Source organism: Paraburkholderia sp. PAMB 6770 (genome assembly GCF_057748135.1).
The window spans coordinates 1,830,467-1,886,702 of the sequence record NZ_CM173239.1 but is presented as its reverse complement, the minus strand read 5'-3'; the positions used below and the strand labels follow the sequence as shown (position 1 = coordinate 1,886,702).

The following is a 56,236-nucleotide window of genomic DNA, read 5'->3' as shown; positions in this document are numbered from 1 at the left end:
CGTTCGGATTCCGCATCGCGCGAGCGCAACCGCTGCCGTATCGTTCGGTAAATGGCTCAAGTGGTCGCTCATCGCCGCATTGCTGGTCGCGCTCGCGATCTTCGCGAAACTTTGCCAGCTCGAAATCCAGACCTCCCGCCTGCAGGCGCGCTATCTGTCCGAACTCACGCGCGACGTCGGCTTTACCGTCGGCAACGGCGCGAGCCCCGATATCCGCTTTCCTTCCGCCGGACCCTATGACGAGCGGCTCGGCTACGCGCTGCTGCCTTCGTTCGAAAAGCGCCTGAATACCCATGGATTTGTCATCGCCGCGCAGGCGCGCGATTCGGAACGCATGCTGCAACTGGCCGATGCGGGTCTGTTCCTGCCGTATCAGGAGAAAGACCAGGCCGGTCTGCAACTTGTCGACGGCACCGGCAAGACGCTCTTCGACGCACGCTACCCGCATCGCGTCTACGGCAGCTTCGATGCGGTGCCGCCGCTGATGGTCGATTCGCTGCTCTTCATCGAGGATCGCCAACTGCTCGACCGCAACCAGCCGAACCGCAATCCGGCGATCGACTGGGGGCGTTTCAGCCGCGCGCTGCTCGACGAAGGCATCCGCCTGGTCGACCGGCATCAGGCGCAGCCCGGCGGCAGCACGCTTGCCACGCAGATCGAGAAATTCCGCCACTCGGCGGACGGACGCACTGCTTCGCCGCCGGAAAAGCTGCGGCAGATCGCGTCGGCGTCGGTGCGCGCGTATCTGAACGGGCCGCAGACGATGCCGGCGCGCCGCGAGATCGTCGTCGAGTATCTGAACTCGGTGCCGCTGTCGGCGCGGCCGGGCACGGGCGAAATCAACGGTATCGGCGACGGTCTGAAGGCCTGGTACGGGCGCGATTTCGCCGATGTGAACGCTATCCTGAAGGCGCGGCCGGACGCCGCCAATCTTGCGGAGCGCGCCCGGGCGTTTCGCGAAGTGCTGTCGCTGATGATCGCGCAGCGCGCGCCGTCGTACTTCCTGCATCGGGGCTACCCGGTGCTGCAGCGGATGACCGACAGCTATCTGCGGTTGCTCGCAAGCGGCGGCGTGATCACGCCGGCGCTGCGCGACGCGGCGCTCGCGACGCACATCGCGCTCGCGGACGCGCCGGCGGCGTCGCGCGACGATGCGTCGTTCGTCGCGCAGAAAGCCGTCACACAGATGCGCACGCATCTGTTGTCGGCGCTCGGCTTGCCGAGCTATTACCAGCTCGACCGGCTCGATCTGCGGGCAACGGGCACGCTCAACAACGCGGTGCAGCAGGCCGTTGCCGCGCAGCTCGCGGCGGCCGGCACGAAGGCCGGTGCACAGGCGGCGGGCCTGTACGGCCCGGAGATGCTGCGCCCGGGCGACGATCCGTCGAAGATCGCGTTCAGCTTCACGCTGTATGAGCGCACCGGCGGCGCGAATCTCGTGCGTGTGCAGACGGACAGTGTCAACGAGCCGTTCGACATCAACTCGGGCGCGCGGCTGAACCTCGGTTCGACCGCGAAGCTGCGCACGGTGATCACGTATCTGCAGATCATGTCCGATCTGCACGCGCGCTACGGCGCGATGAGCGTCGCGCAGCTGAAGCGCGTGCAGCCCGATCCGACCGACGCGCTGTCGCGCTGGGCGATCGGCTATTTCGAGCAGACGCGGGACCGCTCGCTGCAGGCGATGCTCGATGCCGCGGTCGAGCGCAAGTACTCGGCCAATCCGGGCGAAGTGTTCTACACGGGCGGCGGCGAGCAGACCTTCAGCAATTTCGACAAGAGCGACAACGGGCGGATCCTGACGATCGAGGATGCGTTCCAGCACTCGGTGAATCTCGTGTTCGTGCGGCTGATGCGCGATATCGTGCACTACGAAATGATCCGGACGTCGGGGCCGTCGTCCGCCTGGCTCGACGATCCGGTGGTGCGCAAGCACTATCTCGACCGCTTCGTCGATGCGGAGAGCCGCGTCTACGAAAAGCGCTTCTACACGAAGTATCACGGCAAGACCGGGGGCGAGGCGCTCGCGCTGCTGCTCCACGGCGTGCGCAAGTCGCCGCCGCGCATCGCGACGGTGCTGCGCAGCGTCGAGCCCGACGGCTCGCGGGGCTGGTTCGACGCACAGATGCGCGCGCAACTGAAGGGCACGCCCGCGCAGAATCTCCCGGACGATGCGCTCGCCACGCTCTACGCGAAGTACGGCATCGACCGCTTCAATCTGAACGACCGCGGCTATATCGCGAAGGTCCATCCGCTCGAACTGTGGACGGTCAGCTACCTGCGCACCCACCCGGATGCGACGCTCGCGCAGACCCAGACCGCGAGCCACGATGCGCGCATGCTGGCTTACACATGGCTCTACAAGACCCGCTATCACGCCACGCAGGACCGGCGCATCCGCCACATGATCGAGCTGCGCGCCTACACGGCGATCGACCGCGCATGGCGCGCGCTCGGTTACCCGTTCAGCGACCTGACGCCGTCGTTCGCCGCGGCGATCGGCGCGTCCGGCGACCGTCCGTCCTCGCTCGCGCAGTTGATCGGCGTGGTCGCCGCGGGCGGCAAGAGCCTGCCGACGGAAACGATCACGCAGCTCGATTTCGCATCGCATACGCCTTACGAGACGCGTTTCGTGCGCGCCGACACGGCACCGCAGGCGCAACTGTCGCCGCAGATCGTGCATGTCGTGCATCGGCTGCTCGGCGACGTCGTGCAGGGCGGCACGGCCGTGCGGCTCCAGGACGGGATGCGCTTTCCGGACGGCGCGATGCTGCCGGTCTACGGCAAGACGGGCACCGGCGACCAGCGCTTCGAAGTGTTTGCGAAGGGCGGCCGGCTGATCGAGTCGCGCAAGGTGAACCGCAGCGCGACGTTCGTGTTCATCATGGGCGACCGTTTCTATGGCACGTTGACCGCCTACGTGCACGAACCCTATGCGGCGCGCTACGACTTCACGAGCGCGATGTCGGTGCAGTTGCTGAAGTCGCTCGCGCCGGCGTTGCAGCCGCTTCTCACCGAACCCGCGAGTCCGCCGGCGACGGCGGGCGCGGGACCGGTCACGCATAGCTGAGTGCGCGCGGCTTCGGCGGACGGGGCCGTTCAGTAGCCGACTTCCGCGGCGGGCTTCAGGAACAGCTCGTGCACCGGCGCGAAATGCGCGTAGAGCGGCAGGATCGCGCCGCCCATCGCGCGCGCGTCGGCGCCAATCGCGCCTTCGAGCAGTTGCGGGCGCACCATTCCTTCCCATTCGAAGCCGTCGAGCACCCGTTCAGTGCGGCGGATGATCTCGCGCAAGAGCTGGCGATCGAGCGCGCCGTCGATCACGACCGCTTCGAGGTCGAGCAGCGCGGTCGCATTGGTGAGCGCGCCGGCGAGCGCGGGGCAGGCGGTCGCGAGCCATTGCTCGGTCTGCCGCCAGCATTCCGGCGTCATCGCGCGATGATCGTGCGCGGCGGCCGCCGGCTGGCCGGCTTCTTCGAGCAGCCTTTCGAGCACGAATCCCGACGCCGCATGCAGCAGTTGGCGCGCGCCGCCGCGCGCGGTGCCCGCGAGCGGAATCGACCCCACCGCGCCGGCGTTGCCGTGCGGCCCGCCGTGCAGGTGGCCGTCGACGACGAGGCCGCCGCCGATGAACGTGCCGACGAACAGATACAGGAAGTGATGGATGCCGCGTCCCTGGCCCATCACGAGTTCCGCCGCGCAGGCGGCCGTCGTGTCCTTGGCGAATTCGACGGGCAGCCCCGTCATCGCCGCGACGCGCGCGCGGATGTCGATGTCGGTCCATGCCGCGAACGCGTCCGGCGGCGCGCCGAGGAAGTCGCGCCAGCCGCCGAGCCACAGCGGCGCCGCGACCCCGACGCCCACCACCTTGTCCGCGTGCGCGCCGAGCGAGGCATTCACGCGCGCGAGGCGCGCTTCGAGCGCCGGAAACAGCACGTGCGGATCGGGATACGCGTAATCCAGCACCTCGCGGCTGCAGACGCGGCCGACGAAATCCATCGCCAGCACGTCGAGGCTGCGCCGTCCGACCTTGATGCCGATCGTGTACGCCCCCTCGGGCCGCAGCGCGATCGGCACCGACGGCTGGCCGATGCGTCCGCGCACGCGCGGCTGGCGCGCGAGCAGGCCGTCGTCGACGAGGTGGTCGACGATCATCGACACGGTCTGCATCGACAGGCGCGTGAGCCGCGCGACTTCCGCCTTCGCGAGCGGCCCGTGCAGGCGGATCGCCTGCAGCACGATCCGCTCGTTGAACTGCCGCATGCCGACCTGGTTCGAGCCGACCGTGCGCTTGAGCGGCGCACGGGTTCCGGTAGTCGCCATCGTCCGGGGCCTCGTCAGCACAATGCGCGCGTCATGCAAATGCCTTCACGTCCGCTTCCTTCGCGCCCGTCATGATCGCCACCGCTTCCGACATGTGAATGTCGCTGGTCTTCACGAGCGCGGCGCGGCGGCCGAGCCGCTGGATATGGATGCGATCGGCGATCTCGAACACGTGCGGCATGTTGTGGCTGATCAGGATCACCGGCAGCCCGCGGTCGCGCACACGGCGGATCAGTTCGAGCACCATGTTGCCTTCCTTCACGCCGAGCGCCGCGGTGGGCTCGTCGAGAATCACCACGTGACGCGCGAACGCGGCGCTGCGCGCGACCGCGACACCCTGGCGCTGGCCGCCGGACAGCGTTTCGACAGCCTGGCGCATCGAGCGGATGCCGATCTGCAAGCCCTTCATGTGGGCGGTCGCTTCGTCGAGCATGCGCCGCTTGTCGATCATTTTCAGCAGCGAGCCGCGCCAGCCCGGCTTGACGAGTTCGCGCGCGAGGAACAGGTTTTCGGCGATGGTCATCGCGGGCGCCACCGCGAGATCCTGATAGACGGTTTCGATACCCTGCGCGCGCGCATCGAGCGGACTGCGAAAGTGCACCGGCTTGCCGTCGAGCAGGATGTCGCCTTCGTCGGGCACGGTGGCGCCCGAGAGCGCCTTGATCAGCGACGACTTGCCGGCGCCGTTGTCGCCGATCACCGCGAGAATTTCGCCTGGCAGTACTTCGAAGTCGCAGCCGTCGAGCGCGGTGACCTGGCCGTAGCGCTTGACGAGGCCGCGCGCCTGCAGGACGGGCATGACGGCGGCGGGTTGGGGCGTGGACATGGCGAACTCCTCGTGGCTTCAGCGGGCGGTGCGGTGGGACAGCTTGTCGGCGGCGACGGCGAGAATCACCAGCACGCCGGTGATCAGCACCTGATAGACCGACGACACGCCGATCAGCGTGAGCCCGTTGCGGAACACGCCGACGATCAGCGCGCCCAGCAGCGTGCCGGTAATCGAGCCGCGTCCGCCGAACAGGCTCGTGCCGCCGAGCACGACCGCGGTGATGCTGTCGAGGTTCTCGGTCTGCCCGGCCTGCGGATCGCCGACCCCGGTGCGCGACACCAGCAGCAGCGCGGCGACGCCGTAGATCGCGCCGGCGAGCGTATAGACCGTCAGCAGGATGCGTTGCGAGGACAGGCCCATCAGGCGCGCTGCTTCGGGGTTGTTGCCGAGCGCGTACAGGTGCCGGCCGGGCACGGTGTCGCGCAGCACGAACCACGTGACGAGATACATCAGCAGGGTGACGACGGTGCCGTAGGTCACCTCCGCCGGGCCGATGCGGAACGTGTTGCCGAGGAACATGATCGCGCTGGGCAGGTTCGATACGCTTTCGGCGTTCGAGTAGATCTGCGTGAGCGCGAACGCAATGTTCAGCGTGCCGAGCGTGACGATGAACGGCGGCAGCTTGATGCGCGTGATCAGCACGCCGTTGAGCGCGCCGAACAGGGCGCTTGCGGCGATTCCGCAGAAGATCGCGAGCACCGGCGGCACGCCGAGATCGACCGCGAACTTGGTCATCACGATCGAACCGACGGCCATGATCATGCCGCACGACAGGTCGATGCCGGCGGTCAGCACGATCAGCGTCTGGCCGATCGCGATCACCGCGACCACCATCGTCTGCTGCAGGATCAGCGACAGGTTCTCGAATGACAGAAAGCGGTTGCTCTGCGTGATGAAGAATGCGCACGCGAGCACGAGCGCGGCGAGCGGCCCGATCTCGGCGAGCGAAGGCAGGCGCTCGGACAGCGTGCGGCCGCGCGGCGCGGGGGCGGAAGGAGTCGACATGATGGTGTCCTTGATGCAGGGCGCGGCATGCGCCGCGCGGCAAACCGGGAGGAGCGGCGCAGCGCTCCTCATTGCTCAGTTGTACTATGTGACAGGCTTACTGCCCCCAGCAGTTCGCGAGACCGAACTGGGTGTCCTTGCTCGGCACGCCGGCCATCGGCTTGTCGGTGATCAGCGTGACCCCGGTGTCGTGATAGCCGCTCACCTTCTTGCCGGTCTTCGCGTATGCGACGCCCGCATCGACGCCGAGCGCGGCCATCTTCAGCGGATATTGCTGCGCGGTGGCGGCGATCTCGCCCGCCTTCACGTTGCGCACGCCTTCGCAGCCGCCGTCGATCGACACGATCATCACGCCCTTGGTCTTGCCTGCTTCCTGCAGCGCACGGTATGCACCGGCCGCCGCGGGTTCGTTGATCGTGTAGACGAGGTTGATGTTCGGGTCTTTCTGCAGGCAGTTTTCCATCGCCGTCTGGCCCTTCGCCTGGTCGCCGCGGGTGTCCTGGCTGCACACGATCGCGGGGTCGCCTTCCTTGACGCCGAAGCCTTTCAGGAAGCCGTTATGGCGCAGCTCGCCGACCGAAATGCCGGGCGCGAGGTCGAGCGTGGCGATCTTCGCGGGTTTGCCGCCCATCGCGGCCTTCGCGTATGCGCCGATCAGCTCGCCCGCCTTGAAGTTGTCGGTGGCGAAGAGGGCGTCGGTGGCGCTTTGCGGCTGGGTCGGCGTGTCGAGCGCGATCACCATCACGCCGGCTGCGCGTGCCTTCTCGATGGTCGGCACGATCGCGCGCGTATCGCTGGGCGTGATCAGGATCGCTTTCGCGCCGGCGGTCATCATGTTTTCGATGGCGGTGACCTGGCTCGAGTTGTCGCCGTCGAACTTGCCGGCGGCCGTCAGCAGCTTCGCGCCGTCTTTTTTCGCGGCGGCTTCCGCGCCCTGGCGCATCTTGACGAAGAACGGGTTCGTGTCGGTTTTCGTGATCAGCCCGACGATCGGCTCGGAGCCGGCCGCGAGCGCGGCGTTCGCGCTCCAGAGCGCGGCCGATGCGACGCACAGCGTGACGAGGCCGCGAACGGCCGGATGCCTGCAGGATTTCAGACTCATGAGTTGCTCCTCCGGATGATGGACAACGATGAAATGAACGACGCCGAATCGATCGTTGGCGAGCGCTGGACGCGCTTCTCGTGCGGCCGCGTTGCCGCCGGCTGATGCAGGACTGGCGGCGCGGCCTTAATTAAATCACTTTGCTTTATTTAGTACAGCAGCGACGCCGGGATGCGTCAAGGCCCCGATTTGATGCGCCGCACGGGGCGAAAAACGCTGTCCGCGGCCCGAGGGCCTTTGCCAGCACGGGCTGCGCGGCGATGGCGCGGCGCAGCATCGAGACGCTGGCATCCGGGTAAATCAGGATGAGATAGTGAAGGGAAGCAGCGGTCAGGTGCTTTCGTAGGCAGGTAAGTAAGGATTTATCGGCTTTTTCGAGAAGGAAGGGGGCGTGGATTTAGCGTGTTGCGCTGCCGCACGAGATGCGTATAATAGGGTTTATACCTAGGTGATAATGCTAGGTTTCCGATCACCCTATCCACACGGAGCCCGATATGAGCGACCTGACCACGACTTCCTCGTCCGCACGGACTGGCTGGCTTGCCCGTCTTGCCGCGGTCGCGCGCCACGCGCTGCACCTGCATCTGCAAACCTGCGCGGTGATCGCCGAGGCGCACCGCCGCCCGTACTGAACTCCCACGCGCCCCGCTGACGGGCGCGGTTTCGCTGTGCATCATCACGGGCTGCGGTTGTGCGCGGCCTGTCTCGCACGCCGGGCACGTGCGGCGCGTTCGTCCTCTGCAATCCCCGTTGCCGCTCCTCGTTTTGTCGTCTCCCGCCTATTTCCCGGTGTATTCCCCGTTGCCCTGATTGGCCGGGGTGCGCCGCGACCACGCGTGCCTGCGATCTGCCGCCGTGTCGATCCAGACTTGCGTCGACCCCGCATTTTTTAGGCCGGCGTGCTGCCTCATATATCACATTCGCATATAATCATGACCGCTCGTTCCTTCGTTCCGCGGCGGTGTGGCCTTATGGTGGGGTCCCGTCGCACGTTGCGACCACCATTTCGCCTGCAGGGTATGCCGTGTCCCGTTCCGCCGCCGCACGCTGGTTTGCCAGTTTTCTCCCGTCCGCTATGGCGGTGCGTTGGCCCGAGCGGGTGCGCTGCGGTATCGGCGCGCTGGTGGGAATCGCGATCACCGGCCTGTCAATGCGCATCGGGCTCGGCAGCGGCAGTCCGATCCCCTTTCTGATTGCGCCGATGGGGGCGTCCGCGGTGCTGCTGTTCGCGGTGCCGGCGAGCCCGCTTGCGCAGCCGTGGTCGATCATCGGCGGCAACCTGGTGTCCGCCATCGTGGGCGTCGCGTGTGCCAGCGAGATTGCCGATCCGGTCGCCGCTGCGGCGCTGGCCGTGGGGCTTGCGATTTGCGTCATGTTTGCGCTGCGCTGCGTGCACCCGCCGTCGGGCGCGGTCGCGCTGACCGCGGTGCTGGGCGGCCCGGCAATCCATGCGCTCGGCTTTCGTTTCGTACTCGAACCGGTGGCGGTGCAATCGTTCGTGCTGCTCGGCTCGGCGCTCGCGTATCACGCGCTGACCGGGCACCGCTACCCGCACGTGGCGCGTCCCGCGCAGCCGTCGCGGCAGGGTGTCACGCAGGCCGACGTCGAGGCGGCGCTCAGGCGTCGCGGCGAATGGCTTGACGTGGCGCCGGACGATCTTGCTTCGCTGGTGCGCGAGGTCGAGTTGCGTGCTTACGCACGCTCGATTCACGAGCTGACCTGTGCGGACATCATGTCGTCGCCGGTGCTGAGCGTGTCGCCCGACACGGAGGCGCCGGGCGTGCTGCGTGTGCTGGAGCGTCATCGCATCAAGGCGGTGCCGGTCGTCGACGCGCAGCGGCAGGTCGTCGGCATTGTCACGCGCACCGATCTGGCGGGCACGCCCGGCATCGCCGGCACGACAGGCCTCGCCGCCTGGCTGCGGCGCGGGCGCAGCCGGTCCGCCGCGGCCGCGCCGGCGGTCGGCGATCTGATGCAGGCGCGGGTGCGCACCGTCGGCGCGGCCATGCCGGTCGTCGAACTGTTGCCGCTGTTCGCGGAAGACGGTCACCATCACATCCCGGTGCTCGACGCGGGCGATCGCGTGGCGGGTATGATCACACCCGCGGACCTGATTGCCGGGCTGCACCGCGTCACGAGCAGCGGCCTGAAACAGGCCGCGTGAGCGTGCACCAGGCGACTTGCGCCGCTGTCCACAAGCGGTTTCACGGAAAACCATCACGTTATGATATATTCGGACATCTAATGTAACATGAACGGATGACCGTGATGAAAAAGCCCGCGCGCAGCCTCGCCAAGACAGACTTCGAGCAACTTTCGGAGTTTCGCTACCAGATGCGGCGGTTCGAGCGCTTTTCGGAGCGCGCGGCGCAGAGCGAGGGCATCACGCCGCTGCAGTATTTGCTGCTGCTGCATATCAAGGGCTATCCCGGCCGGGCGTGGGCCACCATCGGCGAGCTGGCCGAGCGTCTGCAGGCCCAGCATCACGGCGTGGTCGCGCTGGTGTCGCGTTGCGAGGCGCTGGAGCTGGTCAGGCGCAAGGTCAGCGAGGTGGACCGCCGCCAGGTCGAGGTGCATCTGCTGCCGGCCGGCGAACGGCTGCTGGTGCGCCTCGCGGCGATGCACCGCACCGAGCTGAAATCGCTAAAGGGCGCCTTTAACGTGCCCCAGATCGATGGGTAACGTGTCACGGATTCTTCGCCGACACCCGCGATGTCCCGGCATTGCCGCCCTCGCGGCGAGCGCACGGCGGCGTGCCGCACACCGTTGTGTCGTCAACCTTCCGCGTGGACCAGTTGCGGCGCATATTCCCGCGCCGACCAGCGGAGCGGCAGTGCGTGCCGGCTGCGTCTTGCCTCGGTAATCCGCAGACGCATCAGCCGCTCGGCGCCCGGGTGCGCGCGCAGTTCCGGGCCGTCCCAGACGATCTGCGCCTGCGCTGCGACAAACAGCAGGTCGCCCGTTGCGAAATCGACGAACAGCAACCCGGCGCGCGAGTCCTCCAACAGATTGCCGATCGTATTGAAGTAGCCGTTGCCGTTGAAATCGGGCACCGTCAACGTGCGCTCGTCGTCGATTCGCACAAAGCCGGCTCTGCCGCCGCGATGCGAGACGTCGACGCCTCGCCCGGGCCCCGCATCGGGGGCGCTGTTGGCCGTCGCGATGAAAAGCGTGTCCGCTGTCGCGATCAGCGCGCGATCCTCGGCGCTCAGCCGTGTCGACATGTCGACGGCCGGCGCGGCCGCCCGTTCCGCGGGGTCGTATGCGGGCGTGCGTGCCTGGATATACCGCGGACAGTTGCCGAAGCTCTGACGGATGTCGACCGTGAGCACGCTGCCCTGTCGCGCCGAAATCACGCCGTTGGCACGATTGCGCCGTCGCGTGGCCGGTTGAATGCCCAGCACACCGAGCAGTGCACCCGCACGCCAGTGATGCGTCAACGGGTCGCCTGCCACTTCGGCGCCGGTAATGCGCAGCGTGCGCGGATCCGGTGACGACACGAAACCCGGCTCGCCGGTGCGCAGCGTCGCCCACGGCTGGCCCGCCGGATCAAGGCCGCCGAGCACGATGAACGGTTGGGCCGCGAAGAATGTCCGGTGCTGCTCGGGCATCGCATCGCGAATCGCGCGCTGTGCGGCTTGCGCGTAAGCGTCGGGCACACCGGCGCGGGCCTGCGCGGCGCGCTCGCCGGCATGAAACCGCGACGCACGCGCGTCAGGTTGCGCTACGGATAGCGAGGTTGGCATGGCAGGCTCCATCGGTTTATCTGCCGGATTCATTCAGTTATCCTGTGCAACATCGCATTCTTCGCTGCGCGGCATCGGCACGAAGCCGGGCAGCGCCTCGACGCGCGCGAGCCACGCGCGCAGATGCGGATAGGGTGCCAGCGAAATGCCGCCTTCCGGCGCATGCGCGATATACGCGTAGGCAGCGACATCGGCGATCGTCGGCGCCGCGCCGGTTGCGAAGCGTCGATCGGCCAGTTCGGCGTCGAGCACCGCAAACAGGTCGGTCGCGATGCGCTGCGCGGCGGCGAGGTCGCGGGGCGCATCGAACAGCTTGACCAGCCGCGCCGTGCACGGACCGTAGGCGATCTTGCCGGCCGCCAGCGACAGCCAGCGCTGCACCGCTGCCGCTCCGGCCGGGTCTTGCGGCAGCCAGCCAGGATTGCCGTAGCGGCGGGCCAGGTAGACGAGGATCGCGTTCGAATCGCTGATCACGAGGTCGCCATCCTCGATCACCGGCACTTCGCCGAACGCATTGCGCGCGAGAAATGCGGGCTGCCGGTTTTCGCGCGCTTTCATGTCGAGTTCGATCGTCGTGAACGGCAGTCCGAGCAGCGTCAGGAACAGCTTCACGCGATGACCGTGGCCGGACAGGCGCGCGGTGTACAGACGAATGGGTTGGGCAGGGTGGGGCGACCGCATCACAGCTCCTGAAATCGTGCGCTCGTGTCGCACATGCCGCCAGCTTAGGGCGCGCCACCGCACGCGGGAAGAGGGATAATCCGTATTACTCTTTCCTCTTTGAGTGGACAATCCGATGGCAGGCGCAAGCGACGTGAACCTGAACCGGCTCGCGGTATTCGTCGCGGTGATCGAGGCCGGCTCGCTGACCGCGGCGGCCGACCGGCTCGGCATCGCCAAGACGATGGTCAGCACGCACATGCAGCGGCTGGAGGCCGAAGTCGGCGCGAGCCTGCTGGTGCGCACGACGCGCCGCGTCAGCGTGACCGAGGCGGGCAGGCAGTTCTACGAAGCGAGCCGGCAGATTCTCGCCGCCGCCGAAGCCGCGCTGCAGGCGCTCGACCAGCGCGGCGCGCTGCACGGCACGCTGCGCATCGCGACGCCGGTCGATTACGGCGCGCTGATCGTCACACCGGTGCTGGTCGGCCTGCGCAGGCAGCATCCGGATCTGCATATCGAACTGGTATCGGGCGACCGTCGCGTGGATCTGGTGGCGGAAGGCATCGACGTCGCGATCCGGCTCGGGCGTCTGGCCGATTCCGGGCATCGTGCGGTGAAGATCGGCACCTACGAGCGCTGGCTGGTCGCGAGCCCCGAATGCGTGGCCGCGCACGCGATGCCGAAGGCGCCCGCGGACCTCGCGGCGTGGCCGTATATCGGCATGGCGGTGTTGCCGAAGCCGCTCGACGTCCCGCTCGAACGCGCGCGCGGCCGCAGGCAGACAATCCGCTTTGCCGCCGGCTTTCTCGCCGATACCGCGCCCGCCTGCCGCGCGGCGGCGCTCGCGGGCGGCGGTGTCGCCGCGCTGACCGATTTCTCGGTTCGCGACGACGTTGCCGCCGGCCGGCTCGTGCGTCTGCTGCCGCAATGGGCGGCGCCGACGGCCGGCATTCACGCGCTGTTGCCGCCCGCGCGGTATACGGCGCCGAAGGTGCGCGCGCTCATCGACGCGCTCAAGGCGCAGGTCGACGCCGCGTAGCCGGCGCGGCGCGCGTCACGCCGCCGGCCGCGACCCGGCCCGCTGCGCTATCGAGCGGCTTGCAGTCCGGCGACGAGCGTTTGCCGCGCGCGCGTGTCGGTGCGGTCGAACGCGAGCGGCGTGACCGCGATGCGCGCCGACGCGACGACCGCGGTCTCGCTGTCGGGCGGATTCGCGCGCGGGCCGCGCTGAAAGCGCAGCCAGTGATAGGCCATGCCGCGCGGATCGACGTGCGGTTCGACCTCGATGCCTTCGACGAGCCCCGGGCCCTGGGTCGTCACCGTCAGCGGGCCGGCCTCGGCGGCATCGACATCGGGGAAGTTCACGTTCAGACAAACGGGCGTGTCGTGCTCGATCGCCAGCAGCCGGCGGATCACGTCCGGCGCGAGTGCGCGCGCGGTGGCCCAGCGCACGTTGTCGCGATCGCGGAAGGTCTGGCTGAGCGCGATCGACGGCAGACCGAGCAGCAGGCCGGTCATCGCCGCGCCGACCGTGCCGGAGAACATCGTTTCGACGCCCAGGTTGCCGCCGCGGTTGATCCCCGAGAGCACCAGCGCGGGCGGCGTCTCGCGCATCAGGTGGCGTACCGCCATCACGACGCAGTCGCCCGGCGTGCCGCTCACGCCGAAGCGCCGCGCGTCCTGGCGGCTCACGCGCAGCGGCGAATGCAGGCTGATCGAGTGGGACGTGCCGCTCTGGTCATGCTCGGGCGCGACGATCCAGACTTCATCGGCCAGCTCGGCGGCGACGGCTTCGAGCACGGCGAGCCCGGGGGCGTCGATGCCGTCGTCATTGGTCAGCAGCACACGGGGGACTTTGCGAAACGGGGCGGGCATTGCGGGCGCACTCCTCGAAGAAGGGGACACCCATTATCTGCCGATGCCAGGGGTGTGGGCGCAGCCGGTTGAACTGCGCGGTTCGGGCGGACGGGATAGTCCGGACGGCCCGGGCAGCCGGGTCGGCCTGTGGGCAGTCGCGGCAGTCCGGGGCTGCGGCGGTTACGGCGGTTACGGCAGTTACGGCGGTTACGGCAGTCCGGACAGCTGTGGCAGTCCAGGCAGTAGCGGCAGTAGCGGCAATCCACGTAGTCCAGGCAGTAGCGGCAGTCCAGGCGGCTGCGGCGGGCCTGGGACGCGGGGCCGGACTCGCGTGGGCGTGCCGGCTAGTCCATTGCCGGCGACGCGTCATCGCCGCCGGCGGGTTTTGCCGCGCCTTCGAGAAAGCGCCGCGTTGCCGCGAACGACTGCAGCATCGGGTCGGGCCAGGGCGTCTGCAACATCACCGCGTGATGGTTCTCGAAGGCGCTCGTCAGCAGCGACGACAGCGCCGGCGAGCGCAGATGCCGCAGCAGCACGCTCACCGCGATGGCGGTGGCCTGGTTGGCGCCGGCGGTCTGCAGCTCGGACGTGGTGAGGGCGGCGAGTTGTTGAGTGAAGTCCATGGCGTTCGTCGGAAAAGAGGAGTGGGGAGCGGGCGGGCGCATCGCGCGGCTGTCGGCGGCACCGGCGCGGCATTGCGCGGGGCGTGCCGGAAAGGTCAACGGCCACTGGACGTGGCCGTTTTCGGGCGAATCGGCTTCGGCCACGACACGCAAGCGGGAGGCCGGACGTCGGCGCGTCGCGCCGGAGCAGGCGCCGCTCATGATAGCGCGCGGCCCGGCGGACCGCCAACCGCGCGGCGAGCGCCTCGCAGCCGGCCGACACCGCCGCGGCCACCGCGCGCGGTGCGTGGTGCGTGAGCAGCGCGCTATCCGTGGCGCACGCGAGGTTCGTCGACGAGCGTCCGATCGAGCGCGTCGAGTTGCAGCAACAGCGCATCGATCGACGTCAACTGCGTTTTGGTCACGTGATGGAGATCGAGCAGCGCATGCAGGCGTCTGCGCCAGTATTCGGGAGGGAGGATGGGGCCGCCGAGATCGCCGCAGAGTGACGGCTTCATGACGAGCGCGAGATGCGCGATCTCCTGGTCGATCAACGTCAACATGGCGAGCCCCGTGATGATGCGGTAAAAATGACTGATTGCGTTCGACGAATCGTTTTTTTGTATGAATATAAATGTAGGTCAAATTTGCGCGATGGCAAGCCCGGCGCACCTTTGCAGCCAGCCTCCCGTCGCCCGTCAAGGAAAACCATAATGGCGTTCGGGCACAGATGCATTAGGCTGTAACAAAGGTAACTAAATGTTGCCGACTAAGCATACCAATACCATACCAATACATACGGGGATGAATCATACGGGGCCGCGCCGGAGTTTCGGCGTCACTGATCGAGCGTGGCAGGTAAAAGCCGCGCCTATGACATGGCCGCAGCGTTGCTGCGGCCATATTTTTTTGCGTGGCCGGCCATGGGCGCAAATGCCTGCCGGCGCATTGCAGCACGGAGCCGCCGCGATGCTTTTGCGCGGCCCCGGTTCCGGCACAATCCGGCAGGTCGCGCGGGCCTAGCGGCTCCAGTTGCCTCCGCCTCCGCCGTGTCCACCGCCGCCGCCATGCGCACCCCCGTGCCCTCCACCATGCCAGCCACCGTGTCCGCCGCCGTGCCATCCGCCGTGGCCGCCACCGTGCCATCCGCCATGCGGCCAGTAGCCGTGATGAAAATAGCAGCAGCCCCCGCCGCCGCCCCAGATACCGATTGACGAGTAACCCGGGTAATAGTCGTAGCCGTAGCCGCCGTAGTCGGGATAGTAGGTCTGGCCGTAGTCCCCATAGCCGTAGCCCGGACCGATCGCACAGCCGCCGAGCACCACCGTTGCCGCGAGTGCGGCGATAACGCGAAGCATGTTTGTCTCCCTCGATATATATAGCTAAGAAAGACGCGTGCCAGGCAAGTTCCGGGCGGCGCGGTGCGTGGCAGGCCCGGCGCGGGCCCGTCCGGTGCGTTGCGCACCGCCGCTCGCCTCGCCGGCCGGCGCAGACTTCGGCAGACCACGGCAGACCGCGACAGACTGCGACAGACCACGGCAGACCACGGCAGACCACGGCAGTGCGCCCGCGATAGCGCGATCCGCGCCGGCGACGTATCAGGCTTCGAGCGCGAGGGTCGCGAAGGTGGCGAGCCAGTGCTCGCCCATATAGTCGCCCGCGACGTGCGGCAGCGCGCTCGCGAGGTGCCGCTCGGCCGCGTCGTTCAGCAGCGTGCGGCGCCGGTCGTCGGCCGGCAACGCGCGGGCTAGCGCGCGCTGGCACCACGCGCGGCTCAGGTTCAGGCCGTCGAGGTGCGCGAGCTTGCCGTCGCTGCGATCGGTAACGGTGACCGGCTCGAACAGCGTCTCCGGATGCCGCGCGCCGAGGCCCGGCAGGAACAGGTTGAACCATTCGACGAACTGCGCGGCCGGCAGCACGCGCCGCATCAGTTCGGCTTCCATCAGCGACGGCGAGAGGAACTCGTCGCCGGCCGGCTCCCAGGCCTGGCACGCGACGTCGTCCAGATACCAGCGATGCGCGGTGCGGATCACCAGCGACTCGAGCGCCGTGTGGCCGGTCTGCCGCGCGAAGTCGAGCGTCAGCGCCAGCGCGAACGCCATGTTGAAATGCGTGCCGACCCGCAGCGGGTACGTCGCCTTCGGCAGGAACGACTCGAAGCGCTCGACGAAAGTCGCGGTCAGCGGCGCGAGCACGACGCCCCAGCGCGCCGCGGGCGAGATCTTCAGCGCATGGATCTGGGCGGACAGCGCGAGCAGCCATGCCCAGCCATAGGGGCGCTCGAAGCCGCGATTGTGCGGCAGGTCGAGATAAGCGCGTTCGCCGGCGACGTTGGCCTCGGTGAAATGCGCGTCGACCTGCGCGACGATGCGCGCCGCCTCCGGGAGGTCCGGAAAGCGCTCCAGCAGATGCAGGATCAGCCAGTAGCCGTGCACGCACGAGTGCCAGTCGTAGCTGCCGTAGAAGATCGGATGCAGCTCGCGCGGCCCCTTGACGTCCTGCGGGCCCGCAAGGGCATGGGTCAGCTTGTTCGGATATTCGCGCGTCAGATGGGCGAGCGCCAGGCTGGCGAACTTCGACGCAACGGCGGGAGTGAGTTGCAAGGTCATGATGGTTCTTCGAAGGCGGATCGGAAACGCGGGACGCAGCGTGTGCCGACGGGATCGCGGACGCGACGGGCACCGCCGCATGGCGGATAGTGTATGCCGACTGCGTGTCGCGATGTACTGTATTGAAACGCCGCGGGGCAGGCATGGCGCTGCGCTGAGGCGATGCGCGCCGAAGCCACTAGAATAGGCGGCGCGTGCGGCCCCGTGCGGCGCGGCGCCGGGCGCCGGGCGCCGCGTGCCAGCGCCGCGCATGACCTTCCGATGCGAGCCCGACCTTCATGACCGAACTGCTGCGCGGCGACGGCGCCATCCGTCGCACCTCCCTGTATGGCACGTCGATCGAAAACACCTATGCAGGGGTGCTTTCGTTCATGCGCCGCCGCTACACGCGCGATCTCGCGGGCGTGGACGTCGCGATCTCGGGCATTCCGCTCGATCTCGCGACGACCTTTCGTCCGGGCGCGCGGCTCGGCCCCGCGGCGATCCGCGCCGCAAGCGTGCAGCTTGCCGAACTGCGTCCTTATCCGTGGGGTTTCGATCCGTTCGACGATCTCGCGGTGGCCGATTATGGCGACTGCTATTTCGACGCGCACAACCCGGTCACGATCAAGCCGTCGATCGTCGCGCACGCGCGCACGATCCTGCAGGCAGGCGCGAAGATGCTGACGCTCGGCGGCGATCACTACATCAGCTATCCGCTGCTCGTCGCGCACGCGGAACAGTACGGCAAGCCGCTGTCGCTCGTGCATTTCGACGCGCATTGCGACACGTGGGCCGACGACCATCCCGACAGCCTGAATCACGGCTCGATGTTCTACAAGGCCGTGAAGGAAGGCCTGATCGATCCGCGCAGCTCGGTGCAGATCGGCATCCGCACATGGAACGACGACTTCATGGGGATCGACGTCATCGATGCCCCCTGGGTGCACGAGCACGGCGCGCGTGCGAGCGTCGAGCGGATCCTGTCGATCGTCGGCGAGCGGCCCGCGTATCTGACCTTCGACATCGACTGCCTCGATCCGGCGTTTGCGCCCGGCACCGGCACGCCGGTCGCGGGCGGACTGTCGTCGGCGCAGGCGCTGGCGATCGTGCGCGGCCTCGGCGGGCTGAACCTGATCGGCGCGGACGTGGTCGAGGTCGCGCCCGCCTATGACCAGAGCGAGATCACCGCGCTGGCGGCCGCGCATCTCGCGTGCGATCTGCTGTGCCTGTGGCGCCAGCGCAAGGTCGCCGGCGCGCGCTGAGCGCACGCGCCGCGCATGCGGCTCCCGCCGCGCGCACCGTTCAGGCCTGGCGCGACTGGCCGGCCCGCGCGTACTGGCTGCGCAGCGACTGCGCGAACGCGTGGTGAATCTCGCGCGGCACGCCCGCGCGCGTGAACACGGCGACCGGCGGCAAGGTCCAGTCGAGCGTGAGCGGCACGATCGACACGCCGGCAATATGCACGAGCTCTTCCGCGATATCGGCCGGCACGATCGACACCGCGTTTTCGTTGGCGACGATCATTTCGCCGATCAGCCGCGGCGACGCGGTTTCGAGCACCGGGAAAGGCGGCGTGACGCCCGCGTGCAGAAACAGGTCGGCGATCTGCTCGCGCATCGGCGTCTGCGGCAGGCCGAGCACCCAGTCGAGTTCGCGCAGCCTCGCGAGGCCCGGCTGGCTGCGCGCGAGCCGCGCGGCGAGCCGGCGGCTCGCGATCAGGCGCGGCTTCTGCGGGTGAATCACCTCGAAGCGCAACTGGTCGAGATCGACCGCGGCCGCCGCGCGCGCGATCACGATGTCGAGCGTGTGGTCGCGCAGCCTCGCCATCAGCGTATCGCTGCTGTCTTCGTGGATCGTCATCGTGAGGCGCTGGCCGATCCGGGTCTGCATGAGCTGGATCGCGGCCGCGAGCGTGCGGCCCGACACGAACGGGATCACGCCGATCGCAAGCCGCGTCGCGTGCCCGGCCGCGAGGGCCTCGATGTCGCGCGCGAGGTAATCGAGGTCGTGCAGCATGGCCTCGGCGCGCGCGAGCACCGCGTTGCCGAGCGCGGTGGGCGTCATGCCGCGCGGCGAGCGCTCGAACAGCGCGCCGCCGAACATGCTCTCCAGCTCGGCGAGCGCATTCGTGACGGCGGGCTGGCTGCTCGCCACCTGCTCGGCGACGCGCGTGAGCGAGCCGTGCTGGCGAATCTGCAGCAGCAACTGCAGGTGGCGCATCTTCAGCCGAGCTTTCAATCGCCTTGTGACTTCGTCGGGACTGGACGACACGATGCGCGGGTTCCGGGGGTATCAGCAAAAAATAATGCCCCCATACTAAATCAAAATAGACCGCGAACGCCCGCTGCCTAGAATCTGCGCATCGATGGCTGCCGGGATGGGCCCGGCCCAATAACCAGAGAGCGAGACAGATGAACAAGACCGATCGTCAGGCAGCGCTGGAGTATCACGAGTTTCCGACGCCGGGCAAGATCTCGGTGACGGCGAGCAAGCCCCTCGTCACGCAGCGCGACCTCGCGCTCGCGTACACGCCGGGCGTCGCGGTGGCGTGCGAGGAAATCGCCGCCGATCCGGGCCAGGCGGTGCGCTTCACGAGCCGCGGCAATCTCGTCGGCGTGATCACCAACGGCTCCGCGGTGCTCGGCCTCGGCAACATCGGCGCGCTCGCATCGAAGCCGGTGATGGAAGGCAAGGCGGTGCTGTTCAAGAAGTTTGCCGGCATCGACGTGTTCGACATCGAAATCACCGAGAGCGACCCGGACAAACTCGTCGAGATCATCGCAAGCCTCGAGGCGACGTTCGGCGGCATCAATCTCGAAGACATCAAGGCGCCCGAATGCTTCGTCGTCGAGCGCAAGCTGCGCGAACGGATGAAGATTCCGGTCTTTCACGACGACCAGCACGGCACGGCGATCACGGTGTCGGCTGCGTTCATCAACGGCCTGAAAGTGGTCGGCAAGGACATCTCGAAGGTCAAGGTGGTGACCTCGGGCGCGGGCGCCGCGGCGCTCGCCTGTCTCGACCTGATGATCGATCTCGGCTTGCCGCGCGAAAACATCTGGGTGACCGACATCGAAGGCGTCGTCTACCAGGGCCGCACCGCGCTGATGGATCCGGACAAGGCGAGCTTCGCGCAGGAAACGTCGGCACGCACGCTTGCCGACGTGATCGAGGGCGCCGACGTGTTCCTCGGCCTGTCCGCCGGCGGCGTGCTGAAGCCGGAGATGCTGAAGTCGATGGCGCCGCGTCCGCTCGTGCTCGCGCTCGCGAACCCGACGCCGGAGATTTTCCCGGAAGTGGCGCGCGAGGCGCGCGACGACGTCGTGATGGCGACCGGCCGCTCGGATTATCCGAACCAGGTCAACAACGTGCTGTGCTTTCCGTACATCTTCCGCGGCGCGCTCGACGTCGGCGCGACGACGATCACGCGCCGCATGGAGATTGCCGCGGTGCACGCGATCGCCGGCCTCGCGCAGGAAGAACCGAACGACTCGGTCGCCGCGGCTTACGGTGCGTACGATCTGTCGTTCGGGCCGCAGTACCTGATTCCGAAGCCGTTCGATTCGCGGCTGATCGTGCGCATTGCGCCAGCGGTCGCGAAGGCGGCGATCGAAGACGGCGTCGCGACCCGGCCGATCACCGATTTCGAAGCGTACACGGACCAGCTCCAGCAGTTCGTCTACCACTCGGGCGCGTTCATGAAGCCGCTCTTCGCGGCCGCCAAGCAGTTCGTGCGCGAAGGCGGCAAGTCGCGCATCGTCTTCACCGAGGGCGAGGACGAGCGCGTGCTGCGTGCGGTGCAGGTGATCGTCGACGAAAAGCTCGCGCGGCCGATTCTGGTCGGCCGTCCCGAGGTGCTGCTCTCGCGCATCGAGAAGTTCGGCCTGCGCCTGCGTCTCGGCGAGGACGTCGAGGTGACGAACCCCGAATACGACGAGCGTTTTCATCAATACTGGACCACGTACTGGGAGCTGCGCTGCCGCGACGGCATCACGAAGGAGATGGCGCGCGTCGAGATGCGCCGCCGGCTCACGCTGATCGGCGCGATGATGGTGCGCCTCGGCGACGCGGACGGGATGGTGTGCGGGACGGTCGGCGCGTATCACGATCACCTGCGTTTCGTCGACGAAGTGATCGGCAAGCGTGCCGGTGCGCGCACCTATGCGGCAATGAACATCCTGCTGCTCGACCGGCAGACGCTCGCGCTCGTCGACACGCACGTGAACGACGATCCGAGCGCCGAGCAGATTGCCGACTTCACGATCGCCGCCGCTGCGCAGATGGCCTGGCTGAACCTGTCGCCGAAGGTCGCGCTGCTGTCGCGCTCGAACTTCGGTTCGGGCAGCTCGGCATCGGGCCGCAAGATGCGCGAAGTGCTCGAACGCGTGACGGCGCTCGCGCCGGAGCTCGAAATCGACGGCGAGATGCACGGCGACTGCGCGCTCGACGAAGGGCTGCGCCAGCGTCTGCTGCCGAACTCGCGGCTCAAGGGCGCGGCGAACCTGCTGGTGTGCCCGAACGTCGACGCGGGCAACATTGCCTATAACCTGCTGAAGACGGGCGCGGGCAGCAATGTCGCGGTCGGGCCGTTCCTGCTCGGCGTGAATGCGCCTGTCAATATCCTGACGTCGAGCTCGACGGTGCGCCGGATCATCAACATGACGGCACTCACGGTGCTGCAGGCGAATCGCGACTGAGTTCGCGGCGGGCCGCTTCCGGGCTGCTTCCAGGCCGCTTCCGGGCCGCCTGCGCGCGGGCACCGGGCCCGTGAGCGGCGCCGGTGCCCGGTACCGCGTGCGTCATGGCGTGCCGCGCGGGTTTGCCGCGCGGCATGCCGTCCCGGCGCCGCATGGTTGCGCGTGCAACCGAAGGGGAACGTCGCCGGCCGGCGTGCTTTGCCGCTTTCGAACTTTGGCGTATTCGCAGCCGGCCTGTGCGTCGCGCCGCCGCGGCAGTTCGAGCGCCGCGTGCCGGCGCACCCGGCCGCTCTATTCCAGCGCTTCGAGCGCTTCGGCGAGCACCATCTGCGAGCCGTTGGCGGGCCGTACCGCCGTGCGGCCCGCCGGGCCGTAGACCGCGTCGCCGCGCACGATCGCCGCGCCGGTGATCGCGCATACGCCCTGCGAGCGCGCAATGCGGCGAATCCACAGCTGTTCCGAATAGTTTGCCGCCGTCGCATCGCGCCACGTGATCGACACGGATTTCGCGCTGAAGCGCTCGACGAACTTCACGACCGTGCTGTGCGACGGCGCCGCGGGCGGCCGCGCCCGCGTCGCGGCGGTCGCGCGGCCGCCGGAGCAGCTCGCGCTGGCGCCCTTGTCGCAGCGTTTGCGCCGCACGACGGTCGGCCGGTCGACGACGCGCGCGCCCGGCGCGCTGCTCACGACGAGTTGCGAGATCACCGTGGACCAGGGGTCGACGGGCCGGCTTGTCGCGCCGGCGAGGTTCGAAGAGGGTGTGGCTCCGTTCACGTGGAATCCCTGATTGGGCACCCGCCTTGCGGGCGCAATGGCGTTGGACGGCTGACTGCGGCGCGTCGGCGAACACGCGGTCCGCCATGCCGTCGCGGGGAAGGGGCGGGCGCGCGCCGACCCGATGCCCGGCGCGCGCTGCAGAGGGTTAAAGCCTCCTGGAGGGATGATGATATCCAGCGCATTGCGCCAGATAAATCCTCGCGGATTGAACACTTCGTTTAGATTCCGCCAACAATCGATGGGCAAGCAGGGGCGGGGCGCGTGCCGATGCGGCCGTAATGGGGAATGGTTGGGGATTCGCGTCTCAATGTCGACCGACCGCTCCTTGCCGACCATGGGCCGACAGCGTTACCCGGCAAGCAGGAACCGGCAACCGTCAACCCGGATATCGGTTGCTGCGTCCGGTTTTCGCGGGGAACGGCCGGGGGGGCAGGAAAGTCGACCCGCGCAAGCGGCGCATGGATGCTGGCCCCCGGCGGGGGGGCGATGACGCGACTGGGCGTTTCGGAGGATGTGATACGCGGGCGATCGATCGCCACGACTGGCCGCCGCGTGCCTGTTACCCGCGCCTCATTTGAAGCGACGAGCCAGTCGTATCGACGATCTTGAACCCAAAACGTTGATAAAGGGTTATCGCCCGGTTTCCTTTCAAAACGCTCAGCTTGACAGGTACGCCAGCGTCGTCTGCCTGTCGTAGATTTGCATGATGGTCCATCCATCTGCGTCGGCACTCGCGCGTTGCTCAATGCCTGAACCGATGAGCGACCGCGAGCCCGCATAACACGTTCGAGGCGTCAGGGCGGAAACAGGCGACTCGTCCTGCGCCAGTGGAATGGACAGCCGGAGGACCGTCAGACGTGGAACAACTGGGCGATGACCGCCGCGCCCAGAAACGTCCCCGCATTGGCCACGAACGACACCAGCACGATGCGCCAGCCAAGCCGGCGAAACGCCGGAATATCCTTCGCAATCGAAAGCCCTGCAAAGGTCAGCATGGGTGTGGTGACGCCAAGGAAGTCGTTGACCGAACTGATCTGCGCGATCTGCGCGCCCCACGGACACCATGGCGAGGTCAGAAACATGGCGACGATCGATACCCAGCACACCGCTGGAATCTTTCGCCGCGTGACTTGCGCCAGGGCATCGCCCACGAGGGCCGCCAGCATCATGATCAGCATGCCGGGCAAACCCCGCATCGGCGTGGTGCCGTGCGTGATCCAGTCGGCGACGAGCGCCATGACTGCAGTGGCGCCCCACGCGAGGAGCTTGCCGCCGTAGCCGAGGTCAGGCACGTCGGTCTTCACGTCGCCGAGTGTCGGGGGGGATGCGACGGCATCGCTTGCGGCGGATGCGTTCGTTTTGCGTCCGATGAGCGGTTCCAGCACGCGATAGCCGACCAGCGCCATCGGCAATGAAATGAACAGGGTGAAATAGGTACCGACGGTCGTCGTGATCAGATTGCTGGCCGCGGCGAACGTGAGCACCGCTTTCGCAGTTTCCGGGTCCTGTTGCGCCGCGATCGCGCCCGATGCCGCCGCCATCATGCTGCCCGAACCGACGCCGGCACCCATCGCCAGTGCAAGCGGATGAAAGATATGCAGACTCGCGACGAAGCCTGCAAAGAGTGCGATGAACACCGCGCCAAACACCGTACCCGTCAGGTATTCGGCGAGCACGCCCCGTCCTTCTGCGGAATCCATGCCGTACTTCTCGCCGATGATGGCAAGACTCGGTTCGCGGCCCACCGAAAACGTCGCACCGATCGCCTCGCGCTTGATGCCGAGCAGCAGCGCCAGAGGCAGGCCTAGCAGAATCGTCCCGACGAAATGCCCGAGCTCCTGGAACGCCAGTGCCCAGCCAGCCGCCGCGAGTTTCGGCAACGCGCTGCCGACCATCAAGCCCAGCTTCGATACGAACAGCAGCAACGCGGGTTGCAGAATCGCCGCCGCATGGAACTGGCTGCGCACGTCGAGGCGCGCACTGCTCGTCCATCGCCCGGAGACGGCGCCGAGCGCCGCGCCCAGCAACAGCGCCCAGATCATCGGCAAGAGGACGACTTTCCCCGGTCCGATCCTGAAGGTAAACGAACCGATGAACTCCGCGATCAGGAGGATGACCGCCGCATAAAAAAAGAGCTTTGCGGTTCTCAAGGTTCCGCCCTCATCGCGTCCCGCGCTCAGCGTGCTTTCCATTCTCTGCTCCTTCATGTCTGGCTCTGTTGTGCGCCGTGCCGCTCTCGTGTGGCGGGTGTGCGGCACGGATACGCGTGCTCAAGACGTCATAGATAACCGAAGGTCGTCGCAGGCGCTTTCGCGGTTTCGACCCATACGCTTTTGGTCTGCGTGTATTCGTGCAGCGCTTCGACGCCGCTCGAACGGCCATAACCGCTCAGGCCATAACCGCCAAACGGCGACGCCACGTTGATGGTCTTGTAGCCGTTGATCCAGAACGTGCCCGCGTCGACCTGCGCGGCCACCCGATGCGAACGCGCCACGTCGTTGGTCCACACCGCGCCTGCCAGACCGAACTCCGTGTCGTTGGCAATGGCGATCGCTTCTTCTTCCGTGTCGAACGGAATCGCGGCCACCACCGGCCCAAAGATTTCCGTGCGCGCCACAGCCATTTCATTCGATACGCCCGCCAGCACCGTCGGCGGCACGAAGTAGCCTGCCTCCGAGCGCTCGGCCGTCCCCGCCGCAAGCGTCGCGCCGGATGCGATGCCGCTCTCGATCATCGACATCACATGGTCGTACTGCTTGCGGTTGTTGATCGGGCCGACTTCGGTCGACTCGTCGAGCGGTGCGCCGACCTTGAGCTTCTTCGCGCCCGCCGCGACCATCTCGACGAATTCGTCGTACACCGAGCGCTGCACCAGCAGGCGCGATCCCGCGACGCAGCTTTGCCCCGCCCCCGCGAAGATCGCGGCTTGCGCGGTGAGCGCGGCGCGCTTCAGGTCGGCGTCGCCGAAGATGATGTTGGCCGACTTGCCGCCCAATTCGAGCACGCACGGCAGCACGCGCTTCGCCGCGCTTTCCGCGATGCGCGCGCCCGTCGCCGGCGAACCGACGAACACGACCTTCTTCACCGCCTTGTTGGCAATCGCTGCTTGCGCAACCGTTTGACCGAGACCCGCGAGCACGTTGATCAAGCCCTTCGGCGCGCCGCCGCGTTCGGCGAGCAGGCCCACCGCGAGCGACGTGAACGGCGTGAGTTCGGAGGGCTTGAGCAGGACCGCGTTGCCCATCGAAATGGCGGGAGCGACCTGCCATCCACATGTGAAGACCGGCGCGTTCCAGGGGGTGATCTGCAACACCGTGCCAGCAGGCTCGCGGCGCGTGTAGTTCAGATGCGAGGTCGGCACCGGAATGACTTCGCCATAGAACTTGTCGGCCCAGCCGCCGTAGTATTCGAACATCTCGGCGACTTTCGCCACTTCGCCGCGGCAATCGCGGATGGGCTTGCCGGAGCCAAGCGATTCCAGCCGCGCGATGTGCTCCGCTTCCTTGCGGATCTCGCGTGCGATCTCGAACATGACGCGGCCGCGTGCTGCATGCGTGAACGCCCACCATTGCTTCTGCGCACGTTCCGCGGCTGCCGCCGCCTGCACGACCACCGCCTCTGCACCGTCCTTGTATGCGAGGCCCGGCTTGCCGGTCGCTGCGTCGTAAAGCTGAATGGATTCGCCCGTGCCTTCCATCAGTTCACCGCCGACATACGAGCCGATGGTTCTCGCGTTGGGGAAGAAATGTGCAAAGGCCGCCAGAAGCTGTTCTGCTGCGTTGTATTCCATGGGTCGTATCCTCTACTTCGATTCGGTGAACTGGACGATGCGATTGAAGTCTTCCGCATCGTCGATACTCGCTTCGCTGGCGGCCCACAGCCGTCCCGACTCCTTTGCGATGGGGGCGCTCGCGTTCACGCTATCGAGCAGGGCCATGGCGAGGCGCACGTCCTTGCGCATGAGTTTCATCGTGAAGCCCGAATCGAACCTGCCGTTGAAGATCCACGTGGGGTAATTGGTGAGCGTCGCGCTGTTGCGGCCTGAGCCGCCGTTGAGCGCCTCCACGAGCTTTTCCGCAGCGACGCCGCTGGCTTGCGCCGCGCGAACCGCTTCGCTCGCTGCAAGCAGATGAATGCCGGTCAGCATGTTGTTGATGATCTTGGTCACATGCCCCGCGCCAACGGGGCCCACATGCACCCGCTTCGCGCTGATGATCGAGAGAACGGGTTCAACGGCCTCGACATCGGAAGCCGAGCCGCCCAGCACCATCGTCATGGTCGCCGTGGCTGCACCTTTCGGACCGCCGCTCACCGGGCCGTCGACGAAACCCACCCTGCGTTGCGCGAGCGCGGCCGCCACTTTCCTCGTACTGTCGGGATCGGCCGTCGTCGTATCGACGACGATCAGGCCCGGCTTCGCGCTTTCGGCTACGCCGCCCTGGCCGAGCACCACTTCTTCGACGATGGCCGAGGTCGGCAGCGACAGGATCAGCACGTCGACTTCGCGCGTGACGGCCGCGATGGATGCGCACGCTTGCACGCCTTGCGCCTGCAACGCTTCGGCCGCGCCCGGCGCCGCGTCATAACCCAGCACGCGATAGCCGCCGCGTCGGGCCGACAGCGCCATGCCTGCCCCCATGTTCCCCAGACCGATCACCCCTACTGCTTTCATTGCACGTGCTCCCGTTCGTGTTGGCATGGCCGCGGACGGCGCCCATGCCTGTTTCCTGCCGCCATATTCACGTGAAGGAGACGTACAATCAATCAACGCCAATATTGATATCGTTCTAAATTTTAGAACATTGCCATGACCGATAACCTGACCGATAGCCGCATCGTCTATTTCTTCGAAGCTGTCCGCTGCGGCACCATCCGCGCGGCCGCCGACTTTCTGAACGTCGCGCCATCGGCGGTGAGTCGGCAGATCGGCCTTCTGGAAAAGGAGCTGGACGCGACGCTGATCGAGCGGCACGCGCGCGGCGTCACGCCCACCGCGGCGGGGCAGTACGTCATCGAATATTTCCGCGAGCAGCTCGCTCACCGGGACGATCTGCTGTCGCGCCTGCAGGAGCTTCGCGGTTTGAGGACAGGGCAGGTGAATATCGTTCTGGGCGAAGGGTTCGTCTCCGACCTGCTGTCGGGACCGATGCAAACCTTCTGCCAGCAGTACTCCGGCATCAAGGTCAATCTCGAACTCGGCGGCACCAACGACGTGATTCGCAAGATATCCGAGGACGAAGGCGAGATCGGCCTCGTCTATAACCCGCCGCAGGAGCCGAAGCTCGTGTCGCGCGCGATCAAGCGTCAACCGATGATGGCGGTCGTCGGCCCCGGCTTTGTGTGGAACGAACGTCGCCCGATGAGCGTGCAGGAGCTGTCCCGGTATCCGCTCGCGGTCACACACGCTTCGTACGGTACCCGGCAGATGCTGCAGGCGGTCGAATACGCGGAGAAGCTGCGGCTGGACCCGGTGGTGACGACCAACTCCATCGCCATCCTCAAGCAGTTCGTCAAGTCGGGGCTTGGCATCACGGTCTTGCCCGCTTTCGCGGTGACGACTGAAATCGAAGCCGGCGAGCTGTCTGTCCTCGATATCAATCATCCCATTCTCGCGGATGCCGAAGCTCATCTTGTCACCCGTGCGGGGCGCCGTCTGTCTGTCGCATCGAACAAGATGCTGCAGATGATGACGGCGCAAATGCGCGCGTTCAAATAGGAGATCCGCTCCGAATGTCTGTTCACGATTCGCCATTTCGCGTGTAGCGGCTGTGCAAGCGGTCGTCTGGGCGAGGGCGGGGCGCGCCCGTGCAAGGGCCGGGCTCAGGCGTTGCCGGCGCGCGCCGGGCTGGACGCGCCCCGAACGATCGCTAACCGGCGCCGCAAACTTCAGCCCGCACGCGTGGCGCGGCCCGGCTCAGAATGCGAGCCGACGCGGCGCACGGCATCCTCGACCACGACTTCACCGATCCGGAGGCAAGCTGGACGGTACCGGCGCGCGTCGTCGCGACTCTGCGCGGTGCCAGGCGCATTCGCTCCATGTCACCCGCGATGGGTCAAGACTCGGGGCGCATCAGGACATCTGCGGACTCGTTTCGCGAGGCTGCGCGCCACCGGGGTAGTTGCTGCGGCATTGCTGGCCGCCGGCAATCCCGAAGAGGGCGGGGCGCACGTTGCGGCAGGCACGTTGCGGCAGATATGGCGGATAAAACACGCCCCCCCACCGCGCATATGCCCAGCCGCCGCTACCGCGATCCGCCGCGGGCGTCGCACCGGCGCATTATTCATTTTCAAGATAGTGTTTATCCATCGTATCGTGTTGCGCGATACATCCACCTGTCGGCACACTGCGCGCATCGAACAACCTGCCCTCAGGAGACATTCATGCGCACCCAAGTCGGTATCATCGGCGCCGGGCCTGCCGGCCTGCTGCTGTCCCATCTGTTGCATCTGCAAGGAATCGAGTCGGTCGTGCTGGAAACGCGCAGCCGCGAGCAGATCGAATCGACGATCCGCGCGGGGGTGCTCGAACAGGGCACGATGGACCTGCTGACCGAGTCCGGCGTGGGTGAGCGCATGCAGGCCGAGGGCGCGCTGCATCATGGCTTCGAACTCGCGTTCGAAGGCGAGCGCCGGCGCATCGATCTGACCGGGCTGACCGGCCACTCGATCCGCGTTTACGCGCAGCACGAAGTGATCAAGGACCTGGTGGCGGCGCGCGTCGCGGCCGGCGCACAGTTGCTGTTCAACGTGGCTGATACGTCGATTCACGGCATCGACAGCGAGCGGCCCGCGGTCTGCTTCCAGCACGACGGCGCCGCGCACGAACTGCAGTGCGATTTCGTGATCGGCTGCGACGGCTCGCAAGGGGTATCGCGCAAAGCGATTCCCGCAGCGCTGCGCAAGGACTATGAACGCGTTTACCCGTTCGGTTGGTTCGGAATCCTGTGCGAAGCGCCGCCGTCGTCGGATGAGCTGATCTATGCGCGGCACGAGCGCGGCTTCGCGCTGGTGAGCACGCGCTCGCCGAACGTGCAGCGCATGTATTTCCAGTGCGACCCGCACGATTCGGCCGGAAACTGGTCGGATGACCGGATCTGGGCGGAACTGCACGCGCGCGTCGATTCGGCCGACGGCCGGCACGTGACGGAGGGCCGCATCTTCCAGAAGAATATTGTCGCGCTACGCAGTTTCGTCTCGTCGACGATGCAGCACGGCCGGCTGTTTCTCGCCGGCGACGCAGCGCATATCGTCCCGCCGACCGGCGCGAAGGGCATGAACCTCGCGGTTGCCGACGTGCGCGTGCTGAATGTCGCGCTGCGCGCGTTCTACCGGGAAAGCCGCACGGATCTGCTCGACGCGTACACGGCGACGGCGCTGCGGCGCGTCTGGCGCGCGGAATATTTTTCGTGGTGGATGACGCGGCTGATGCACCGTCTGGACGACGCGTCGCCCTTCGAGCAGCGGTTGCAGGTCGCGGAACTGGAGCACGTGACGACTTCGCGCGCAGCGGCGACCGCGCTCGCCGAGAATTACGTCGGAGTGGCTGCAGTCTGAGCGGCCGCTCGGACCGCACCCCAAGCCGGCGCTGTGCCGCCGGACGCCGTTGTTTTCGCTTCACCGCCTGGCGGCGCGGTAGCGGGCGAGGACCGCATCCGGCCGCGCCCGCAGGCCGCTTCCACGGCGTGGCGCGCGCGGTCCTCGTACCGTTTTCGCGCCACCCTCGTACCTTCCTCGCGCGTCGGTCGCCCGATACAGGCGTCTTTCAGGCGACGCCAGAACGCTCCCTGGGTTCGCTATGACGCGGCCACTCGCTGCATTCGCCTGATTCACGCCTTCAAGCCCGTCGGACGGGGGAATTGCCGTCGCGCGGGCGATTCCTCATTCCCGGGACGTCCAGAATTTTCCTTGACATCGGAAATTTGGCTAGAGACGGTATACAAAATATAAAATTCTAGTGATGGGGGGTGACATGGGCGGATCGGCCGAGCCGGCCGGTTGATCGTCTGCGCAGATGGATTTGTCGTGGTCTATAGGAAGTACTACTAATTGAAAGGGGTTAATCAATGAAGTTTGAAGTCCGGAAAGCGATGTGGCTCTTTGCGGCAGGCGGCCTGCTTGCCAGCGCCGCAGTCAGGGCGCAATCCAGCGTCGACCTCTATGGTGTGGTCGATGCGTGGGCAGGCGCGCAGAGGGCGCTCGGCGGCAAGACTGCCGGAACGCTCGGCAGCGGTGGAATGACATCGCCCTACTGGGGCGTGCGCGGCAGCGAGGATCTGGGGGGCGGCAACTATGCGATCTTCGAACTCGAGAGCTACTTCAAGACCAACACGGGCGCGTACGGCCGGTTTGCAGGCGATACGTTCTTTTCCCGGAATGCGTGGGTAGGCCTGCGCGGCAACTGGGGGAGCGTGGTGGCGGGGCAGATCGCGCCGCCGCTGTATTTTTCGACAATCCAGTTCAATCCGTTCAACAACTCGTTCACCTTCTCGCCGATCGTGCTTCAGACGTACGAGGGCAAGCAGGGTCAGCAGGGCGTCGCCGATGGCGGCGAATGGTCCAACAGCGTGCTCTATACGGCGCCCGATGTCGACGGCATGAGCGGCAGGGCGATGTACGCATTCGGCAACGACCCCGGTCATCCGGGCGAAGACAAGTGGAGCGGCCAGTTCAGCTACAGCAACGGCAAACTCGCTGCGACAGCCGTGTGGGAGCAGATCCGGTTCGACACGACACCGGGTGACCTGTCCGGCGTGATTCCGGGCATGAGCACGCAGTCGGCCGCATCGATGAACGTGAGTTACGACGCTGGCTTCATCAAGGGTTATGCGCAGTATCTGCACGTGTGGGATTCGGTGGCGAGCGGCAATGTCGGAATCAACACCGGCCAGCTCGGCTTCTCGATTCCGCTGGGCACCGGCCGCATCCTCGCCTCGGACGCGTTTTCCCGCAGCAATGGTTCGGACAGCATGACCCGGAACACGTGGGCGCTCGGGTACGACTATCCGTTGTCGAAGCGTACTGACGTCTATGCGGCTGTGCTGGATGACCACGCTACTCGCCTGTCGTCCGGCTATACGGTCGGCGGCGGCATTCGGACGGCCTTCTAGGTCCGCTGCGGGTCCAGCCGTGAGTGCCAGGTGCCGTCCATTCCCTGTGCGCGAGATTTGGTATACGATATACTGAAAATGAGGAGCGGACAGGATGATTCATCTGACGGATGCCGAGGTCGAACGGCTGGTTTCTTTCGACGAAGCAATGCCCGCGCTCGAGCGGGCATTCCGGGCGTTGTCGCGCGGCGAGGCGGCGGTGCAGGAGCGCGTGCGGACGGAAGTCGGCGCGGTGAAACTGTCGACGCTCGCTGCGGTGCTGCCGTATGCGGGCGTGGCCGGTGCCAAGGTGTACACGACGATCAACGGGCAGTTCAGCTTTTCGATCGTGCTGTTTTCGCTGGTCGACGGCAGCCTTCTTGCGACGCTTGACGGGAATGCGCTGACACGCATCCGCACGGCGGCCACGTCGGTGCTCGCGGTGCGCGCGCTGGCCCGTCCCGGAGCGCGCACCGCGACTGTTTTCGGAACCGGCGTGCAGGGCTGGGCGCATGCCCATGCACTCGCCGCGTACGGCGACGTGACGACAGTGCGTATCGTCGGCTTGCACGGTGTCGATGCACTGGTCGACGCGCTGAATCGCCAATACGGCGGGCGCGGCCTCGTCGCTGTTGCCGCGCGCGGCGACGAGGCGTTGCGCGATGCGGACATCGTCGTGACGGCGACACGCTCGGTGTCCCCGCTGTTCGACGGGGGCGGTCTCGAAGCCGGTACCCTCGTGGTCGCAATCGGTTCGAGCCTGCCGCATACGAGAGAACTCGACGATACGGCGGTGTCCCGCGCGGCGGCCATCGTCGTCGAGTTGCGCGAGCAGGCGCGGCGCGAGGCGGGCGACCTGATCCTCGCGGCCGACGGCGCATTTCGCTGGGATGACGTGGTCGAGATTGGCGACGTGCTCGAAGGGCGCGCGCGAGGCCGCGAGCGTAGCGCAGACATCGTGCTCTACAAGGCGGTCGGTATCGGCCTGCAGGACATCGCACTTGCCGCGCTAGCGTGGCAAAGCCGTGCGCGGCACAGTGTTTCGGACACCGAACGGATCTGACCATGCGCGACGTCACGTCCAGTGAGACGGCATCTCGTGCCGCAAGCGCGGCGTCCGGCGAACTGTCGTTCAGGCGCTCGCTGCTGGCGATGCTGGGTCTGTCCACGGTGGTGATGATGGTTGCGATCGACCAGACGGTTGTCGCGACGGCATTGCCGACGATCGTCGCCGAACTGAAGAATTTCGACCTGTACGCATGGGTTGCCACAGCTTATCTGCTGACTTCGGTCATCACCGTGCCGATTTTCGGCAGACTCGGTGACTGGTATGGCCGAAAGCGGCTGATCGTTGTCGCGATCAGCCTGTTCACGGTCGCTTCGGCACTGTGCGGCGCGGCCGGGGATATGCGCGAACTGATTGCGTTTCGCGCGCTGCAGGGCATCGGCGGCGGCATGCTGGTGGGGACCTGCTTCGCGTCGATTCCCGATCTGTTTCCGGATCCGGTGGTTCGCCTGCGCTGGCAAGTACTGTTTTCAAGTGCATTCGGACTTGCCAATGCGCTGGGGCCTTCGCTTGGCGGGTTTCTGAGCGTGCACTACGGGTGGCGTTCGGCGTTTTTCGTCAATATCCCGGTCGGCATCGCAAGCCTTTATCTGACGTTCGCCCATCTGCCGGACGTGCGGCATCAGCCCGCGGGAAAGCTGAGTCCGGACTGGGCCGGCGCGCTGCTGATCGCGCTGACGCTGGGTGGATTGCAGGCGCTCATCGATTCACTCGGACAATCAGGCGGCTGGCTGCGTTCGTCCACACTGGCCGCGGCCGTGGCGGTGGGGGGCGTGCTGCTCGCGCGCGTGGAGTCGCGCGCCTTGCAGCCGGTGATTCCAGGCGTGCTCGTGCGCGATCGCGCGATGGTCGTCCTGCTGCTGTTGTCGATGCTGATGGGCATGGCCATGTTCACGTTGCTGCTTTATGTGCCGCTGCTGCTTCAGGGCGGAATGGGCATCGGCGCCGAACAGGCGGGCGTGATGATTACGCCGCTCGTCGTTTGCATCACGGTGGGCACCGTGCTCAATACGCGCATCGTCATGCGGCTGCGCAACCCGAACGCATTGCTCTATGCGGGCTTCGCGCTGCTCGGCGTGGCTTGTGCGGGCATTGCGCTGACCGGCTGGCACGCGCAACCGGTGCCGCTGTTCGTGGCGATGGCTGCGGGCGGCGTGGGCATTGGCCTCGTGATGCCTAATCTGACCGTCTTCGCACAGCAGGTGGCGGGCAAACTGCACCTCGGTATCGCGACCGCGATGGTCCAGTCGACGCGCATGGTGGGCGGAATGGTGGGCACGGCTGCCAGCGGCGCGGCCATCGACATGCTCTACAGGCTCAACATGGGCGTCGCGCTGGCGGCGTCGGGACAGCGCCGCCATGTGTCGCCGGGCCTGCTGCACGACCCGCAGGCGCTGATGAAGAGCCATGCCGCGCAGCGTCTGCTGTCGCCGGGCCCCAATCCTGCAGGCGTGGTGGATGGAAGCACGATCGTAACGATCGCGCGCGCGAGTCTCTCGCACGCGGTAAGCGATGCACTGCTTGCCATGATGTTGCTGATGCTTGTCGCGTGCGTGCTCGTCAGACTCGTGCCCGCCATCCCGATCACCGTGCTGGGCCGGCGCGGCCGGGGCGGTCCTGACTGATGCCACGCGGCTCGGGCGGATACGGTGCGGGCTCCCCGCGTGCCTGTGTAGCGAACGGGACGCGTGACGTGGCCCAGCGCGTTCGCAGGCCAAGCGTGCCTGCCTGCGACAACGGTTGACGGATCGTCCGTGGCGGCACAGAAGCTTTTTCAAGACGCATACTGCCTCTTTTCTAAGAATACAGTATACTGAAATGAAGGCGCTGGGTAGCCAGTTGCCGCGAGAAACAGGGTAGACAAGGAACGACCATGCCCACAGTGATATTCCACAAAAACGACCAGGTGTACCGCGCGGAAGTCAACGACAACGCCAACCTTGTGGTGCGGGCCGGCGTCAGGCAGTTTCCTTTTCCGCATCTGCGCTACGAGTGCGGCATGGGCAAGTGCTCGAAGTGCGCCTGCCTCGTGCTGAGCGGCGCCGAGCATTTGCCGGAGCCGAACTGGAAGGAGCGCCGCCAGCTCGGCGAGCGTCTCGGTGATGGCTATCGTCTTGCCTGCCAGTTGTGGATCAATCAGGACATCGAATTGCGTCAGGACGACATTCCGGCCTGACCGGCAGAGATCACAGGACGACTGAGGTAAGCATATTCATGTATGTCATTTTGACCAGCAAGCCGGGCCTGTACCGGACCGACATGGCGGAAGGCATGAGCGTGGCCGATTGCTACGACTATCTGTATGCCGGGCGGCACATTGCCACATTCGTGATCGCGTCCCTGACCGAAGAGACCAGGGTGACGATCGTCGAGGAGGCGGTTCCGCCTCTGGTGAACCACGTGCCGACGCGTTTTCTCGATAAATTTGCCACGTTGTCCGCCGCACAGGCCGCGCTGCGAGCACTGACGGAAGGCGGCGCATCGCATGCGCGCCTGATCCGGCACGACGCGGCGCCGGCCTCCCAGCACGACAACAAGCCTGGATTTCACCCATGATTCACATCACGTTTCTCAGCAATGGCGGCAAGTCGGTTGCCGCTGCGCCGGACAGCAACCTGCTGCGCGTGTCGCTGCGCGAGCAGGGCGGGATTCCCTTCAAATGCGGTGGCGGCATGTGCGGCACCTGCAAATGCAGGATCGAGCACGGCATCGAACACACGGACCGTGTCAAGCCAAAGGAGCGGCGCCACCTGAGCGAAGCCGAACTCCAGCAGGGCTACCGGATGGCCTGTCAAACCTTTGTGAATGGAGACGTCAGCGTATCATGGTGACATCACTCAATAAGGATGCCGAAGTGTTTGGCGCATTGCCGGAAGCACAGCGCGAAATGCTGCTGCAGATCGGTCCTCGCTGGGGGGATGACATCACCGGTCATCGGCAGAAAGTGATCGACTGCTATACGCCGGTTCTTGCCGCGATGCCGAAGTCGTCGGTGCGCGTCGAGCGCGATGCCCGCTACGGTGCACATCCCCGCCAGGTACTGGACATCTTTCTGCCGGCGCAGGCCGATACGTCTTCAGCGAGGCGCGACGCCGTAGTATTCGTGCACGGCGGCGCGTTCGTTCGCGGCAACAAGAGCGTGAACGGGGAAATCTACGACAATGTGTGCTACTGGTTCGCGAGTCAGGGCCTCGTCGCATTCAACGTCGAATACAGGCTGGCCGGCGATGCAATGTATCCGGCCGGCGCCGAGGACGTGCGCGAAGCACTCGCCTATGTGGCCCACGCGGCGGAACGCCTGAACGTGGATAGCCAGCGCGTCTTTCTGATCGGTCATTCGGCGGGCGGATCGCATGCCGCCGCGTGTCTGTTCGATCCCGCTCTCGGCGGGCGTCCGATCGAGCCGCCAGTGGCGGGCCTCGTGCTGATCAGCGCGCGACTGGTTGCCGACGTTCGGGCCGGCAATCCAAACGCCGGACCGGTGCGGGCCTATTTCGGTGACGACGAAAGCCTGTACCACGCCAGATCGCCGCTGTCGCATATCGACCGCTCGACGGTGCCGCTGATGATCGTCGTTGCAGAGTACGAGAACCCCTATCTGGACGAATACGGCGCGCAGTGCTTCATCGACGTGCTGCGCAGTCGCGGCGTGCCGCCGCGATTCATCCAGATGCGCGGGCACAACCACACGTCGATCGTCGCGCATTTCAACTCCGGGGAAGCGTATCTCGGCCGCGAGATCCTCGAATTCTTCCGGACTGCGCGGCGCTAGCGGACGTCTTTCCTTTGCGTCGCGGACGGCGGCTACCGCGCGTGCCAAGAAGCGCGGTGCGGCGGAGGGGGAGGCGGCACGAGCGCGCCGCGATATTCGAACAGGCAGGAGACACGAGATTACCCGACAAGGCTTGCGCATCATTTTTGTATACTGTCTACTAATATAAGAAATACGATATTACGAGCTGGCCTGCTGCACGGCGCCGGAACCGCGGCGTGCCTGGCCCCCACCATATACGCGCGGATCGCGGTGCCGGACAGCCGGCGCCCGTCTATCCGTCCGCGCGGTCAGGAGAAGCAATGGAAACGCATGTTGTCCTCACCTCCGCACACTGGATCTACCTGTGCGGAATCGCTGCGGTGATCACAGCCCTTGTATTGCGCGCGAATGTCGTTGCACCGGCGATTCTCGCGACCTTTGCCACGGCGTTTGCCGCAACCGGTCATCTGGCGACCGCGCTCGAAGCGGTGTTTTTCGCGCCGCTGACGGCTGCCCGCGAGCTGTTCAACATCTTCCTCGTCATCTCCCTGATGACGGCGCTGCTGAATGCGTTAAAGCGGATCAACGCCGACGTGCTGATGGTGCGTCCGTTTCGCGCGGTCATGGTGAACGGCCACCTGGGCTTCTTCGTGCTCGGCGCCGTCAGCTACGTGCTGTCGCTCTTCTTCTGGCCGACTCCGGCGGTTCCGCTCATCGCGGGCATTCTGCTGCCTGCGGCGATTTATGCGGGCGTGCCGCCGCTCGGCGCCGCGATGTGCATCGGGATCGCGGGGCTCGGTACGGCGCTGTCGTCGGATTTTGTGATGAAGGTGGCGCCCGGCATCAGCGCGAAAGCGGCCGCCGTGCCATTGCCCGACGTTGCGAACAAGGCGATGCTGCTGTCGCTCGTCACCGGAGGCGTGGCGTTCCTGATTGCCTACGCGATGATCCGCAAGCAGATCCGCGAGCCGGACGTGCAGCACCTCGAGCGCTGGGAGAATACGCAGGTGACGGCGAGTTCGGTCATCGTGCAGCCGGCGTCGGGCGGCAGCCGGGCACGCATCCGGCGCGGCAAGCCGCAGCATGCCGCGCCGGATGTCGGCGGCCATGCGGGCGGATCGGCTGGTCAGCCCGCCAGTTCGCGCGATGCGTTGACCCCCGCGCAGCGGTGGTGGTCCCGCTGTTTTGCGTTCGTCACACCGCTCACCTTTCTTGGCATCGTGATCTACATGATCCTGCCGCACGTCATCCACGGCGTGACGGGTGCGACCGGCAATGCCGCCGCCGCGCTCGTGGGTGGCGTGGCAGGGCTGCTGATGGTGGCCGTGGCGGCCGCCCGCGATTACCGGAGTGTGTGCCGCAGCGTCGCCGAGCACGTCACCGAGGGGTTCGTGTTCTCGTTTCGCGCGATGAGCTCGGTGCTGCCGATCGCAGGCTTCTTCTTCATTGGCGTAGCGGGCACGGCCGGACCGATTCTCGGCCTGAAAGCCGGCGCCCCGGTGCCGGGTCTGCTCGCGCAGCTCGTCGAGGCGGGGCAGGCGTACATCCCGCATAACGCGTTCTTTGCGTCGTACGGCATCATGCTGGCCGGCATGATCACCGGCATCGACGGGTCCGGCTTCGCGGGTTTGCCGCTGACCGGGGCCTTGTCGGGTGCGCTTGGGCGCGCGCTGGGCCTCGACGTATCGACGCTGGCGGCGATCGGGCAGATGGGCTCCGTGTGGACCGGCAAGACACTCACCGCATGGTCTGCACTGGCCGCCGTCGCGAGCTTCGCGCGCGTGCCGATCCTGCAGGTCGTGCGCTACATGCTGATGCCTGTCGTCGCGGGCCTCCTGATCTCGACGCTCGTCGCGATCCTGATCTGGTAGCGCGATGGGCATGCCCCGCACAGGTCGTCGAGCCTGCTTGGCATTTTCCGATAAACGGTATACAGTAGACTAATCGAGCCTGGCTCGAGCACACAACCTAACCAGGAGTACTCATGTCGTCGGAACTGATGAATCCCAGCGATTTCCGCGCCGCACTGGAAAATGCAATCAAAGGTAAGAGTGCGAACAAGGCGCCGTTCAGCGTCGCGTGGGCGAGCGGCAAGCTGAGCCGCGCGCACCTCGCGCGCTGGGCGGAAAATCATTACCACTATGTCGGTCCGTTCGCGGACTACCTCGGCTATCTGTATGCCCGCTTCCCCGATCATCTGACCGAGGCAAAAGATTTCCTGCTCGCCAACATGTACGAAGAAGAGATCGGCGGCGACCGGCATACGGACCTGCTGATCCGGTTTGCCGAGGCGTGCGGAACGACCCGCGAGCGCGTGATCGACCCGGACAACATGTCGCCGACGACGCGAGGCCTGCAGGGCTGGTGCTATACCGTCGCGATGCGCGAAGATCCGATCGTCGCAGTGGCCGGACTGGTAGTCGGCCTCGAATCGCAGGTGCCGTCGATCTATCGCAAGCAGACGCCGACGCTGCGCGAGAAATACCGCTTCACCGATGAGGAAGTCGAGTTTTTCGATCTGCACATCGTGTCCGACGAGATCCACGGTGAGCGCGGTTACCAGATCGTCCTTGAAAACGCGAACACGCCCGAATTGCAGCAGCGGTGCCTGAAGATCTGCGAGATTGGCGCGCAGATGCGCCTGCTGTACACCACGGCGCTCTACTACGACTACGTCGAGCACGAGATTCCGCTGCAGGCGCTGGAGATGGCCGCATAAGGCGGCATACATCTCCTGTCATTGATTCGCACGTCACGCCGCTGTGGCGTGACGTGCGACCCATCGAAATATCAGGATCTGTCTCATGACCTCTAACGGCACTCAGGTTTTCTTCAACCATATCGACGGCGAATGGTGCGAGAGCCGGCTCGGCCGCACGTTTGAGAACCGCAACCCCGCCGATACGCGCGACGTGGTCGGCCACTTCCAGGCGTCCGCTGCCGACGATGCACAGGCCGCCGTGCGGGCAGCCGCGCGGGCGTTTGCCGGCTGGCGCGCCCAGTCGGTCGGCGCGCGCGCCAAGGTGCTGCTGCGCGCGGCAGACTACCTGGAGTCCCATGCCGACCGCTTCGCGCACGAACTCACACGGGAGGAGGGCAAGCAGATCGGGCTCGCGAGAGACGAGTTTCGCCGGTCGGCGCAGACGCTGCGCTTCTATGCGATCGAGGCGCAATCATATGGCGGCGAGACGTTTCCTTGCGACGACCCGCAGATGTCCGTGTACACGTTGCGCGAACCGCTCGGTGTGGTCACCGTGATCTCGCCGTGGAATTTTCCCGTGTCGATTCCGGCGCGCAAGATCGCCCCTGCGCTGATCTGCGGCAACACGGTGGTGTTCAAGCCCTCGTCCGATGCGCCGCTGAGCGGCCTGCGTCTTGCGGAAGCATTCGTCGAGGCCGGCCTCCCGCGCGGCGTGCTGAACCTGATTACCGGCCGTGCGTCCGAAGTCGGGCCCACCATCATCGGCTCGCCGCAGATTCGCGCCGTCTCCTTTACCGGCTCGACCGCGGTGGGCGAACAGATTCACCGTGCGGTCCCGCTCAGCACGCGCACGCAGATGGAGCTGGGCGGCAAGAATCCGCTCGTCGTGCTGGACGATTCGGACCTCGATCTCGCGGTCGAACTGACGATCAAGGGGGGCTTCTCGCTGAGCGGGCAGGCATGTACAGGAACGAGCCGGGTCCTCGTCACGCCGGCGGTCAGGCACGCGTATGCGCAGAAGCTCGTCGACAAGGTGACGCAGCTGAAGATCGGTCACGGGCTCGACGAGGGCACGGACATCGGTCCGCTGGCGACGGCGTCGCAACTTGAGACCGTACTGGGGTACATCGAGACCGGGCGCAATGAGGCGCGTCTGCTGGTGGGAGGCGCGCGTCCCGCCGGTGCGCAGTACGATCATGGTTATTTCGTACAACCAACAGTATTTGTCGATGTGAAACCGGACATGCGGATCGCGCGGGAGGAGATTTTTGGCCCGGTGATCTCCGTCATTGAAGTGAGCGGCTACGAGCAGGCGATCGAAGTGGCCAACGACAGCGAATATGGTCTCGCCGCGGCGATCGTCACCCGCGACCCGGCGCTCATGCATCGTTTCGCGAACGAGATCGAAGCGGGCACGGTGAAGATCAATCGCACGACGACCGGCAATCTGATCAACGCGCCGTTTGGCGGCCTGAAGCAATCGAGCACATCGACGTTTCGCGAGTCGGGACGCACCGGTCTCGAATTCTATCTGCAGACGAAGACGGTTTACCGCGGCTATTGAATGTGGACCCAGCCGGTCCGCGAGGGAGAGGATTCAATGAAACAGTTTTTCCGGCTCGAACTGGGCGAGGCGCGGCACATCGTTGCCGCGGCCATCGAGCGATCCCGTGCGATCAGCGTACTGGAGACGGTATGCGTCGTCGACGACGGCGGGTTTCCGCTCGCGATGGAGCGCATGGACGGCGCACGCATCACCGGGCCGCAGATCGCCTGGAACAAGGCCTTCACCGCGGCGGGGCACCGTCGTTCGACGCACCTGTTCACGACTGCGCCAAACGGCCCCGCGTTGCCGGGCAACGAGGCGTTCGGCATCCAGTTGAGCTTCGAGGGGCGGTTCGCCGCGTTCGTCGGCGGTTTCCCGGTGGTGGTGGACGGTCAGGTGGTGGGCGGCATCGGTCTGAGCGGCGGCAACGGCGAGCAGGACACCCAGGCGGCGTTGGCGGGCCTCGCGGCGCTGCGCGATCTGTTGCAGCCGCGCGGGCACGAGGTGCTGGTGCAATCCGATATCAAGCTCTAGACCGACGATGAGTAAGGATCTTTTGTTTCAGGTCGAATGGATCGAGGAGGGCTGCCGTTTCGGCGCGCAGCCGGACGAGTCGATTCTCGACGCGGCGCTGCGCAACGGCGTCCCGTTGCCGTCGGAATGCCGCTTCGGAGGGTGCGGGACTTGCCGCGTCAAGCTCGTGCAGGGGAGCGTCGCATATGACGAACTGCCGTCCGGCCTGACGCCGGACGAGGCCGCGCAAGGCTATGCGCTCGCGTGCCAGGCGCGCGCCACGGCGAATCTCGTGCTCAGCACGGAGCGGCCGCTTGCGTCCGTGGCGGAGCCGGCGATGTGGCAGGCCGTCATCGAGTCGAAGACCCTGCTGAACCACGATGTCTGCGCACTGCGTCTTCGAATTCCGGCGTTGCAGGAGGCGATCTTCCGGCCGGGGCAGTACGTCGAGGTGCAGGCGGGCGACGCCGGCGGCCGTTGCTTTTCGATGGCGTCGCCGCCGGCCGGCAATATCGTCGATCTGCATGTGCGGCGCGTTCCGGGCGGGTATTTCACCGACCGCGTGCTCGGCACGCTACGCGAGGGCGACACGCTCGACGTCCGGTTGCCGCTCGGCGGATTCGGCTATCACGAAGACGATTTTCGGCCTGTCGTGATGGCCGCGACGGGTACAGGCATCGCACCGTTGCTGAGCATGCTGGAGGCGATGGCCGAGGCGCCGGACGGTCCGCCGGTCTGGTTGTACTGGGGCGGCCGCCGCGCGGAGGATCTGTACGCGGATGCGCGGATCCGCGCGCTCGCCGGACGTTTCGCGGAGTTCACGTATGTCCCCGTCCTCTCGGAAGGCGCTTCGGCCTGGACCGGGCGGCGCGGCTTCGTGCAGCAGGCGATGCTCGAAGATCTCGGCGATTTGTCCGAGTATGCGGTCTACCTGTGCGGCGCGCCGGTGATGATCCGCGAGGCCAAGTCCACCTTTGTGCAGAACGGCGGCAATCTGCGCTATCTGTACACGGACAGCTTCGATTTCACGCAAGCGCGTGCGCCGGCCGAAGCGGCGCTGGGTGCGGCCTGAGCGAGCGCAGGGGCGCGCGGCGCCGCGAGGGCACGCTGTTTGCGTGGTCCCGCGGCGCGTGCTGGGTTCAGCGCGATGCGACGTTCAGGTAATTGTCGCCGGCATGCAGCACGTGCCGCTCGGCGAGGAGCGACGCCAGCTCGGCATCGCCCGCGACCACCGCGCGCAGGATGGCCTCGTGTTCTTCCCAGGTGGTGCGGATGTCTTCCGGCGTGGATTGCCAGAAGAAAACACGTGTGCGTTCCCGCAGCGAGCGCATCAGTTCCTGCAGCACGTTGTTGTTGCCGGCCGCGTACAGCACGTCGTGGAAGCGTCCGTTGAGTGCGATCAGATCCTCGATGCTGGCGGTCGAGAGCTTGTCCTGGGCTTCCTTCAGCACGCGCTGGATCTCGGTGATGAGTTCCGGCGAGCGGCGCCTCGCCGCGAGGCGCGCGTTCAACCCTTCAAGCGCGGCGCGCACTTCGATCATCTCCCGCGCCGCTTCCGGCGACAGCGTGGCGACGACCGCGCCGTGCCGCGGCCGGATTTCGACCAGCCCTTCATTGGCAAGGCCGCGCAACGCCTCGCGCACCGGGATGCGCGATACGCCCATCGATTCGGCCAGCTTTCCTTCGACAAGCCTCTCGCCTGGTTTGTACCGGCCGCCAAGAATGTCCTTGCGGACTTCCTCGGCAACGACTTCTGACAACTGGGAGTGTTTCAAGCCGATTTTTGCCTCGGGGGCCATTCCCGCGTTCGATCCAGCCATCAGCGATCCCTGGGTATTCGATCAAAGGTTGGAAAACGTATACAACCTACAATTATAAATGGATCCCGAGAAGATGAACGCGTCTTTCGTGGCGTTTTGTGGACTTTGTATACATGACATGAAGCGGCGTCGAGCGTGTGGGGTGCGCCAGATCCCATGACTCGCGTCGCGTGCGGATGAACCGCCGGGCCTGCACGGGTGGCCGAGCCGGCCGCCTGCTCGACGCGCGTTCATGCGGGTGCGGCTTTACGGGCCGCGCGTCCCGGCGCGCGTTTCCCCTTCCAACCCGGCACAGTCAGCCCGGTTCGCTTCGGCCTGTGCCAGCCGCCGGCTCGCTTCGTCGACCTCGTTCCTGAACTGCACGAGCGCGGCCAGCGCGGCTTGCGGCGGCTGCAGCGCCGCCCACAGCACGTCGATCAGCTGTTGTGCGGTCGCTTCGATGTCGATCTGGCGATTCGCGAGCGTCGCGTCCCACAGCACGTGCTCCATGGGTCCGAACACCATCGAGCGCAGCAGCCGCAGCGGCACGTCCGTGCGGATCTGGCCGAGGTGCTGGCCGTGCGCGAGCACGCGCATCAGCGGCGCCGTATAGCGGCGCTGCAGTTCGGTCAACGCCTCGCTCAGTTCGTGATGCCGCGCGCGCCCCTCCGACAGCACGAGCGCGCACAGGTCGGTGCCGTTCACGAGCATCAGCCGCAGATGCATGCGCACGATGAACGCGAATTGCTGCCGCACGCTGCCGTCGCGCGGCAGTCCCTCGTCGATCGCGCCAATGATTTCGTCGTACCAGTCGCCGATCACCCGTGCGCAGAGTTCGCGTTTGCCGCGAAAATAGCTGAATACGGTGGCCTCCGAAATGCCGAGGCGTTGTGCGATTTCCGCGGTGGTCGCGCGCTCGTAGCCTTTTTCGGCGAATACGTCGCGGCCCGCCTGCAGGATTTCCTTCACGCGCTGCTGCGATTTGCGCCCCGCCGGCTGGCGGCGCGACGGCGGCAGTTCGGCGCGGGTGGCGGCCATGATATGAGTCCCGTTCAGAATTGGGTGTGCCGGAGATCCGGCAAGAATGAGTCTAGCACGCAAAAACGTGCCAAACAGGAAATATGAGCTTCACTCAGAATTATCTATTGACGTATACGTAAATCTGGCGTGAAATGCGCAGGTACAACGCGGGCGGGCCGTGTACGCAGGATACCGCCCGCCGCGCTCGCGAATTCCTGGAGACACTGCGATGACCCATCTGCCCGGTTTGCCATTCCCGCTTGGTGAAGAGATCGACATGCTGCGCGACAGTCTCGCGTCGTTTGCGGCGAAGGAGATCGCACCGCGCGCGGCCGAGATCGACCGCACCGACCAGTTCCCGATGGATCTGTGGAAAAAGTTCGGCGACCTGGGCGTGCTCGGCATGACGGTCGCCGAGGAATACGGCGGCGCGAACATGGGGTACGCCGCGCACATGGTCGCGATGGAGGAAATCTCGCGGGCGTCCGCGTCGGTCGGACTGTCGTACGGCGCGCATTCGAATCTGTGCGTGAACCAGATTCATCGCAACGGGACGGCCGCGCAAAAGGCGAAGTATCTGCCGAAGCTCGTGTCCGGCGAGCACGTCGGGGCGCTCGCGATGAGCGAGCCGAATGCCGGCTCCGACGTGGTCAGCATGAAGCTGCGCGCGCAGCGCAAGGGCGGGCACTACGTGCTGAACGGCACGAAGATGTGGATCACCAACGGCCCGGATTGCGACACGCTGGTCGTCTACGCGAAGACGGATGTCGAGGCCGGCGCGCGTGGGATCACGGCGTTCATCGTCGAGAAGGGAATGAAGGGCTTTTCCGTTGCGCAGAAGCTCGACAAGCTCGGCATGCGCGGCTCGCATACCGGTGAACTCGTGTTCGAGGACGTCGAGGTGCCGCAGGAGAATATCCTCGGCGAACTCAACGGCGGCGTGAAGGTGCTGATGAGCGGGCTCGATTACGAGCGCGCGGTGCTCGCGGGCGGACCCACCGGCATCATGCTGGCCGTGATGGACGCGGTGGTGCCGTACATTCACGCGCGCGAGCAGTTCGGCCAGCCCATCGGCGAGTTCCAGCTGATCCAGGGCAAGGTGGCCGACCTGTACACCACGCTGCAGGCGTGCCGCGCGTATCTGTACGCGGTGGGCCGCCAGCTCGACACGCTCGGCCCCGCGCACGTGCGCCAGGTGCGCAAGGACTGCGCGGGCGTGATTCTCTACACCGCCGAGAAGGCCACGTGGATGGCCGGCGAGGCGATCCAGATTCTCGGCGGCAACGGCTATATCAACGAGTATCCGGTCGGCCGCCTGTGGCGCGATGCGAAGCTCTACGAGATCGGCGCGGGCACGAGCGAGATTCGCCGCATGCTGATCGGACGCGAACTGTTCGCGGAAACGATGTAAGCCGTCGCACGACATCGAGGAGAGAAAGCGATGCCCGTCATCGAATCGAAGCTGAATCCACGCTCGGACGATTGCCGCGCGAACGCGGCCGCGCTCGAGGCGCTGGTCGCCGATCTGCGCGAGAAAACCCGCAAGCTGGCGCTGGGCGGCGGCGAGGCCGCGCGCAACAAGCATGTCGCGCGCGGCAAGCTGCTGCCGCGCGAGCGCATCGCGCAACTGCTCGATCCGGGCACGCCGTTTCTCGAACTGTCGCAACTGGCCGCCTTCGGCATGTATCACGACGACGCGCCGGGCGCGGGCGTCATCACCGGCATCGGGCGCATTGCGGGCACGGAGTGCGTGATCGTCTGCAACGACGCGACCGTGAAGGGCGGCACCTACTATCCGGTCACGGTGAAGAAGCACGTGCGCGCGCAGGAGATCGCCGCGGAGAACCGGCTGCCCTGCGTGTATCTGGTCGATTCGGGCGGCGCGAACCTGCCGAACCAGGACGAGGTGTTTCCCGATCGCGATCACTTCGGGCGCATCTTCTACAACCAGGCGAACCTGTCCGCGCAGGGCATTCCGCAGATCGCCGTCGTGATGGGCTCGTGCACCGCGGGCGGCGCCTACGTGCCGGCGATGAGCGACGAGTCGATCATCGTGAAGAACCAGGGGACGATCTTTCTCGGCGGCCCGCCGCTCGTGAAGGCGGCCACGGGCGAAGAGGTCAGCGCCGAAGACCTGGGCGGCGGCGACGTGCATACGCGTCTGTCGGGCGTCGCCGACCATCTCGCGCAGAACGATGCGCACGCGCTCGCGATCGCGCGCAGTATCGTCGGCAACCTGAACCGGCGCAAGACGCCGCCGCTTGCGCTGCAGGCGCCGAAGCCGCCGCGCTACGACGCGCAGAGCCTGTACGGCGTGATTCCCGCCGACACGCGCAAGCCCTTCGACATCCGCGAGGTGATCGCGCGCATCGTCGACGATTCCGCGTTCGACGAGTTCAAGGCGCGCTTCGGCACGACGCTCGTCACGGGTTTCGCGCACATCTGGGGGCATCCGGTGGGCATCGTCGCGAACAACGGCATCCTGTTCTCGGAGTCGGCGGTGAAGGGCGCGCACTTCATCGAGCTGTGCTGCCAGCGCAAGATTCCGCTGGTGTTCCTGCAGAACATCACCGGCTTCATGGTGGGGCGCAAGTACGAGAACGAGGGCATCGCGCGTCACGGCGCGAAGATGGTGACCGCGGTCGCGACCGCACAGGTGCCGAAGTTCACGGTGATCATCGGCGGTTCGTTCGGCGCCGGCAACTACGGGATGTGCGGCCGCGCGTACTCGCCGCGTTTCCTGTGGATGTGGCCGAACGCGCGCATCTCGGTGATGGGCGGCGAGCAGGCGGCCTCGGTGCTCGCCACGGTCAAGCGCGACGGCATCGAAGCGAAGGGCGGCACGTGGAGCGCGGAGCAGGAGGAGGCGTTCAGGCAGCCGATCCGCGAACAGTACGAGCATCAGGGGCACCCGTACTACGCGAGCGCGCGGCTCTGGGACGACGGCGTGATCGATCCGGCGCAGACCCGCGACGTGCTCGGTCTCGGGCTGTCCGCGGCGATGAACGCGCCGATCGGCGATACGCGCTTCGGCGTGTTCAGGATGTGATCCACGGAGTCAGCCGACATGCACTACGAAACCCTGCTGCTGGATGTCGCGAGCCATGTGGCGACGGTGACGCTGAACCGGCCCGACGTGCGCAACGCGTTCAACGAGACGATGATCGCGGAACTCGACGCGGTGTTTTGCGCACTCGATGCGCGCGACGACGTACGGGCGGTCGTGCTGGCGGCGAACGGCAAGGCGTTCTGCGCGGGCGCGGACCTGAACTGGATGAAGAAGATGGCCGGCTACTCGGACGACGAGAACCGCGCCGACGCGCTGCGCCTTGCGAACATGCTGTCGGCCGTGTACCGCTGCGGCAAGCCGGTGATCGCCCGCGTGAGCGGCGACGCGTATGCGGGCGGCCTGGGTCTGGTGAGCGCCTGCGACATCGTGGTTGCGCTCGACACCGTGCGCTTCTGCCTGTCCGAGGCGCGGCTCGGGCTGATTCCGGCCACCATCGCACCCTACGTGATTCGCGCGCTCGGCGAGCAGGCGGCGCGCCGCTACTTCGTCACGGCCGAGCCGTTCGATTGCGCAAGCGCACTGCGGCTCGGCCTCGTGAGCGAGGCGGTGCGCGCGGACGAACTCGACGCCGCGGTGCAGCGGATCACCGACGCATTGTGTGCGAACGGCCCGCACGCGGTGCGCGCGGGCAAGCGGCTCGTGCAGGACGTCGCGGGCCGCGCGCTCGACGAGGCACTGGTTGCCGACACCGCCGGCCGGATCGCACGGGTGCGCGCGAGTGCGGAAGGGCGCGAGGGCGTGCAGTCGTTCCTCGACAAACGCGCGCCGGCCTGGCGGAGCTGACCCGACCCCGCATGCGGCCCGGCAAAATCGGGCGATACCGGGCGAAACCCGGCAACCCCCTGGCGAGACCACAGCGAGACTTCTCATGTTCAACAAGATCCTGATCGCGAACCGCGGCGAAATTGCGTGCCGGGTCGCTGCCACCTGCAAGCGTCTCGGCGTCGCGAGCGTCGCGGTGTATTCGGATGCGGATGCGGGCGCGAAACACGTCGCGGCCTGTGACGAAGCGGTCCACATCGGCGGTGCGGCAGCGGCGGACAGCTATCTGCGCATCGAGCGGATCATCGATGCGGCGCGCGCGACCGGCGCCGAGGCTATCCATCCCGGCTACGGATTTCTGTCGGAGAACGAAGCATTTGCCGAAGCCTGCGAGGCGGCCGGTCTCGTCTTTATCGGGCCCCCGGTTGCCGCGATTGCGGCGATGGGCTCGAAGGCGGCGGCCAAAGCGCTGATGCAGTCGGCGGCCGTGCCGCTCGTGCCCGGCTACCACGGCGACGATCAGGATCCGCGGCATCTGCAGCGCGAGGCCGACGCGATCGGCTATCCGGTGCTGCTGAAGGCCAGCGCGGGCGGCGGCGGCAAGGGCATGCGCGTGGTCGAGCGCAGCGCCGAGTTCGCCGCCGCGCTCGCGTCGTGCCAGCGCGAGGCAAAGAGCAGCTTCGGCAACGATCGCGTGCTGATCGAAAAGTATCTGACCCGCCCGCGTCACGTCGAGGTGCAGGTGTTCGCGGACCGGCATGGCGGCGCGGTGTGGCTGTTCGATCGCGACTGCTCGGTGCAGCGCCGCCATCAGAAGGTGCTCGAAGAGGCGCCGGCGCCGGGGCTCGCGCCGCACGTGCGGCGTGCGATGGGCGAGGCCGCGGTGGCGGCGGCGCGCGCGGTTGGCTATGTCGGTGCGGGCACCGTCGAATTCATCATGACGGGCGCCGATTTCTACTTCATGGAGATGAACACGCGGCTGCAGGTCGAGCATCCCGTCACCGAAATGGTGACGGGCCTCGACCTCGTCGAATGGCAGTTGCGCGTGGCCGGCGGTGAGCCGTTGCCGCTCGCGCAGGCGCAACTGACGCTCGACGGGCACGCGATCGAAGCGCGTCTGTACGCCGAGCATCCGGCGCGCGGCTTTCTGCCGTCGACCGGCACGCTGAAGCTGCTGCGCATGCCGGCGGGCGTCGAGTTCGCGATCGGCGCGCCCGGCGCACGCGCGCCGGTGCGGATCGACAGCGGCGTGCGCGAGGGCGACACGATCACGCCGTTCTACGATCCGATGATCGCGAAGCTGATCGTCCATGGCGCGACGCGGGAGGAAGCACTCGCGCGGCTCGCGCAGGCGCTGCGTGCATGCGAGGTCGTGGGGCCGCATACGAACGTCGAATTTCTGCGGCGCATCGTCGCGAGCGAGCCGTTCGCAAGCGGCGATCTCGATACGGGCCTGATCGAGCGTCATCACGCGGCGCTGTTTGCACCGGCGGACAAGCCGCGGCGCGAGGCGCTCGCGCTCGCCTGCGCGGCGCTGCTCGCGCGTGAGGCGACGGCCGCCGCCGCACAGGCTGCCGCTTCGGCGGTGGCCGGCGCGGAGGGACTTGCCTCGCCATGGGATGCGCTCGCGCACTGGCGCCTGAACGGCGGCTTGACGAGGGCGCTTGCGTGGCGCGATCTCGATACCGAGCAGGCGCTCGCGACGACGTTCGCGCGCGACGGCGCGCAGCAGACGCTCGCGTGCGGGAGCACGCCCCAATCCGAACCCGAGCCCGAACCGTTCGCGTGGTGGCGCGGCGCGAACGCGCACGAATACGGCGCGACGCTCGGCGCGCGGCGCGTGACAGGCCGCGTGTTCGCCGATGGCGACGTGTTCCATGTGTTCTGTCTCGGCGAAGCGCTGGCGTTCGAATGGCAGAACCTGCTGGCGCATGCGGCCGACGCCGAGCACGGCGAGGGCCGTCTGACCGCGCCGATGCCGGGCAAGGTGATCGCGGTGCTGGTCGAGGCGGGCACGGTGGTCGAAAAAGGCACGCCGCTCATCGTGATGGAAGCGATGAAGATGGAGCACACGATCGAAGCGCCCGCGGCCGGCAAGGTCGCCGAGGTGCTGTACGGCGTCGGCGATCAGGTCGCCGACGGCGCTCAGTTGCTGGTGCTCGACGCGGAGTGAGGCGCGTGCGTGCCGGCGAGCCGGCACGCGTGATCGAGCAGCCCCTCGGCCGTGCCGGTGCCGCCTTCGAGGTCGAGGCCGCTGTTCAGGACGAGCCAGCCATCGCGCTGCGCGGACGACCCGGCGCCCGTCACGAGAATCGTCTGCGTGGCCATCGACGCGGAATCCGGGTGGTCGCGCGCGACGATCCGGAACGGGTTGTCCGCGCGCGTGAGTTGCGTGACCCGCATGATGCGGTAGCGCGAGCCGTCGAGCGTGGCCCAGTGCCAGCGTCCCGGCGCGATACGGCGATACGGGGCAAGCGCGGCGATCACGTCGACGCGCATGCAGTCCATGTGGATGTGCAGTTGCTGCTGCGAGCGGCGAAACTTCGAATTGATTTCGAGGCCGTACTGTTCGGCGGCGAGCGGCCGGTCGATCGAGTGTTCGATGATCGGGCGCGCGTCCCAGCCGTATGCCCAGTACTCGGGCGCACCGGATGCGAGCACGGCGGGGCTCTCGATGCCGGTGACCCGCTCGGTCGGAATCAGCAGATGCTGGCTGCGTCCGCGAATATCTTTCAGGACAGCGTAATGTTCCGCGAGGTTCACGCGCGTGCACTGGCCGGGCCGGCCCATTGCCTGTTCCTCGGGCACGCACTGGCCGCCGACGATTTTCCATAGCGCATCCGGGTCGAGCGCCGCGATGTGCGCGCAACTGGTCGCCACGCCGACGACCGCCGCGAACGCGAGCGATCGCGCGGCGCCGCGCACGATGCGCACGATGCGCTCGATGCGCTCGATGCGCTCGATGGAGTCGATGCGCGCATCCTTCATGCCGGTCCGGACCGTCAGCCGCAGGCGCCTCATAGTGTCGGCGCGGGCACGCCGCCCAGCAGCTGTTCGATCGCGACGCCGATTGCGAGCAGCCGCCGGTCGCTGCCCACCGGGCCGTCGAGTTCGAGGCCGACCGGCAGACCATCCTCGCTCAGCCCGGCCGGCAACGACAGACCCGGAATGCCGGCATTGCTGCCCGGACTCGTGTTGCGCAGGAACGCGCTCATCTCGTCGACGGGCGGCCCGCCGCCGACCGAGACCGTCGACGACCCATGCAGCGCGTCGATGGGCACGGCGGCGAGCAGCGTGGTCGGAAACAGCAGCGCGTCGAGTCCTTCCGCAGCAAACGTCCCGGCATACAGGCGCTGCAGTTGCGGGCGCCACACGCGCAGTACGTCGGGATACGCCGCCGCAAACGGCGCTGCGGCGATCGTGTCGTAGATCGCGCGCACGTCGGGGCTCGCCACCTGAGCGGCGAGCTGTTCGAGCGTCGTGACCGGCGCGTGGTTTGCCCTGAGCCAGGCGGGCACGTCGCTGTACGCTTCGTGCAGCGCGAGCACGCCGTCAATGCGGCTGTTCAGCGGCAGCAGATCGGGCAGCGCGACCGGCACGAGCGTGACGCCGGCCGCCGCGAGCCGCTTGAGCGCATCGCGCGCGACACGCTCGACACGCCGTTCGAGCGCGTCCCACAGCGGCGCCGGCAGGCCGAGCCGCAGCGTGGACAATGCGGCATCCGGCCAGCACGTATCGCCGGTGATCACGCCGTCGAGCAGCGCGAGATCCGCGACGGTGCGCGCCATCGGTCCCACCGTGTCGCGCGTGTGACTGATCGGCACGACCGCGAGCGGATCGTGATAGCGCCGCTCGGCGCCGCCGTCGCCGACAGACGGTCGCAACCCGGCGATGCCGGTGAGCGCGGCCGGAATCCGCGTCGAGCCGCCGGTGTCGGTGCCGAGGCCGGCGGGCACGATGCGCGCGGCGATCGCCGCGGCCGTGCCGCCCGACGAGCCGCCCGGAATCAGGCTCGGGTCGTACGGGTTGCGCACCGGCCCCGCGTGCGGGGCGAGGTTCGTGCTCGTGATGCCGAACGCGAGTTCGTGCATGTTGGCCTTGCCGAACACGATCGCCCCCGCATCGACGAGCCGCCCGACCGACGGCGCGGTGGTGGCCGGCACGAAGCCCGCGAGCGCGGGCGTGCCGGCCGTGGTCGGCAGGCCGCGCGTATTGATGTTGTCCTTGATCACGACCGGCAGCCCGGCGAGCGGCAGCGCGGCCCGCTCCTGTGCCGGCAGCGCGTCGAGCCGCGCGGCCTGCGCGAGCGCGCCGTCCATGTCGAGCACGGTCAGCGCGTTCAGCGAATCGAGCGCGGCGGCGCGGGCGAGCAGCGTCGCCACGTAATCGGCGGCGCGCAGACGGCCGCTGCGAAGCGCGGCGACCGCGCCGCAGGCGTCCAGCGCCAGTTGCTGATCGACACTCCAGCTCATGCAGGCGTTTCCTCGCAGGGTGGTTCATCGGCCGCGCGGTTTTCCGGTCGGCGGGGCGGCGCGGGCACGAAGACGGCACCTTATTCTGTCACACATCATCCGGGGCTTGCCGCCGCGTCCGCGCATTCGATCCACTTTTGCTATCGCGTGTTCCGATACTCGGATTGTTCGGGTATCGGGCAGCTTTTATATTGAGCGGCATCCGCATCACGACAGCAATCACGACAGCAAGGTGGATGCCGCAGGCATCACGGGAGACAGCAGAATGAACCGGATCGATCTGGAGGGGCGCGTCGTCGTCGTCACCGGTGGGGCGCGCGGCATTGGCTACGCGGTCGCGCAGCGCGCGCTCGACTCGGGCGCGACCGCCGCGCTGTGGGACGTCGACGCCGCGCGCCTCGCCCGCAGCGCCGCCGAACTCGGCGCGCGCGGCGCGGTATCGACGGCCGTCGTCGAGCTGACCGACGAGGCGTCGGTGCACGCGGCCACTGCGCAGACGCTTGCCGCGCACGGCCGCATCGACGTGCTGGTCAACTGCGCGGGCATCACCGGCGGCAACGGCACGACGTGGGAGCTGACGCCGGAGGTCTGGCGCCGCGTGATCGACGTGAACCTGATCGGCCCGTACCTGACCTGCCGCGCGATCGTGCCGCAGATGCTGAAGCAGGGCTATGGACGCATCGTCAACATTGCGTCCGTGGCGGGCAAGGAAGGCAATCCGAACGCGTCGCACTACAGCGCGTCGAAGGCGGGGCTGATCGGACTCACGAAGTCGCTCGGCAAGGAACTCGCGACGAAGAACATCCTCGTGAACGCGGTGACGCCGGCTGCGGCGAAGACCGAGATTTTCGATTCGATGGCGCAGCAGCATATCGACTACATGCTCTCGAAGATCCCGATGAACCGCTTTCTGCTGCCCGACGAGGCGGCGTCGCTGATCCTCTGGCTCGCGTCGGAAGACTGCGCGTTCAGCACCGGCGCGGTATTCGATCTGTCGGGCGGCCGCGCGACCTATTGAGCGCCGCGCGCCGCGAGCGCCCGACAGGCGCCGCGCGCCGCGCCGCGGGTCGCGCCACCGGTCGGGCCACCCATCGCCGCGCCGCCCGTCGCCGTCCTGCCCGGCGCGCGCCGCGCCTTCACGCATTCAACCCGGAGCCTTATTCATGGCCATGCCCACCATCCAGCACGTGCGCGCCTTCATCGTTCGTGGCGGCGGCGCCGACTATCACGACCAGGCCGACGGCCACTGGATCGACGACCACATCGCGACGCCGATGGCGCGCTATCCGCAATACCGGCAAAGCCGGCAATCGTTCGGCATCAACGTGCTGGGCACGCTCGTGGTCGAAGTCGAAGCGAGCGACGGCACCGTCGGCTTCGCGGTGACGACCGGCGGCGAGATCGGCGCGTTCATCGTCGAGAAGCATCTGGCGCGCTTCATCGAAGGTCAGTGCGTGACCGACATCGAGAAGATCTGGGACCAGATGTACTACGCGACGCTCTACTACGGCCGCAAGGGGATCGTGCTGAACACGATCTCCGGCGTCGATCTCGCGTTGTGGGATCTGCTCGCGAAGGTCCGCAAGGAGCCGGTGTATCAGCTGCTTGGCGGTCCGGTGCGCGACGAGCTGCAGTTCTATGCGACCGGCGCGCGGCCCGATCTCGCGAAGCAGATGGGGTTCATCGGCGGCAAGCTGCCGTTGCAGCACGGCCCGGCCGAGGGCGATGCGGGCCTGAAGCAGAACCTCGCCACGCTTGCCGAAATGCGCCACCGCGTCGGTGACGACTTCTGGCTGATGTTCGACTGCTGGATGAGCCTCGACGTGCCGTATGCGACGCGTCTTGCGCAAGGCGCGCACGCTTGCGGGCTCAAATGGATCGAGGAATGCCTGCCGCCCGACGACTACTGGGGTTACGCCGAACTGCGCCGCAACGTGCCGCGCGGCATGATGGTGTCGACCGGCGAGCACGAGGCGACCCGCTGGGGCTTTCGCATGCTGCTGGAGATGAACTGCTGCGACCTGATCCAGCCGGATGTCGGCTGGTGCGGCGGCATCACCGAGCTGATCAAGATCTCGGCGCTCGCAGACGCGCACAACGTGATGGTGGTGCCGCACGGTTCGTCGGTGTACAGCTATCACTTCGTCGTCACGCGGCACAACTCGCCGTTCGCGGAGTTCCTGATGATGGCGCCGAAGGCCGATGCGGTCGTGCCGATGTTCACGCCGCTGCTGCTCGACGAACCGGTGCCGGTGAACGGCCGCATGAAGGTGCCGGACACGCCGGGCTTCGGCGTGCGGCTCAATCCCGAATGCGCGCTCGCGCGGCCGTATCCGCGCTGAGCGCGCGTGCGCCCGCGGTGCGCGCGCCGCGTGCGGCGCGCCGGAACCCGACGATGACCCGCTCAAGGAGACAACGGTGCTGCTCAAGGACAAGGTGGTGATCGTGACAGGCGGATCGCGCGGCATTGGCCGCGCGATCGCAGTGGCCTGCGCGCGCGAAGGGGCGAACGTGGCGCTCAGCTACTGGGGCGAAAACGATGCGTCGTACGGGCGCGGCCGCGCGGTCGACGAGGTGCTCGCCGAGATCGAGGCGCTCGGGCGCCGCGCGATCGCGGTCGAGGGCAACGTGGCCGATCCGGCGACCGGGCCGGCGCTCGTTGCGCGCACAACCGATGCGTTTGGCCGGCTCGACGTGCTCGCGAGCAACGCCGGCATCTGTCCGTTCCACGCGTTTCTCGACATGCCGCCCGAAGTCTTGCAGCAGACTGTCGCGGTCAACCTGAACGGCGCGTTCTACGTGACCCAGGCCGCCGCGCAGCAGATGAAAGCGCAGGGCACCGGCGGCGCGATCGTCGCGACCAGCTCGATCAGCGCGCTGGTGGGCGGCGCCATGCAGACCCACTACACGCCGACCAAGGCCGGCGTGCATTCGCTGATGCAGTCGTGCGCGATCGCGCTCGGCCCATATGGAATCCGCTGCAACTCGGTGATGCCCGGCACGATCGCGACCGACCTGAACGCCGAAGACCTCGCCGACGAAGCGAAAAAAGCCTACTTCGAGAAGCGCATTCCGCTCGGGCGCCTCGGCGAACCGGACGACGTCGCGCAGTGCGTGGTGTTTCTCGCATCGGACCGCGCGCGCTACGTCACCGGCGCGGCGCTGCTGGTGGACGGCGGGATGTTCGTCAATCTGCAGTGACGCGGGCCGCGCGAGCGTGCTGCACGCCGCCGTCTCACGCTGCGCCGGGCGCGCCCGGCTGCGCGTCGCCCGGCAGCAGGCGCGACACGCTGCGCAACAGCGCGACGAAGTGCTCGGCGGGTTCGGTGAGCGGTTCCTGCTTGCGGGTGAGAATGCCAAAGCCCGCGAGGCTCTTGCCGATCTCGACCGGCAGCGCGACGAGCAGCTTGCCGCGCACGTGGTCGCGCACGACCGACTCCGGCAGCATCGCGACCGCGTCGTAGTTTTCGAGCAGTTGCAGCGTTGCGAAGATCGATGCGCATTCGGTCAGGTTCACCGGCGTCGCGAGACCGGCGCGCGCAAGCTCCTCCTCGAACAGCACGCGCGCGGGGCTCGTCACCGGCTGCGCGACCCAGGGCCATGCCATCAGTTCGGCAAGCGTGATCGCCGCGCAGTGCGCGAGCGGATGCGCGGTGCGCACGACCAGCAGCAGCGTTTCGCGCGCGAGCGGCTCGAAGCTGAAATCGTTGTGTTCGAGCGGACTCGTCAGGCGCCCGAGCGCAAGGTCGACCGCGCGCCGGTGCAGCAACTGCACGACCTGGTCGCTGGTTTCGCCGAGAATCCGCACGTTCAGCAGCGGCCGCTCGGTCTTCAGTTGCGCGACGGCCATCGCGAGCAGGTCGGGGGCGGCGCCCATGATCGCGCCGACCGTCAACTGGCCGTGGCCGCCCTTGCGCTTCACGTCGAGGTCTTCGGCAAAGCGCGTCAGTTGCGCGAGCGCGCCCCGCGCGTAGGCGAGCGTGACGACGCCGAGCGGGGTCGGCTGCATCCCGCGCGCGTTGCGCTCGAACAGCAGGAAGCCGAACGCCTCCTCGATGTCGCCGAGCATGCGCGACGCGCTTGGCTGTGCGACATTGACCGCGTCGGCGGCCTGATGCAGGTTGCGCGCGTCGTCGAGCGCGACGAGCAGCGCCAGATGCTTGAATTTGAGCCGGTTGACGAGGGCGACGGTAGCGGCGTTCTGGCTCATGGCGGGCGGCGGTGCGATTCGATTTCTGGATCGCCCAATCCCAACAAC

General features: G+C 66.9%; 49 protein-coding genes (1 of these 49 only partly in view). 28 read left to right on the top strand and 21 right to left on the bottom strand.

What is annotated here, in order from left to right; translation table 11 throughout:
* Window positions 1-3,070: the 3' portion of a transglycosylase domain-containing protein gene (locus AC3AP7_RS25760; RefSeq protein WP_487363128.1), read on the top strand. The gene continues 14 nt to the left of window position 1, outside the view; 3,070 of the gene's 3,084 nt are visible here — the last part of the coding sequence; its start codon lies off the left edge, out of view; it ends in the stop codon at window positions 3,068-3,070.
* Window positions 3,071-3,099: 29 nt separating this feature from the next.
* Here the strand turns inward: AC3AP7_RS25760 and AC3AP7_RS25755 are convergent, their stop codons facing one another.
* The 4 genes from AC3AP7_RS25755 to AC3AP7_RS25740 all read right to left on the bottom strand — a co-directional run bounded on the left by AC3AP7_RS25755 (window position 3,100) and on the right by AC3AP7_RS25740 (window position 7,259).
* Window positions 3,100-4,323, bottom strand: coding sequence for an ROK family transcriptional regulator (locus AC3AP7_RS25755; protein ID WP_487363127.1), 1,224 nt, complete (start codon window positions 4,321-4,323; stop codon window positions 3,100-3,102).
* A 31-nt stretch (window positions 4,324-4,354) separates the two neighbouring features.
* A complete protein-coding gene (locus AC3AP7_RS25750) occupies window positions 4,355-5,149 on the bottom strand; it encodes an ATP-binding cassette domain-containing protein (protein WP_487363126.1) in 795 nt (264 codons plus the stop codon).
* Between the two features lie 18 nt (window positions 5,150-5,167).
* Window positions 5,168-6,157, bottom strand: a complete 990-nt coding sequence (locus tag AC3AP7_RS25745; protein ID WP_487363125.1) for an ABC transporter permease — start codon at window positions 6,155-6,157, stop codon at window positions 5,168-5,170.
* 97 nt (window positions 6,158-6,254) lie between these two features.
* Window positions 6,255-7,259, bottom strand: a complete 1,005-nt coding sequence (locus tag AC3AP7_RS25740) for a substrate-binding domain-containing protein (RefSeq protein WP_487363124.1) — start codon at window positions 7,257-7,259, stop codon at window positions 6,255-6,257.
* Between the two features lie 494 nt (window positions 7,260-7,753).
* On the opposite strand from AC3AP7_RS25740, the gene AC3AP7_RS25735 reads away from it, so the two are divergent.
* From AC3AP7_RS25735 to AC3AP7_RS25725, 3 genes are all read left to right on the top strand, one after another.
* Complete coding sequence (locus AC3AP7_RS25735) at window positions 7,754-7,891, top strand: hypothetical protein (protein ID WP_487363123.1); 138 nt, start codon at window positions 7,754-7,756, stop codon at window positions 7,889-7,891.
* A 392-nt stretch (window positions 7,892-8,283) separates the two neighbouring features.
* Window positions 8,284-9,423, top strand: a complete 1,140-nt coding sequence (locus AC3AP7_RS25730) for an HPP family protein (protein WP_487363122.1) — start codon at window positions 8,284-8,286, stop codon at window positions 9,421-9,423.
* Window positions 9,424-9,527: 104 nt separating this feature from the next.
* On the top strand, window positions 9,528-9,941 hold the full coding sequence (locus AC3AP7_RS25725; protein WP_487363121.1) for a MarR family winged helix-turn-helix transcriptional regulator: 414 nt from the start codon (window positions 9,528-9,530) through the stop codon (window positions 9,939-9,941).
* 92 nt (window positions 9,942-10,033) lie between these two features.
* Here the strand turns inward: AC3AP7_RS25725 and AC3AP7_RS25720 are convergent, their stop codons facing one another.
* Together AC3AP7_RS25720 and AC3AP7_RS25715 are read right to left on the bottom strand one after the other, a co-directional pair.
* A complete protein-coding gene (locus AC3AP7_RS25720) occupies window positions 10,034-11,005 on the bottom strand; it encodes a pyridoxamine 5'-phosphate oxidase family protein (protein WP_487363120.1) in 972 nt (323 codons plus the stop codon).
* 33 nt (window positions 11,006-11,038) lie between these two features.
* Window positions 11,039-11,686, bottom strand: a complete 648-nt coding sequence (locus AC3AP7_RS25715) for a glutathione S-transferase family protein (protein WP_487363119.1) — start codon at window positions 11,684-11,686, stop codon at window positions 11,039-11,041.
* A 115-nt stretch (window positions 11,687-11,801) separates the two neighbouring features.
* Between AC3AP7_RS25715 and AC3AP7_RS25710 the strand changes: the two genes are divergently transcribed.
* Entirely contained in the window at window positions 11,802-12,704 is a 903-nt protein-coding gene (locus AC3AP7_RS25710; protein ID WP_487363118.1) for a LysR family transcriptional regulator, read from the top strand.
* 47 nt (window positions 12,705-12,751) lie between these two features.
* On the opposite strand, the gene surE is transcribed toward AC3AP7_RS25710, so the two are convergent.
* The 5 genes from surE to AC3AP7_RS25685 all read right to left on the bottom strand — a co-directional run bounded on the left by surE (window position 12,752) and on the right by AC3AP7_RS25685 (window position 16,733).
* Complete coding sequence (gene surE, locus AC3AP7_RS25705; RefSeq protein ID WP_487363117.1) at window positions 12,752-13,540, bottom strand: 5'/3'-nucleotidase SurE; 789 nt, start codon at window positions 13,538-13,540, stop codon at window positions 12,752-12,754.
* Window positions 13,541-13,866: 326 nt separating this feature from the next.
* The gene (locus AC3AP7_RS25700; protein ID WP_487365018.1) at window positions 13,867-14,145 is read right to left on the bottom strand and encodes a hypothetical protein; all 279 of its coding nucleotides are present in this window, start codon (window positions 14,143-14,145) and stop codon (window positions 13,867-13,869) included.
* Window positions 14,146-14,450: 305 nt separating this feature from the next.
* Entirely contained in the window at window positions 14,451-14,687 is a 237-nt protein-coding gene (locus tag AC3AP7_RS25695) for a hypothetical protein (protein ID WP_487363116.1), read from the bottom strand.
* Between the two features lie 456 nt (window positions 14,688-15,143).
* A complete protein-coding gene (locus AC3AP7_RS25690; protein ID WP_487363115.1) occupies window positions 15,144-15,482 on the bottom strand; it encodes a hypothetical protein in 339 nt (112 codons plus the stop codon).
* Between the two features lie 240 nt (window positions 15,483-15,722).
* Window positions 15,723-16,733, bottom strand: a complete 1,011-nt coding sequence (locus tag AC3AP7_RS25685; protein WP_487363114.1) for a DUF2891 domain-containing protein — start codon at window positions 16,731-16,733, stop codon at window positions 15,723-15,725.
* Window positions 16,734-17,011: 278 nt separating this feature from the next.
* On the opposite strand from AC3AP7_RS25685, the gene speB reads away from it, so the two are divergent.
* Window positions 17,012-17,977: an agmatinase gene (speB, locus tag AC3AP7_RS25680; RefSeq protein WP_487363113.1), complete on the top strand. Its 966-nt coding sequence runs from the start codon at window positions 17,012-17,014 to the stop codon at window positions 17,975-17,977.
* A gap of 40 nt (window positions 17,978-18,017) precedes the next feature.
* Here the strand turns inward: speB and AC3AP7_RS25675 are convergent, their stop codons facing one another.
* On the bottom strand, window positions 18,018-18,986 hold the full coding sequence (locus tag AC3AP7_RS25675) for a LysR family transcriptional regulator (RefSeq protein WP_487363112.1): 969 nt from the start codon (window positions 18,984-18,986) through the stop codon (window positions 18,018-18,020).
* Between the two features lie 140 nt (window positions 18,987-19,126).
* Here AC3AP7_RS25675 and AC3AP7_RS25670 point away from each other — a divergent pair, with 140 nt between their 5' ends.
* Window positions 19,127-21,412: an NADP-dependent malic enzyme gene (locus AC3AP7_RS25670; RefSeq protein ID WP_487363111.1), complete on the top strand. Its 2,286-nt coding sequence runs from the start codon at window positions 19,127-19,129 to the stop codon at window positions 21,410-21,412.
* Window positions 21,413-21,703: 291 nt separating this feature from the next.
* Here the strand turns inward: AC3AP7_RS25670 and AC3AP7_RS25665 are convergent, their stop codons facing one another.
* The 4 genes from AC3AP7_RS25665 to AC3AP7_RS25650 all read right to left on the bottom strand — a co-directional run bounded on the left by AC3AP7_RS25665 (window position 21,704) and on the right by AC3AP7_RS25650 (window position 26,861).
* A complete protein-coding gene (locus AC3AP7_RS25665) occupies window positions 21,704-22,186 on the bottom strand; it encodes a DUF3331 domain-containing protein (protein WP_487363110.1) in 483 nt (160 codons plus the stop codon).
* Between the two features lie 854 nt (window positions 22,187-23,040).
* Entirely contained in the window at window positions 23,041-24,381 is a 1,341-nt protein-coding gene (locus tag AC3AP7_RS25660; protein WP_487363109.1) for a DUF3100 domain-containing protein, read from the bottom strand.
* An 86-nt stretch (window positions 24,382-24,467) separates the two neighbouring features.
* Complete coding sequence (locus AC3AP7_RS25655) at window positions 24,468-25,979, bottom strand: aldehyde dehydrogenase family protein (protein WP_487363108.1); 1,512 nt, start codon at window positions 25,977-25,979, stop codon at window positions 24,468-24,470.
* A gap of 12 nt (window positions 25,980-25,991) precedes the next feature.
* Window positions 25,992-26,861 (bottom strand): NAD(P)-dependent oxidoreductase, encoded by an 870-nt coding sequence (locus AC3AP7_RS25650; RefSeq protein WP_488324878.1) that lies wholly within the window; start codon window positions 26,859-26,861, stop codon window positions 25,992-25,994.
* A gap of 135 nt (window positions 26,862-26,996) precedes the next feature.
* Between AC3AP7_RS25650 and AC3AP7_RS25645 the strand changes: the two genes are divergently transcribed.
* From AC3AP7_RS25645 to AC3AP7_RS25580, 14 genes are all read left to right on the top strand, one after another.
* Window positions 26,997-27,905, top strand: a complete 909-nt coding sequence (locus tag AC3AP7_RS25645) for a LysR family transcriptional regulator (RefSeq protein ID WP_487363106.1) — start codon at window positions 26,997-26,999, stop codon at window positions 27,903-27,905.
* Between the two features lie 665 nt (window positions 27,906-28,570).
* Window positions 28,571-29,743, top strand: a complete 1,173-nt coding sequence (locus tag AC3AP7_RS25640) for a 4-hydroxybenzoate 3-monooxygenase (RefSeq protein ID WP_487363105.1) — start codon at window positions 28,571-28,573, stop codon at window positions 29,741-29,743.
* Between the two features lie 509 nt (window positions 29,744-30,252).
* The gene (locus AC3AP7_RS25635; RefSeq protein WP_487363104.1) at window positions 30,253-31,296 is read left to right on the top strand and encodes a porin; all 1,044 of its coding nucleotides are present in this window, start codon (window positions 30,253-30,255) and stop codon (window positions 31,294-31,296) included.
* Between the two features lie 94 nt (window positions 31,297-31,390).
* A complete protein-coding gene (locus AC3AP7_RS25630; RefSeq protein ID WP_487363103.1) occupies window positions 31,391-32,338 on the top strand; it encodes an ornithine cyclodeaminase family protein in 948 nt (315 codons plus the stop codon).
* A gap of 2 nt (window positions 32,339-32,340) precedes the next feature.
* Window positions 32,341-33,966, top strand: a complete 1,626-nt coding sequence (locus AC3AP7_RS25625) for an MFS transporter (protein ID WP_487363102.1) — start codon at window positions 32,341-32,343, stop codon at window positions 33,964-33,966.
* Window positions 33,967-34,214: 248 nt separating this feature from the next.
* On the top strand, window positions 34,215-34,517 hold the full coding sequence (locus AC3AP7_RS25620) for a 2Fe-2S iron-sulfur cluster-binding protein (protein WP_487363101.1): 303 nt from the start codon (window positions 34,215-34,217) through the stop codon (window positions 34,515-34,517).
* A gap of 38 nt (window positions 34,518-34,555) precedes the next feature.
* Window positions 34,556-34,897 carry a ferredoxin gene (locus AC3AP7_RS25615; protein ID WP_487363100.1) on the top strand — a complete coding sequence of 114 codons (342 nt, stop codon included), beginning with the start codon at window positions 34,556-34,558 and terminating at the stop codon, window positions 34,895-34,897.
* The gene (locus AC3AP7_RS25610; RefSeq protein ID WP_487363099.1) at window positions 34,894-35,172 is read left to right on the top strand and encodes a 2Fe-2S iron-sulfur cluster-binding protein; all 279 of its coding nucleotides are present in this window, start codon (window positions 34,894-34,896) and stop codon (window positions 35,170-35,172) included. The genes AC3AP7_RS25615 and AC3AP7_RS25610 overlap by 4 nt, the downstream gene beginning before the upstream one ends.
* The gene (locus tag AC3AP7_RS25605) at window positions 35,166-36,113 is read left to right on the top strand and encodes an alpha/beta hydrolase (RefSeq protein WP_487363098.1); all 948 of its coding nucleotides are present in this window, start codon (window positions 35,166-35,168) and stop codon (window positions 36,111-36,113) included. The genes AC3AP7_RS25610 and AC3AP7_RS25605 overlap by 7 nt, the downstream gene beginning before the upstream one ends.
* A 302-nt stretch (window positions 36,114-36,415) precedes the next feature.
* Window positions 36,416-37,966 carry a hypothetical protein gene (locus AC3AP7_RS25600; RefSeq protein WP_487363097.1) on the top strand — a complete coding sequence of 517 codons (1,551 nt, stop codon included), beginning with the start codon at window positions 36,416-36,418 and terminating at the stop codon, window positions 37,964-37,966.
* Window positions 37,967-38,079: 113 nt separating this feature from the next.
* A complete protein-coding gene (locus AC3AP7_RS25595; protein ID WP_487363096.1) occupies window positions 38,080-38,814 on the top strand; it encodes an iron-containing redox enzyme family protein in 735 nt (244 codons plus the stop codon).
* Window positions 38,815-38,899: 85 nt separating this feature from the next.
* On the top strand, window positions 38,900-40,360 hold the full coding sequence (locus AC3AP7_RS25590; RefSeq protein ID WP_487363095.1) for an aldehyde dehydrogenase family protein: 1,461 nt from the start codon (window positions 38,900-38,902) through the stop codon (window positions 40,358-40,360).
* A 36-nt stretch (window positions 40,361-40,396) separates the two neighbouring features.
* Window positions 40,397-40,876 carry a GlcG/HbpS family heme-binding protein gene (locus tag AC3AP7_RS25585; RefSeq protein ID WP_487363094.1) on the top strand — a complete coding sequence of 160 codons (480 nt, stop codon included), beginning with the start codon at window positions 40,397-40,399 and terminating at the stop codon, window positions 40,874-40,876.
* Between the two features lie 7 nt (window positions 40,877-40,883).
* Complete coding sequence (locus tag AC3AP7_RS25580; protein ID WP_487363093.1) at window positions 40,884-41,927, top strand: 2Fe-2S iron-sulfur cluster-binding protein; 1,044 nt, start codon at window positions 40,884-40,886, stop codon at window positions 41,925-41,927.
* 67 nt (window positions 41,928-41,994) lie between these two features.
* Here AC3AP7_RS25580 and AC3AP7_RS25575 read toward each other — a convergent pair whose 3' ends face one another.
* Both AC3AP7_RS25575 and AC3AP7_RS25570 read right to left on the bottom strand, forming a co-directional pair.
* Window positions 41,995-42,615: a GntR family transcriptional regulator gene (locus tag AC3AP7_RS25575; protein ID WP_488324830.1), complete on the bottom strand. Its 621-nt coding sequence runs from the start codon at window positions 42,613-42,615 to the stop codon at window positions 41,995-41,997.
* Window positions 42,616-42,921: 306 nt separating this feature from the next.
* Entirely contained in the window at window positions 42,922-43,692 is a 771-nt protein-coding gene (locus AC3AP7_RS25570) for a TetR/AcrR family transcriptional regulator (RefSeq protein WP_487363091.1), read from the bottom strand.
* A gap of 211 nt (window positions 43,693-43,903) precedes the next feature.
* On the opposite strand from AC3AP7_RS25570, the gene AC3AP7_RS25565 reads away from it, so the two are divergent.
* The 4 genes from AC3AP7_RS25565 (at window position 43,904) to AC3AP7_RS25550 (ending at window position 49,679) form a co-directional block, all read left to right on the top strand.
* Window positions 43,904-45,085, top strand: a complete 1,182-nt coding sequence (locus AC3AP7_RS25565) for an isovaleryl-CoA dehydrogenase (protein ID WP_487363090.1) — start codon at window positions 43,904-43,906, stop codon at window positions 45,083-45,085.
* Between the two features lie 30 nt (window positions 45,086-45,115).
* The gene (locus AC3AP7_RS25560) at window positions 45,116-46,723 is read left to right on the top strand and encodes a carboxyl transferase domain-containing protein (protein ID WP_487363089.1); all 1,608 of its coding nucleotides are present in this window, start codon (window positions 45,116-45,118) and stop codon (window positions 46,721-46,723) included.
* 18 nt (window positions 46,724-46,741) lie between these two features.
* A complete protein-coding gene (locus AC3AP7_RS25555) occupies window positions 46,742-47,527 on the top strand; it encodes an enoyl-CoA hydratase/isomerase family protein (protein WP_487363088.1) in 786 nt (261 codons plus the stop codon).
* Window positions 47,528-47,612: 85 nt separating this feature from the next.
* Complete coding sequence (locus AC3AP7_RS25550) at window positions 47,613-49,679, top strand: acetyl/propionyl/methylcrotonyl-CoA carboxylase subunit alpha (protein WP_487363087.1); 2,067 nt, start codon at window positions 47,613-47,615, stop codon at window positions 49,677-49,679.
* On the opposite strand, the gene AC3AP7_RS25545 is transcribed toward AC3AP7_RS25550, so the two are convergent.
* Entirely contained in the window at window positions 49,652-50,527 is an 876-nt protein-coding gene (locus AC3AP7_RS25545; RefSeq protein WP_488324829.1) for a CDP-diacylglycerol diphosphatase, read from the bottom strand. The two genes, AC3AP7_RS25550 and AC3AP7_RS25545, sit on opposite strands and share 28 nt — an antisense overlap.
* A complete protein-coding gene (iaaH, locus tag AC3AP7_RS25540) occupies window positions 50,524-51,978 on the bottom strand; it encodes an indoleacetamide hydrolase (RefSeq protein WP_487363085.1) in 1,455 nt (484 codons plus the stop codon). The genes AC3AP7_RS25545 and iaaH overlap by 4 nt, the downstream gene beginning before the upstream one ends.
* A gap of 265 nt (window positions 51,979-52,243) precedes the next feature.
* Between iaaH and AC3AP7_RS25535 the strand changes: the two genes are divergently transcribed.
* The 3 genes from AC3AP7_RS25535 to lra1 all read left to right on the top strand — a co-directional run bounded on the left by AC3AP7_RS25535 (window position 52,244) and on the right by lra1 (window position 55,179).
* A complete protein-coding gene (locus tag AC3AP7_RS25535; RefSeq protein WP_487363084.1) occupies window positions 52,244-52,996 on the top strand; it encodes an SDR family NAD(P)-dependent oxidoreductase in 753 nt (250 codons plus the stop codon).
* Between the two features lie 145 nt (window positions 52,997-53,141).
* The gene (rhmD, locus tag AC3AP7_RS25530) at window positions 53,142-54,320 is read left to right on the top strand and encodes an L-rhamnonate dehydratase (RefSeq protein WP_487363083.1); all 1,179 of its coding nucleotides are present in this window, start codon (window positions 53,142-53,144) and stop codon (window positions 54,318-54,320) included.
* A gap of 76 nt (window positions 54,321-54,396) precedes the next feature.
* A complete protein-coding gene (gene lra1, locus AC3AP7_RS25525; RefSeq protein WP_487363082.1) occupies window positions 54,397-55,179 on the top strand; it encodes an L-rhamnose 1-dehydrogenase Lra1 in 783 nt (260 codons plus the stop codon).
* Window positions 55,180-55,213: 34 nt separating this feature from the next.
* On the opposite strand, the gene AC3AP7_RS25520 is transcribed toward lra1, so the two are convergent.
* Window positions 55,214-56,188, bottom strand: coding sequence for a LysR family transcriptional regulator (locus AC3AP7_RS25520; RefSeq protein ID WP_487363081.1), 975 nt, complete (start codon window positions 56,186-56,188; stop codon window positions 55,214-55,216).
* Between the last annotated feature and the right edge of the window lie 48 nt (window positions 56,189-56,236).

What these genes read in the sequence shown, in the direction of transcription:
- AC3AP7_RS25755 (WP_487363127.1), bottom strand. Translation starts at nt 4,323, where the DNA reads ATGGCGACTACCGGAACCCGTGCGCCGCTCAAGCGCACGGTCGGCTCG.
- AC3AP7_RS25750 (WP_487363126.1), bottom strand. Translation starts at nt 5,149, where the DNA reads ATGTCCACGCCCCAACCCGCCGCCGTCATGCCCGTCCTGCAGGCGCGC.
- AC3AP7_RS25745 (WP_487363125.1), bottom strand. Translation starts at nt 6,157, where the DNA reads ATGTCGACTCCTTCCGCCCCCGCGCCGCGCGGCCGCACGCTGTCCGAG.
- AC3AP7_RS25740 (WP_487363124.1), bottom strand. Translation starts at nt 7,259, where the DNA reads ATGAGTCTGAAATCCTGCAGGCATCCGGCCGTTCGCGGCCTCGTCACG.
- AC3AP7_RS25735 (WP_487363123.1), top strand. Translation starts at nt 7,754, where the DNA reads ATGAGCGACCTGACCACGACTTCCTCGTCCGCACGGACTGGCTGGCTT.
- AC3AP7_RS25725 (WP_487363121.1), top strand. Translation starts at nt 9,528, where the DNA reads ATGAAAAAGCCCGCGCGCAGCCTCGCCAAGACAGACTTCGAGCAACTT.
- AC3AP7_RS25720 (WP_487363120.1), bottom strand. Translation starts at nt 11,005, where the DNA reads ATGCCAACCTCGCTATCCGTAGCGCAACCTGACGCGCGTGCGTCGCGG.
- AC3AP7_RS25715 (WP_487363119.1), bottom strand. Translation starts at nt 11,686, where the DNA reads ATGCGGTCGCCCCACCCTGCCCAACCCATTCGTCTGTACACCGCGCGC.
- AC3AP7_RS25710 (WP_487363118.1), top strand. Translation starts at nt 11,802, where the DNA reads ATGGCAGGCGCAAGCGACGTGAACCTGAACCGGCTCGCGGTATTCGTC.
- surE (WP_487363117.1), bottom strand. Translation starts at nt 13,540, where the DNA reads ATGCCCGCCCCGTTTCGCAAAGTCCCCCGTGTGCTGCTGACCAATGAC.
- AC3AP7_RS25700 (WP_487365018.1), bottom strand. Translation starts at nt 14,145, where the DNA reads ATGGACTTCACTCAACAACTCGCCGCCCTCACCACGTCCGAGCTGCAG.
- AC3AP7_RS25695 (WP_487363116.1), bottom strand. Translation starts at nt 14,687, where the DNA reads ATGTTGACGTTGATCGACCAGGAGATCGCGCATCTCGCGCTCGTCATG.
- AC3AP7_RS25690 (WP_487363115.1), bottom strand. Translation starts at nt 15,482, where the DNA reads ATGCTTCGCGTTATCGCCGCACTCGCGGCAACGGTGGTGCTCGGCGGC.
- AC3AP7_RS25685 (WP_487363114.1), bottom strand. Translation starts at nt 16,733, where the DNA reads ATGACCTTGCAACTCACTCCCGCCGTTGCGTCGAAGTTCGCCAGCCTG.
- speB (WP_487363113.1), top strand. Translation starts at nt 17,012, where the DNA reads ATGACCGAACTGCTGCGCGGCGACGGCGCCATCCGTCGCACCTCCCTG.
- AC3AP7_RS25670 (WP_487363111.1), top strand. Translation starts at nt 19,127, where the DNA reads ATGAACAAGACCGATCGTCAGGCAGCGCTGGAGTATCACGAGTTTCCG.
- AC3AP7_RS25660 (WP_487363109.1), bottom strand. Translation starts at nt 24,381, where the DNA reads ATGGAAAGCACGCTGAGCGCGGGACGCGATGAGGGCGGAACCTTGAGA.
- AC3AP7_RS25655 (WP_487363108.1), bottom strand. Translation starts at nt 25,979, where the DNA reads ATGGAATACAACGCAGCAGAACAGCTTCTGGCGGCCTTTGCACATTTC.
- AC3AP7_RS25650 (WP_488324878.1), bottom strand. Translation starts at nt 26,861, where the DNA reads ATGAAAGCAGTAGGGGTGATCGGTCTGGGGAACATGGGGGCAGGCATG.
- AC3AP7_RS25645 (WP_487363106.1), top strand. Translation starts at nt 26,997, where the DNA reads ATGACCGATAACCTGACCGATAGCCGCATCGTCTATTTCTTCGAAGCT.
- AC3AP7_RS25640 (WP_487363105.1), top strand. Translation starts at nt 28,571, where the DNA reads ATGCGCACCCAAGTCGGTATCATCGGCGCCGGGCCTGCCGGCCTGCTG.
- AC3AP7_RS25635 (WP_487363104.1), top strand. Translation starts at nt 30,253, where the DNA reads ATGAAGTTTGAAGTCCGGAAAGCGATGTGGCTCTTTGCGGCAGGCGGC.
- AC3AP7_RS25630 (WP_487363103.1), top strand. Translation starts at nt 31,391, where the DNA reads ATGATTCATCTGACGGATGCCGAGGTCGAACGGCTGGTTTCTTTCGAC.
- AC3AP7_RS25625 (WP_487363102.1), top strand. Translation starts at nt 32,341, where the DNA reads ATGCGCGACGTCACGTCCAGTGAGACGGCATCTCGTGCCGCAAGCGCG.
- AC3AP7_RS25620 (WP_487363101.1), top strand. Translation starts at nt 34,215, where the DNA reads ATGCCCACAGTGATATTCCACAAAAACGACCAGGTGTACCGCGCGGAA.
- AC3AP7_RS25615 (WP_487363100.1), top strand. Translation starts at nt 34,556, where the DNA reads ATGTATGTCATTTTGACCAGCAAGCCGGGCCTGTACCGGACCGACATG.
- AC3AP7_RS25610 (WP_487363099.1), top strand. Translation starts at nt 34,894, where the DNA reads ATGATTCACATCACGTTTCTCAGCAATGGCGGCAAGTCGGTTGCCGCT.
- AC3AP7_RS25605 (WP_487363098.1), top strand. Translation starts at nt 35,166, where the DNA reads ATGGTGACATCACTCAATAAGGATGCCGAAGTGTTTGGCGCATTGCCG.
- AC3AP7_RS25600 (WP_487363097.1), top strand. Translation starts at nt 36,416, where the DNA reads ATGGAAACGCATGTTGTCCTCACCTCCGCACACTGGATCTACCTGTGC.
- AC3AP7_RS25595 (WP_487363096.1), top strand. Translation starts at nt 38,080, where the DNA reads ATGTCGTCGGAACTGATGAATCCCAGCGATTTCCGCGCCGCACTGGAA.
- AC3AP7_RS25590 (WP_487363095.1), top strand. Translation starts at nt 38,900, where the DNA reads ATGACCTCTAACGGCACTCAGGTTTTCTTCAACCATATCGACGGCGAA.
- AC3AP7_RS25585 (WP_487363094.1), top strand. Translation starts at nt 40,397, where the DNA reads ATGAAACAGTTTTTCCGGCTCGAACTGGGCGAGGCGCGGCACATCGTT.
- AC3AP7_RS25580 (WP_487363093.1), top strand. Translation starts at nt 40,884, where the DNA reads ATGAGTAAGGATCTTTTGTTTCAGGTCGAATGGATCGAGGAGGGCTGC.
- AC3AP7_RS25570 (WP_487363091.1), bottom strand. Translation starts at nt 43,692, where the DNA reads ATGGCCGCCACCCGCGCCGAACTGCCGCCGTCGCGCCGCCAGCCGGCG.
- AC3AP7_RS25565 (WP_487363090.1), top strand. Translation starts at nt 43,904, where the DNA reads ATGACCCATCTGCCCGGTTTGCCATTCCCGCTTGGTGAAGAGATCGAC.
- AC3AP7_RS25560 (WP_487363089.1), top strand. Translation starts at nt 45,116, where the DNA reads ATGCCCGTCATCGAATCGAAGCTGAATCCACGCTCGGACGATTGCCGC.
- AC3AP7_RS25555 (WP_487363088.1), top strand. Translation starts at nt 46,742, where the DNA reads ATGCACTACGAAACCCTGCTGCTGGATGTCGCGAGCCATGTGGCGACG.
- AC3AP7_RS25550 (WP_487363087.1), top strand. Translation starts at nt 47,613, where the DNA reads ATGTTCAACAAGATCCTGATCGCGAACCGCGGCGAAATTGCGTGCCGG.
- AC3AP7_RS25545 (WP_488324829.1), bottom strand. Translation starts at nt 50,527, where the DNA reads ATGAGGCGCCTGCGGCTGACGGTCCGGACCGGCATGAAGGATGCGCGC.
- iaaH (WP_487363085.1), bottom strand. Translation starts at nt 51,978, where the DNA reads ATGAGCTGGAGTGTCGATCAGCAACTGGCGCTGGACGCCTGCGGCGCG.
- AC3AP7_RS25535 (WP_487363084.1), top strand. Translation starts at nt 52,244, where the DNA reads ATGAACCGGATCGATCTGGAGGGGCGCGTCGTCGTCGTCACCGGTGGG.
- rhmD (WP_487363083.1), top strand. Translation starts at nt 53,142, where the DNA reads ATGGCCATGCCCACCATCCAGCACGTGCGCGCCTTCATCGTTCGTGGC.
- AC3AP7_RS25520 (WP_487363081.1), bottom strand. Translation starts at nt 56,188, where the DNA reads ATGAGCCAGAACGCCGCTACCGTCGCCCTCGTCAACCGGCTCAAATTC.